57 protein-coding genes and 1 tRNA gene (1 of these 58 running past the window's edge) are annotated in these 55421 nt (G+C 64.4%); 30 read left to right on the top strand and 28 right to left on the bottom strand.

Annotation, left to right across the window (positions count from 1 at the left end; translation table 11 throughout):
* The 3 genes from AC1DW2_RS34360 to pcsA form a co-directional block, all read right to left on the bottom strand.
* Positions 1-244, bottom strand: the start of a protein-coding gene (locus tag AC1DW2_RS34360) for a quinone oxidoreductase family protein (protein ID WP_477008204.1). It extends 731 nt beyond the left edge of the window; 244 of the gene's 975 nt are visible here — the first part of the coding sequence; the start codon lies at positions 242-244; its stop codon lies beyond the left edge, outside the window.
* A gap of 81 nt (positions 245-325) precedes the next feature.
* The gene (locus AC1DW2_RS34355) at positions 326-1060 is read right to left on the bottom strand and encodes a TerC family protein (protein ID WP_063983222.1); all 735 of its coding nucleotides are present in this window, start codon (positions 1058-1060) and stop codon (positions 326-328) included.
* Positions 1057-1824 carry a phosphatidylcholine synthase gene (pcsA, locus tag AC1DW2_RS34350; RefSeq protein WP_071917447.1) on the bottom strand — a complete coding sequence of 256 codons (768 nt, stop codon included), beginning with the start codon at positions 1822-1824 and terminating at the stop codon, positions 1057-1059. The genes AC1DW2_RS34355 and pcsA overlap by 4 nt, the downstream gene beginning before the upstream one ends.
* Before the next feature lie 87 nt (positions 1825-1911).
* On the opposite strand from pcsA, the gene AC1DW2_RS34345 reads away from it, so the two are divergent.
* Positions 1912-3096: a UbiH/UbiF family hydroxylase gene (locus tag AC1DW2_RS34345; protein ID WP_477008203.1), complete on the top strand. Its 1185-nt coding sequence runs from the start codon at positions 1912-1914 to the stop codon at positions 3094-3096.
* 6 nt (positions 3097-3102) lie between these two features.
* Here AC1DW2_RS34345 and AC1DW2_RS34340 read toward each other — a convergent pair whose 3' ends face one another.
* Positions 3103-4056 (bottom strand): AEC family transporter, encoded by a 954-nt coding sequence (locus tag AC1DW2_RS34340; protein WP_028147872.1) that lies wholly within the window; start codon positions 4054-4056, stop codon positions 3103-3105.
* Positions 4057-4162: 106 nt separating this feature from the next.
* On the opposite strand from AC1DW2_RS34340, the gene hspQ reads away from it, so the two are divergent.
* On the top strand, positions 4163-4495 hold the full coding sequence (gene hspQ / locus AC1DW2_RS34335; RefSeq protein WP_014495177.1) for a heat shock protein HspQ: 333 nt from the start codon (positions 4163-4165) through the stop codon (positions 4493-4495).
* 97 nt (positions 4496-4592) lie between these two features.
* On the opposite strand, the gene AC1DW2_RS34330 is transcribed toward hspQ, so the two are convergent.
* Complete coding sequence (locus AC1DW2_RS34330; RefSeq protein ID WP_477008202.1) at positions 4593-5417, bottom strand: invasion associated locus B family protein; 825 nt, start codon at positions 5415-5417, stop codon at positions 4593-4595.
* Positions 5418-5687: 270 nt separating this feature from the next.
* Between AC1DW2_RS34330 and AC1DW2_RS34325 the strand changes: the two genes are divergently transcribed.
* The 3 genes from AC1DW2_RS34325 (at position 5688) to AC1DW2_RS34315 (ending at position 10350) form a co-directional block, all read left to right on the top strand.
* Positions 5688-7535, top strand: a complete 1848-nt coding sequence (locus tag AC1DW2_RS34325; protein WP_477008201.1) for an extracellular solute-binding protein — start codon at positions 5688-5690, stop codon at positions 7533-7535.
* A 4-nt stretch (positions 7536-7539) separates the two neighbouring features.
* On the top strand, positions 7540-9042 hold the full coding sequence (locus AC1DW2_RS34320) for an AMP-binding protein (protein WP_477008200.1): 1503 nt from the start codon (positions 7540-7542) through the stop codon (positions 9040-9042).
* 84 nt (positions 9043-9126) lie between these two features.
* Positions 9127-10350, top strand: coding sequence for a GGDEF domain-containing protein (locus AC1DW2_RS34315; RefSeq protein WP_477008199.1), 1224 nt, complete (start codon positions 9127-9129; stop codon positions 10348-10350).
* Between the two features lie 55 nt (positions 10351-10405).
* Here AC1DW2_RS34315 and AC1DW2_RS34310 read toward each other — a convergent pair whose 3' ends face one another.
* From AC1DW2_RS34310 to AC1DW2_RS34300, 3 genes are all read right to left on the bottom strand, one after another.
* On the bottom strand, positions 10406-11536 hold the full coding sequence (locus tag AC1DW2_RS34310) for an acyl-CoA desaturase (RefSeq protein WP_247310079.1): 1131 nt from the start codon (positions 11534-11536) through the stop codon (positions 10406-10408).
* Positions 11537-11844: 308 nt separating this feature from the next.
* Positions 11845-15363, bottom strand: a complete 3519-nt coding sequence (gene mfd, locus AC1DW2_RS34305; protein ID WP_477008198.1) for a transcription-repair coupling factor — start codon at positions 15361-15363, stop codon at positions 11845-11847.
* Positions 15360-15650, bottom strand: coding sequence for an FAD assembly factor SdhE (locus AC1DW2_RS34300; RefSeq protein ID WP_028147879.1), 291 nt, complete (start codon positions 15648-15650; stop codon positions 15360-15362). Before AC1DW2_RS34300 ends, mfd begins: the two co-directional genes overlap by 4 nt.
* Positions 15651-15836: 186 nt before the next feature.
* Between AC1DW2_RS34300 and recG the strand changes: the two genes are divergently transcribed.
* A complete protein-coding gene (gene recG, locus AC1DW2_RS34295) occupies positions 15837-17945 on the top strand; it encodes an ATP-dependent DNA helicase RecG (protein WP_477008197.1) in 2109 nt (702 codons plus the stop codon).
* On the opposite strand, the gene panE is transcribed toward recG, so the two are convergent.
* On the bottom strand, positions 17942-18871 hold the full coding sequence (gene panE / locus AC1DW2_RS34290; RefSeq protein ID WP_477008196.1) for a 2-dehydropantoate 2-reductase: 930 nt from the start codon (positions 18869-18871) through the stop codon (positions 17942-17944). The two genes, recG and panE, sit on opposite strands and share 4 nt — an antisense overlap.
* 216 nt (positions 18872-19087) lie before the next feature.
* On the opposite strand from panE, the gene AC1DW2_RS34285 reads away from it, so the two are divergent.
* Complete coding sequence (locus tag AC1DW2_RS34285) at positions 19088-19609, top strand: P-loop NTPase family protein (protein ID WP_085404732.1); 522 nt, start codon at positions 19088-19090, stop codon at positions 19607-19609.
* A 28-nt stretch (positions 19610-19637) separates the two neighbouring features.
* Here the strand turns inward: AC1DW2_RS34285 and AC1DW2_RS34280 are convergent, their stop codons facing one another.
* The 3 genes from AC1DW2_RS34280 to glmS all read right to left on the bottom strand — a co-directional run bounded on the left by AC1DW2_RS34280 (position 19638) and on the right by glmS (position 23287).
* Entirely contained in the window at positions 19638-20495 is an 858-nt protein-coding gene (locus AC1DW2_RS34280) for an NAD(P)-dependent oxidoreductase (RefSeq protein ID WP_477008195.1), read from the bottom strand.
* Positions 20496-20600: 105 nt separating this feature from the next.
* Complete coding sequence (locus AC1DW2_RS34275) at positions 20601-21371, bottom strand: DUF502 domain-containing protein (RefSeq protein WP_014495163.1); 771 nt, start codon at positions 21369-21371, stop codon at positions 20601-20603.
* A gap of 89 nt (positions 21372-21460) precedes the next feature.
* Positions 21461-23287, bottom strand: coding sequence for a glutamine--fructose-6-phosphate transaminase (isomerizing) (gene glmS / locus AC1DW2_RS34270; RefSeq protein WP_477008194.1), 1827 nt, complete (start codon positions 23285-23287; stop codon positions 21461-21463).
* A 220-nt stretch (positions 23288-23507) separates the two neighbouring features.
* Between glmS and AC1DW2_RS34265 the strand changes: the two genes are divergently transcribed.
* Positions 23508-23726, top strand: coding sequence for a hypothetical protein (locus tag AC1DW2_RS34265; RefSeq protein ID WP_071913760.1), 219 nt, complete (start codon positions 23508-23510; stop codon positions 23724-23726).
* Between the two features lie 8 nt (positions 23727-23734).
* Here the strand turns inward: AC1DW2_RS34265 and AC1DW2_RS34260 are convergent, their stop codons facing one another.
* Entirely contained in the window at positions 23735-23905 is a 171-nt protein-coding gene (locus tag AC1DW2_RS34260; RefSeq protein WP_259257485.1) for a hypothetical protein, read from the bottom strand.
* 27 nt (positions 23906-23932) lie between these two features.
* Positions 23933-25300 carry a bifunctional UDP-N-acetylglucosamine diphosphorylase/glucosamine-1-phosphate N-acetyltransferase GlmU gene (gene glmU / locus AC1DW2_RS34255; RefSeq protein WP_477008216.1) on the bottom strand — a complete coding sequence of 456 codons (1368 nt, stop codon included), beginning with the start codon at positions 25298-25300 and terminating at the stop codon, positions 23933-23935.
* Positions 25301-25471: 171 nt separating this feature from the next.
* Here glmU and AC1DW2_RS34250 point away from each other — a divergent pair, with 171 nt between their 5' ends.
* Together AC1DW2_RS34250 and AC1DW2_RS34245 are read left to right on the top strand one after the other, a co-directional pair.
* Positions 25472-26842 carry a hypothetical protein gene (locus AC1DW2_RS34250; RefSeq protein WP_477008193.1) on the top strand — a complete coding sequence of 457 codons (1371 nt, stop codon included), beginning with the start codon at positions 25472-25474 and terminating at the stop codon, positions 26840-26842.
* 146 nt (positions 26843-26988) lie between these two features.
* On the top strand, positions 26989-27369 hold the full coding sequence (locus AC1DW2_RS34245; RefSeq protein ID WP_028147889.1) for a hypothetical protein: 381 nt from the start codon (positions 26989-26991) through the stop codon (positions 27367-27369).
* Here the strand turns inward: AC1DW2_RS34245 and AC1DW2_RS34240 are convergent.
* Positions 27329-28993 (bottom strand): glycoside hydrolase family 17 protein, encoded by a 1665-nt coding sequence (locus AC1DW2_RS34240; protein WP_477008192.1) that lies wholly within the window; start codon positions 28991-28993, stop codon positions 27329-27331. The two genes, AC1DW2_RS34245 and AC1DW2_RS34240, sit on opposite strands and share 41 nt — an antisense overlap.
* Before the next feature lie 222 nt (positions 28994-29215).
* On the opposite strand from AC1DW2_RS34240, the gene AC1DW2_RS34235 reads away from it, so the two are divergent.
* The 4 genes from AC1DW2_RS34235 to AC1DW2_RS34220 all read left to right on the top strand — a co-directional run bounded on the left by AC1DW2_RS34235 (position 29216) and on the right by AC1DW2_RS34220 (position 33399).
* The gene (locus tag AC1DW2_RS34235) at positions 29216-29812 is read left to right on the top strand and encodes a hypothetical protein (RefSeq protein WP_063983204.1); all 597 of its coding nucleotides are present in this window, start codon (positions 29216-29218) and stop codon (positions 29810-29812) included.
* A 214-nt stretch (positions 29813-30026) separates the two neighbouring features.
* A complete protein-coding gene (locus AC1DW2_RS34230) occupies positions 30027-32696 on the top strand; it encodes a glycosyltransferase (protein ID WP_477008191.1) in 2670 nt (889 codons plus the stop codon).
* A gap of 327 nt (positions 32697-33023) precedes the next feature.
* Positions 33024-33099 (top strand) — tRNA-Lys (locus tag AC1DW2_RS34225).
* Between the two features lie 84 nt (positions 33100-33183).
* The gene (locus AC1DW2_RS34220) at positions 33184-33399 is read left to right on the top strand and encodes a hypothetical protein (protein ID WP_477008190.1); all 216 of its coding nucleotides are present in this window, start codon (positions 33184-33186) and stop codon (positions 33397-33399) included.
* 882 nt (positions 33400-34281) lie between these two features.
* Here the strand turns inward: AC1DW2_RS34220 and AC1DW2_RS34215 are convergent.
* The gene (locus AC1DW2_RS34215) at positions 34282-34491 is read right to left on the bottom strand and encodes a hypothetical protein (RefSeq protein WP_477008189.1); all 210 of its coding nucleotides are present in this window, start codon (positions 34489-34491) and stop codon (positions 34282-34284) included.
* 489 nt (positions 34492-34980) lie between these two features.
* On the opposite strand from AC1DW2_RS34215, the gene AC1DW2_RS34210 reads away from it, so the two are divergent.
* Positions 34981-35253: a hypothetical protein gene (locus AC1DW2_RS34210; RefSeq protein ID WP_063982644.1), complete on the top strand. Its 273-nt coding sequence runs from the start codon at positions 34981-34983 to the stop codon at positions 35251-35253.
* A 283-nt stretch (positions 35254-35536) separates the two neighbouring features.
* Positions 35537-35797 (top strand): DUF3551 domain-containing protein, encoded by a 261-nt coding sequence (locus AC1DW2_RS34205; RefSeq protein WP_477008188.1) that lies wholly within the window; start codon positions 35537-35539, stop codon positions 35795-35797.
* A gap of 263 nt (positions 35798-36060) precedes the next feature.
* Here the strand turns inward: AC1DW2_RS34205 and AC1DW2_RS34200 are convergent, their stop codons facing one another.
* Positions 36061-36738, bottom strand: a complete 678-nt coding sequence (locus AC1DW2_RS34200) for an Arm DNA-binding domain-containing protein (protein WP_477008187.1) — start codon at positions 36736-36738, stop codon at positions 36061-36063.
* A gap of 571 nt (positions 36739-37309) precedes the next feature.
* Positions 37310-37546 carry a hypothetical protein gene (locus AC1DW2_RS34195; RefSeq protein WP_477008215.1) on the bottom strand — a complete coding sequence of 79 codons (237 nt, stop codon included), beginning with the start codon at positions 37544-37546 and terminating at the stop codon, positions 37310-37312.
* A 435-nt stretch (positions 37547-37981) separates the two neighbouring features.
* On the opposite strand from AC1DW2_RS34195, the gene AC1DW2_RS34190 reads away from it, so the two are divergent.
* Both AC1DW2_RS34190 and AC1DW2_RS34185 read left to right on the top strand, forming a co-directional pair.
* The gene (locus AC1DW2_RS34190) at positions 37982-38254 is read left to right on the top strand and encodes a hypothetical protein (protein ID WP_063983199.1); all 273 of its coding nucleotides are present in this window, start codon (positions 37982-37984) and stop codon (positions 38252-38254) included.
* A gap of 188 nt (positions 38255-38442) precedes the next feature.
* Entirely contained in the window at positions 38443-38730 is a 288-nt protein-coding gene (locus tag AC1DW2_RS34185; protein WP_135213686.1) for a hypothetical protein, read from the top strand.
* Positions 38731-38768: 38 nt separating this feature from the next.
* On the opposite strand, the gene AC1DW2_RS34180 is transcribed toward AC1DW2_RS34185, so the two are convergent.
* Complete coding sequence (locus tag AC1DW2_RS34180; RefSeq protein WP_477008186.1) at positions 38769-39110, bottom strand: hypothetical protein; 342 nt, start codon at positions 39108-39110, stop codon at positions 38769-38771.
* Between the two features lie 1152 nt (positions 39111-40262).
* Positions 40263-40931 carry a hypothetical protein gene (locus AC1DW2_RS34175; protein WP_477008185.1) on the bottom strand — a complete coding sequence of 223 codons (669 nt, stop codon included), beginning with the start codon at positions 40929-40931 and terminating at the stop codon, positions 40263-40265.
* Between the two features lie 271 nt (positions 40932-41202).
* Here AC1DW2_RS34175 and AC1DW2_RS34170 point away from each other — a divergent pair, with 271 nt between their 5' ends.
* Positions 41203-41373, top strand: coding sequence for a hypothetical protein (locus AC1DW2_RS34170; RefSeq protein ID WP_166096634.1), 171 nt, complete (start codon positions 41203-41205; stop codon positions 41371-41373).
* A gap of 102 nt (positions 41374-41475) precedes the next feature.
* Here the strand turns inward: AC1DW2_RS34170 and AC1DW2_RS34165 are convergent, their stop codons facing one another.
* Complete coding sequence (locus AC1DW2_RS34165; protein WP_477008184.1) at positions 41476-41844, bottom strand: hypothetical protein; 369 nt, start codon at positions 41842-41844, stop codon at positions 41476-41478.
* Between the two features lie 213 nt (positions 41845-42057).
* Here AC1DW2_RS34165 and AC1DW2_RS34160 point away from each other — a divergent pair, with 213 nt between their 5' ends.
* From AC1DW2_RS34160 to AC1DW2_RS34150, 3 genes are all read left to right on the top strand, one after another.
* A complete protein-coding gene (locus AC1DW2_RS34160; RefSeq protein WP_477008183.1) occupies positions 42058-42228 on the top strand; it encodes a hypothetical protein in 171 nt (56 codons plus the stop codon).
* A 678-nt stretch (positions 42229-42906) separates the two neighbouring features.
* Complete coding sequence (locus AC1DW2_RS34155) at positions 42907-43149, top strand: hypothetical protein (RefSeq protein WP_477008182.1); 243 nt, start codon at positions 42907-42909, stop codon at positions 43147-43149.
* A 194-nt stretch (positions 43150-43343) separates the two neighbouring features.
* Positions 43344-43586 (top strand): hypothetical protein, encoded by a 243-nt coding sequence (locus AC1DW2_RS34150; RefSeq protein ID WP_063983193.1) that lies wholly within the window; start codon positions 43344-43346, stop codon positions 43584-43586.
* Positions 43587-43722: 136 nt separating this feature from the next.
* Here the strand turns inward: AC1DW2_RS34150 and AC1DW2_RS34145 are convergent, their stop codons facing one another.
* The 3 genes from AC1DW2_RS34145 to AC1DW2_RS34135 all read right to left on the bottom strand — a co-directional run bounded on the left by AC1DW2_RS34145 (position 43723) and on the right by AC1DW2_RS34135 (position 46208).
* Entirely contained in the window at positions 43723-44115 is a 393-nt protein-coding gene (locus AC1DW2_RS34145; RefSeq protein ID WP_028152127.1) for an NUDIX hydrolase, read from the bottom strand.
* A gap of 97 nt (positions 44116-44212) precedes the next feature.
* Positions 44213-45298 carry an AI-2E family transporter gene (locus AC1DW2_RS34140; protein WP_085404720.1) on the bottom strand — a complete coding sequence of 362 codons (1086 nt, stop codon included), beginning with the start codon at positions 45296-45298 and terminating at the stop codon, positions 44213-44215.
* Between the two features lie 190 nt (positions 45299-45488).
* Entirely contained in the window at positions 45489-46208 is a 720-nt protein-coding gene (locus AC1DW2_RS34135) for an outer membrane protein (RefSeq protein ID WP_477008181.1), read from the bottom strand.
* Positions 46209-46464: 256 nt separating this feature from the next.
* Here AC1DW2_RS34135 and AC1DW2_RS34130 point away from each other — a divergent pair, with 256 nt between their 5' ends.
* Positions 46465-46689: a hypothetical protein gene (locus tag AC1DW2_RS34130; RefSeq protein ID WP_166096636.1), complete on the top strand. Its 225-nt coding sequence runs from the start codon at positions 46465-46467 to the stop codon at positions 46687-46689.
* Between the two features lie 292 nt (positions 46690-46981).
* Positions 46982-49027, top strand: a complete 2046-nt coding sequence (locus AC1DW2_RS34125) for an acetoacetate--CoA ligase (RefSeq protein ID WP_477008180.1) — start codon at positions 46982-46984, stop codon at positions 49025-49027.
* A gap of 6 nt (positions 49028-49033) precedes the next feature.
* Here AC1DW2_RS34125 and AC1DW2_RS34120 read toward each other — a convergent pair whose 3' ends face one another.
* On the bottom strand, positions 49034-49249 hold the full coding sequence (locus tag AC1DW2_RS34120) for a hypothetical protein (RefSeq protein WP_223153539.1): 216 nt from the start codon (positions 49247-49249) through the stop codon (positions 49034-49036).
* A gap of 202 nt (positions 49250-49451) precedes the next feature.
* On the opposite strand from AC1DW2_RS34120, the gene AC1DW2_RS34115 reads away from it, so the two are divergent.
* Positions 49452-49754, top strand: coding sequence for a hypothetical protein (locus AC1DW2_RS34115; protein WP_477008179.1), 303 nt, complete (start codon positions 49452-49454; stop codon positions 49752-49754).
* Between the two features lie 5 nt (positions 49755-49759).
* Here AC1DW2_RS34115 and AC1DW2_RS34110 read toward each other — a convergent pair whose 3' ends face one another.
* A complete protein-coding gene (locus tag AC1DW2_RS34110; RefSeq protein ID WP_071917441.1) occupies positions 49760-49993 on the bottom strand; it encodes a hypothetical protein in 234 nt (77 codons plus the stop codon).
* A 337-nt stretch (positions 49994-50330) separates the two neighbouring features.
* A complete protein-coding gene (locus tag AC1DW2_RS34105) occupies positions 50331-50615 on the bottom strand; it encodes a hypothetical protein (protein ID WP_477008178.1) in 285 nt (94 codons plus the stop codon).
* A gap of 190 nt (positions 50616-50805) precedes the next feature.
* On the opposite strand from AC1DW2_RS34105, the gene AC1DW2_RS34100 reads away from it, so the two are divergent.
* The 3 genes from AC1DW2_RS34100 to AC1DW2_RS34090 all read left to right on the top strand — a co-directional run bounded on the left by AC1DW2_RS34100 (position 50806) and on the right by AC1DW2_RS34090 (position 52436).
* Positions 50806-51393 carry a formyltransferase family protein gene (locus AC1DW2_RS34100; RefSeq protein WP_085404716.1) on the top strand — a complete coding sequence of 196 codons (588 nt, stop codon included), beginning with the start codon at positions 50806-50808 and terminating at the stop codon, positions 51391-51393.
* Positions 51394-51601: 208 nt separating this feature from the next.
* The gene (locus AC1DW2_RS34095) at positions 51602-51946 is read left to right on the top strand and encodes a hypothetical protein (RefSeq protein ID WP_014495138.1); all 345 of its coding nucleotides are present in this window, start codon (positions 51602-51604) and stop codon (positions 51944-51946) included.
* Positions 51891-52436 (top strand): hypothetical protein, encoded by a 546-nt coding sequence (locus AC1DW2_RS34090; protein WP_477008177.1) that lies wholly within the window; start codon positions 51891-51893, stop codon positions 52434-52436. Before AC1DW2_RS34095 ends, AC1DW2_RS34090 begins: the two co-directional genes overlap by 56 nt.
* A 58-nt stretch (positions 52437-52494) precedes the next feature.
* Here the strand turns inward: AC1DW2_RS34090 and AC1DW2_RS34085 are convergent, their stop codons facing one another.
* Complete coding sequence (locus AC1DW2_RS34085; protein ID WP_038955466.1) at positions 52495-52893, bottom strand: RidA family protein; 399 nt, start codon at positions 52891-52893, stop codon at positions 52495-52497.
* A gap of 147 nt (positions 52894-53040) precedes the next feature.
* Between AC1DW2_RS34085 and AC1DW2_RS34080 the strand changes: the two genes are divergently transcribed.
* The gene (locus AC1DW2_RS34080) at positions 53041-53916 is read left to right on the top strand and encodes a DMT family transporter (protein ID WP_477008176.1); all 876 of its coding nucleotides are present in this window, start codon (positions 53041-53043) and stop codon (positions 53914-53916) included.
* 204 nt (positions 53917-54120) lie between these two features.
* A partial coding sequence (locus tag AC1DW2_RS34075; RefSeq protein ID WP_477008175.1) for a caspase family protein occupies positions 54121-55421 on the top strand: 1301 nt, incomplete at its 3' end.

Below are 55421 nucleotides of genomic sequence, written 5' to 3'. Positions count from 1 at the left end.
CGGGATGGAAATGCGTCACGCCGGGCCCGACGGCGATGACCTCGCCCGACGCCTCGTTGCCGGCGATGAAGGGCAGCCCCGGCGCCTTGTAGAGGCCGGTGCGATAATAGACGTCGATGAAGTTCAACCCGACCGCATGCTGGCGGATGCGCACCTCGCCGGAAGCCGGCGCCGGGACCTCGACGCTCTCATAGACCAGGGCTTCGGGGCCTCCGACCTTGTGCACACGGACGGCTTTGGTCATCACCTGACCTCCTCTCGGTCTTCTCGCCGCTGAGCGAAAGACATCGCGCCCGCCTTGTCAACTCGACCCAGATTGGAACGGCTAAACGGACGACTTGCGGACTTTCCTGCGGTTGCGCTTCGCCAGCACGTTGAAGAATTCCACTGCCGCCGAGAACGCAATTGCGAAGTAGATGTAGCCGCGCGGAATGTGGAATTGGAATCCGTCCGCGACCAGCGCGACGCCGATCAGCACCAGGAACGCCAACGCCAGCATCTTGGTGGTCGGATGCTCCGCGACGAACCGCGACACCGGCCCCGATGAAATGTACATGATCAGGCAGGCGATCACGACCGCCGCGATCATGATCTCGATGTCCTGCGCCATGCCGATCGCGGTGATGATCGAGTCCAGCGAGAACACGATGTCGATGACGATGATCTGGACGATCACCCAGAAGAACGCGCTGCCGCCGGACTCCCGGTCGCCCTCGCCGTCATCGGCTTCGACCTCGGCGTGGATCTCGTGCGTCGCCTTGGCGATCAGGAACAGGCCGCCGCCGATCAGGATGAGATCGCGCCAGGAGAAGCCGTAACCTGAAAACGAAAACACCGGCGCGGTCAGGCCGATCAGCCAGACCAGCAGGCTGAGCAGGATGATGCGAAAGATCAGTGCCAGCGCGAGCCCGATCTGGCGGGCGCGGTGGGCCTGCTTCTCGGGGATGCGCGAGACGATCACCGACAGGAAGATGACGTTGTCGATGCCGAGCACGATCTCGAGCGCGGTCAAGGTGAGCAGCGCGGCCCAGGCTTCAGGACTAGTGAGGAGGTGCATCATGCGAAGGATCTTGCCAGGCGGATCAAGGCGTCGCTGAAGCTGATCCAGAGCGCGATGGCGCAGAGCACGATGGTCACGCCGGTGCCGACGCGAAAATCCATCTCCAGCACATAGAGGCCGAGCACGGCCCAGATCGCGATCAGCGACATCGTCAGCCAGCGCAGCCGAACCACCCGGACCGGATGCAGCACGTGGAACGGCACGAAGGTCAGCACGACAAGCGCCGCGACCAGCAGCGTCGATACCAGCGGCGGCCAGTGCAGCAGGAACAGGTAGAACGCCGCCGCATTCCACAGCGCCGGAAAGCCGCGGAAATGATTGTCGTCCGCCTTCATACGCAGATCGGCGAAATATAGTGCGCTGGTGACGATGATGGCGATGCCGAGCAGCGGCGCGGCCACCGGCAGCAACAGCCCGCTCGCCACGATCGCATAGGCCGGCACGAACACATAGGTGACGAAGTCGACCACGAGATCGAGCACGTCTCCCGACCAGTTCGGCTGCACATCCTTGACCTTCAGCAGGCGGGCGATCGGCCCGTCGATCGCATCGATGATCAGGGCAACGCCCAGCCACTGAAACATCGCCGCCCAATGCTCGCGCACGGCCTCCAGCATCGCCAGCAGCGCGATGGCCGCGCCGAATGCGGTGAAGATGTGCACCGAGAAGGCCGCGGCGCGGATCGCCGGTCTCGGCTTCAGGGAATCCTCTTGGGTATCCATGGCTTCTGCTATCAGAATGAGACCGGTTTGCACATCCGCCATTGCGGCGCTCGGTCGCACAATTCGCCATAAAATCAAGGAAATATAGCCGGGCTTGAATTTGCCGCGCAGCATGTCAATTGTCGTTCCATGACAGATGCATCGACACTCCATGACGCGGCCGTGATCGGCGGCGGACCGGCGGGACTGGCGGCCGCCATCGCACTGGCGCAGGCCGGCGCGCGGACCGCGCTGGTGGCGCGGCGCGTGCCCTATGCCGACAACCGCACCACCGCCCTGCTCGGCGCCTCCGTCGATCTCCTGGAGAGCCTCGATGTCTGGCCGCGCTGCAAGGGCAAGGCGGCCGCGCTCGAAATCATGCGCCTCGTCGACGACACCGGCCGGCTGTTCCGGGCGCCGGAGGTCCGGTTCTCCTGCCACGAAATCGCGCTCGACGCCTTCGGCTACAATATCGACAACCGCTCGCTGATGCTGGCGATGGAAGAACGCGCGGCCGAGTTGCCCAACCTCGTCCGTTGCGATGACGAGGCCGAAAGCGTCGTCATCGAAGCCGACGACGTCGCGATCCGCACGGCGTCCGCTGAATTCCTCACGGCCCGGCTCGTGGTCGGCGCCGACGGCCGGCACTCGCTGTGCCGGGAAGCCGCCGGCATCGCGGTGACGCGACGCGACCTGACGCAGACCGCGCTGACCTTCAACGTCGGCCACGCGCGCCCGCATCGCAACGTCTCGACCGAGTTCCACACGCCGCATGGCCCTTGCGTGTTCGTGCCCCTGCCCGGCGACCGCTCCAGCATCGTCTGGGTCTCGGCCCTCGCCGAGGCCGAGCGGCTTCGCGGCTTGAGCGACGCGGAGCTGTCCGCCGCGATCGAGAAGCAGTCGCATTCCATTTTGGGACGCATGACGGTCGAGCCGGGCCGCAACCTTTTCCCGCTGGCGATCGAACGTCCAAAATCCTTCGGGCGCGACCGCATCGCGCTGGTCGGCGAAGCCGCCCATGTGGTCCCGCCGATCGGCGCCCAGGGCCTCAACCTTGGTCTGCGCGATGCCGCTGACATCGCCAGGCTCGCGGGCGAAGCGATCGCTGCGGGCCAGGATCCCGGCGCGCCCGACGTGCTCAAGCGCTACGACCGGGCGCGGCGTCCGGACATTTTGAGCCGCACGTTTGCGATCGACATCGCCAACCGCTCCCTGCTCAACGATTTCCTGCCGCTCCAGCCGGTCCGCGCGGTCGGCATGCACCTGCTCGGCGCCATCGGCCCGCTCAGGCGCTTCGCCATGCGCGAGGGCCTGACCCCGACGTGGCGGCGGTAGGCTCGCTTACGGAAACGCCAGCCGGCCAGTCTGGATCGCCCACATCACGCTGGTCAGCGTGACCACGGACGCGAAGGTCCCGAGCAGCACCGCGACGGAGGCGGATTCGATCCAGGCGTCGTTCTGCCGCGCGATCACGAACACGTTGAGCGCCGGCGGCAGCGAGGCCATCAGCACGGCGGTCGCGGCCCAGGGCTGCGCGAACGGTCCGAACGCCAGCATCAGGCCGAACGCGGCGAGCGGGTGGATCAAGAGCTTCACGGCGATCACGCCCGGCACCTCCCACGGCACCCGGTTGAACGGGCGGAGCGCCACGGTCACGCCGAGCACGAACAGCGCGGTCGGTGCGGCTGCGTTCTGAAGGAACGTGATGGTGCGATCGAGTGCGACCGGCAGCTCGATATGAAGCGCCGCCACGGCCGCGCCAAAGCAGGCCGACATGATCAGCGGGTTGAGCACGATCTGCTTCAGCACGACGCCGAAGGCATGGACCAGCGAGGGATGGTCGCGGTCGGAGAGCTCGATCAGCAGCGGCACGATCGTGAACAGGAAGATGCTGTCGCAGCAGAAGATCAGCGCGGTCGGCGCCGACGCCTTCGGCCCAAGCACGGCGAGCGCCAGCCCCGGCCCCATATAGCCGATATTGCCATAGCCGCCGGAGAGGCCCGCAAGCGTCGCCTCGCGCAGCGTCAGCCGTCCCAAAACTTTGCCGACCACCAGCGCCAGGGTGAACGCCGCAACCGTGGACAGCGTGGTCGCGACCAGGAACGGCGGGTTGTTCAATTCCGCAAACGGCGTCTTCGACATGATCGCGAACAGCAGCGCCGGCAGCGACACGTAGAGCAGGAAGAAGTTCATCCAGGCGAGGCCTGATTCTGGCAGCGACTTGGCCTTGCCGCAAGCGAATCCAACAAAGATCAAGCCGAAATAAGGTAGCGCCAGATTGAGGATATCGATCATTGATGAAGTGTTTTCTGAAGATTTGGGGGCTATCCACCCCTTAGTCGAAGGTCAATTCCAGGTCAGGGCACTAGCATCGGCCACAATCCTGGTCTATCGACGGGGAATGATTAAAGCGAGGACCGCCAAATTCCAGATCGGACAGGTCGTTCGCCACCGGATCTTCTCGTTCCGGGGGGTGATCTTCGACATCGATCCGGAATTCAACAACACCGAGGAGTGGTGGCTGTCGATTCCCGAAGAGGTGCGGCCTCACAAGGACCAGCCGTTCTACCATCTGCTCGCGGAGAACGCGGAGTCGGAATACGTCGCCTATGTCTCCGAGCAGAACCTGGTGCCGGACGATTCCGGCGAGCCGATCCGCCATTCCCAGGTCGCCGAGATCTTCATCAAGGACAAGACCGGCGGCTATCGCCCGCGCAATCCGTCGCTGAACTGAGCCGACCGCGCTTGAACTGAGTTTTGCCGCCATCAAGCGGCCAGCAAAAAAGGCGCTCGAACCGAGCGCCTTTTTCATGTCCGGGATTTTAGCCCGCTTACTTCTGACCGGTCGGAGCCGCGCCGGGCGCGCCACCGTTCTGCTCGAGCTTCTTGCGCTGCTCGTCGGCCTTCTTCTGAAGCTCTTCCTGAAGCTTCTTCTGGGTTTCCTCGAACACCTTCGGATCGGTCGGCGGACCGTCATAGGCCTTCTGGAATTCGCCGGCGAGCGGCAGCGGCAGCGTCAAGGGCGCACCGTTCGCATTGATCGCCTGGACAACGAGGTTCTGGCCCTTCTTCATGTTGCCGATGAGCTCGGGCGTGGCCTCGTAGTCGGACATGCAGCCATTCTGGAAGCAGATCACGTAGGGGCTCTGCAACGGCGCATTGTTGTCCACGATGATGCGGGTGCCGTGCACGAGCTGCATGCCGAGCGGCAGCGTCACGCGCAGGATCTTCTTGGGCTCACCTTCCGGCTCAATGATCACGGCCGCGATGACCGGCTGGCCCGACTCGATGCGGCCGTCCTTGCCGGTGAAGCAGACCTGCTTGGCGTTGGCGTCCTGGCCCTTGAGGCAGAACTTGGTCCAGGGGGCGTAGATCAGCTGGATCTGCTGATCGGCCGGCTGGGCCGCGGCGCCCTGCTGCGCCGGAGCGCCCTGCGCGGGAGCCGGCTGGGCGGGAGCCTGGGCAGCCGGTGCCGGAGCCTTGGGGGCAGCCTTCGGAGCGGCTTTCGGGGCCGCCTTGGGCGCGGCAGGCGCGCCGGGGGCCGGCGCGGGAGCCTGGGCCTCAGCAGCAAACGGGACGACCAACGCCGTCGCCGTCAACAGGGCGAAAAGTCGCCCGCGCGGCCGGACGGACGCGGCCAAGTAACGGAAATTCATTGCGGAAAACCCTTTCTGAACGGGAAGTGCCCGAACCGCTCCGAAGCGCCGAACCGAGCCGCCTGGCGCGGCTCTCTCCCCGTCAATTGAGGCGGATAAGTGACGGGCTCGACGCTCTTGCGCGATTGCCTGCCTTCTTAACGTGGCCGACGAAAAGATCAATGCCGACAAGCGTCTTTGACCACGCCTTGAACCGCTCCCTGGCCTGCGATCCGTGAAATTCCTTGTGATAGGATTCAGGCCCGCAGGTCCTCGAATCAACGTGTGCCGATGTCCATGTTCCAGCGCCTTCTCGAGGGCCTTCGTGAGGGCCTTGGCACCCGCCTCTGTCTTCTTGCCTTCGTCGTCGCCTCCGCGCTCTCCGCAAGCGGCGCACGGGCTGGGGAAGCCCATGCCATCGCGATGCACGGCAAGCCGGCGATGCCGGCCGATTTCACCCACATGCCCTACGCCAACCCTGATGCCCCCAAGGGCGGCCGGCTCACCTGGGGCATTCTCGGCACCTTCGACAGCCTCAATCCCTTCATCGTCAGGGGATTGGCCGTGCAGCCGGTGCGGAACTATGTGGTCGAGAGCCTGCTCGCACGCGGCAATGACGAGGCGTTCACGCTCTACGGCCTGCTCGCCAGATCGGTCGAGACCGATGACACGCGGAGCTTTGTCACGTTCCGCCTCGATCCCCGCGCCCGCTTCTCCGACGGCAAGCCGGTCCTGGCGGAGGATGTGCTGTTCTCCTGGCAGCTGCTGCGCGATCACGGCCGCCCCAACCATCGGCAATATTACGCCAAGGTCGCCAAGGCCGAGGCGCCCGACCCTCTCACCGTCCGCTTCGACCTGGCTGGCGCCAACGACCGGGAATTGCCGCTGATCCTCGGCCTGATGCCGATCCTGCCGAAGCATGCAGTGGATGTCGCAACCTTCGAGGAGACGACGCTGACCGGCCCGATCGGCTCGGGCCCGTATCGGATCATGGCGGTGAAGCCCGGCGCCAGCGTGACCTTGACCCGCAATCCCGACTATTGGGGTCGCGACCTGCCCATCAATCGCGGGCTCTACAATTTCGACGAGATCAGGCTCGACTATTTTCGCGAGGCCAATGGCCAGTTCGAAGCCTTCAAGCGCGGCCTCTATGATTTCCGCGTCGAGCACGAGCCGCTGCGCTGGCACGACGGTTACGACTTTCCAGCCGCCAAAAGCGGCGAAGTGATCCGCGACACCATCAAGCCCGGCGTGCCGCAGCCTTCCGAATTCCTGGTGTTCAACACGCGCCGTCCGATCTTCGCCGACATCCGCGTGCGCCGGGCACTGACGCTGCTGTTCGATTTCGAGCTGGTCAACCGCAACTACTTCTTCGGACTCTATTCGCGCGTTGCGGGCTATTTCGCCGGCTCCGACCTGTCGGCCTATGGCCGGCCTGCGGATGCGCGCGAACGCGAGCTGCTGAAGCCCTTCGCCGCGCAGATCCCCCCCGACGTCATGGACGGCAGCTACCGCCTGCCCGTCACCGACGGCTCGGGGCGCGACCGGACGACGCTGCGCGCGGCACTCAAGCTCCTGTCGGACGCCGGTTACGATCTCGACGGCACAGTCCTGCGCAACCGCGCGACAAAAGCCCCCTTCACCTTCGAGATGCTGGTGACGACCCGCGACCAGGAGCGCATCGCGCTCGCGTTCCAGCGCGACCTCAAGCGCGCCGGCATCGAGCCGAGCGTTCGCGCGGTCGATCCCGTGCAGTTCGACCAGCGCCGGCTCGCTTACGAGTTCGACATGATCCAGAACCGCTGGGACCAGTCGCTGTCGCCCGGCAACGAGCAGTATTTCTATTGGGGGAGCGCTGCCGCCGACAATCCGGGCACCCGCAACTACATGGGCGCCAAAGATCCCGCCGTCGATGCCATGATCGACGCTCTCCTCGAGGCCCGTGATCACACGGCCTTCGTCTCGGCGGTGCGGGCGCTCGACCGCACCTTGATCTCCGGTTTCTATACAATCCCCCTGTTTAACGTATCCGAGCAATGGATCGCGCGCTGGAATCGGATAGAACGGCCAAAGGCCACCGCGCTGTCCGGCTACCTGCCGGAGACCTGGTGGTCGAAGGGGCAGCCGCAAGCGAAGTGACGCCGTGAATCAGCCAGCCGTATCGCCGACGCTCGACACGCTGTTTCAGCGCACGCTGATGCGGCAACCGCACGCGCCCGCCCTGCTCGATCCCCTCAACAAGGCTCGCGTGACCGGCCACCAGCCGCGGCGGATGACCTACGCCGAGGCCGACACCGCCATCGAGGCCCTGTCGGCGCATTTCGTCGAATCGGGCCTGCCGGCCAATTCCGTCATCGCGATCCAGCTGCCTGCTACGGTCGAGTTCGTGCTGACTGTGCTCGCCGCGCATCGCGCCGGGCTCGTCGTCGCGGTGCTGCCGCTGCTCTGGCGCCATGCGGAACTGACCGCCGCGCTGAACCGCACCGCGGCGCGCGCCATCGTCACCATGAGCAAGGTCGACGGCGTCAGCTATTCCGACCTCGCCATGCACGCCGCCGCGGAGGCCTTCTCGATCCGTTACGTCTGCGGTTTCGGCGCCGACCTGCCCGAGGGCATGGCCTCGCTCGACGACGTGCTGGCCCGCCCGCCGGGCACCACGCGCGCTGTGATCCAGGACGGCCGCAAGGCGGCGATGATCTCCTTCGACGTCACCGCGGAAGGCTTTCGCCCGGTGCCGCGGCCGCATTTCAGCCTGATCGCCGGCGGGCTCGCGATGTCGCTGGAAGCCGACATCAAGCAGGGCGCGACCGTGATGGCGGCGTTCACGCCGATGTCGTTCGCAGGCCTCGCCTCCTCGCTCGCGGTGTGGCTGCTCTGCGGCGGCACGCTGGCGCTGCATCATCCCTTCGAGAACGACGTGCTGGAGCAGCAAATCAACGAGCACGAATGCGAGGTGCTGATCGCCCCCGCGCAGCTCGCGCTGCGGCTCGGCGAGGCCGACCTCGCGGCGCGGATGCCGAGCTTGCGCAACGTCATCGGCCTCTGGCGCGCGCCCGAGCAGGTGGCGGCGAGCGATGCCTGGATCGCGCCGCATGCACCGCTGACCGACGTCTATCTGTTCGGCGAGGCCGGGCTGTTCGGCGCCCGCCGCGGCGAGGACGGCATGCCTGTTGCGGTGATGCCCGGACCGCACGGCGCCCCGCGCGAGCAGTCCGGTTCCTCCATCGCCGGCGAGATCCTGCTGACGCCCAGGGGCACGCTCGGCCTGCGCGGAGCGATGGTGCCGATCGCGGCCTACGCGCCGCCGCAGCCGGTCGGCGACACGCTGACGGCGCAGCCGCCGCGCGATTATGTCGACACCGGCTATGCCGCGCGGCTCGACCGTCCGAGCGGCGCGATCTGCATCACCGCACCGCCCTCCGGCATCATGGCCGTCGGCGGCTACCGCTTCCTGTCCAACGATCTCCAGGAATGGGCGCGCCGGCTCGGCCAGGGCGCCCTGCTCACCGCGCTGCCCGACCGGCTCTCGGGTCACCGGCTCGCAGGACGGGCGCAAGACAATGGCCGCGCCCGCGAAGCGCTCAATGAACTCGGGCTTAACCCCCTGATGGTCGAGGCTTTTCGCGACCGCTCCGGGCCGGTTTAAGCGCAGTTTCGACCCATCCATTGACGCTGCATTAAGGCAACCGGACTAGATTGCGCAGCATCTGTTGCGTGATCAGAGTTTGCGATGTCCCAGGCGGGCCCGATCCTGTTTGTGTCCAACGCCCAGCGGCCGCCTTTCATTGCGGCCCTGGACGAGGCCCGTCTGTTTCCCGTCGTCGACGCCGACTGGGCCAGCGCGGCGCGCGCGGTCGAGCAGGTGCAGCCGGCCGCGGTTCTCGCCGCGATGCATGCCGGGCACGAGCCCCACCTGGCGACGCTCGCCAGGAAGATCACGGACCAATCGCCCTACCTGCCGTTCGTGGCGCTCGATGCTGCGGGCACGCTGCCGCAGAACGCCCTGCCCTTCTCCTCGCGCGGCGGCAATTCCGACCGCCTCGTCGCGCGGCTCCGCGCCGCGCTACGCGTACGCACTCTCCATGCGACGGTTCTGCGCCGGCTGCCGGACGCGAAAGTCGGGTTGCCGGAGGGGGATCCGGCACGCGAGGCAACGGTGCTCCTGATCGGCCGCGGAGCAGCCTATCCTGCGCTCTCCGTCGCACTCGGCGAACGCGTCGGGGTCGTCGGCGCGCTCTCGATCGAGGCCGCGGCCAAGCATCTCAACACCCGCGACATCGATGGCGTCGTACTCGCCGAAGGCTTTACCGCGCGCGTCACCGACGCCTTCCTCACGGTGCTCGCCGAAGACACCCGATTCCGCAGCCTGCCCGTGGTTGTCACCGCGCACCAGCTCGCGCAGACTTACGACCTGCCCAATCTCGAGCTGATCCCGGGCGAGCCGGCGAAGGTCGCCGCCAACGCGCTGCCGCTGATCCGCCAGCACGCGATGGAAGCGCAACTGAGCCGCACGCTGCGTTCGATCGATGCCGGCGGCTGGCTCGACCCGCGCAGCGGCCTGCTCACGGTGGAAGCTTTTGCCCGCGATTTCGCCAAGGCGGTCGAGCAGGCTCTTGCCCGCGGCGGCGGCCTCTCCGTGGCGCGCTTCGCCTTCGAGCCCGGCAATTCCCGTGCCCAGCTCGACGCCGCGCGGATCCTGAGCCGACTGATGCGGCAGATGGATTTTGGCGTGGCGCAGAAAGACGGTTCCGTCATCGTCGTGTTCGCGGAGACCGACTTCCGCACCGCCCACATGATCGCCCGCCGCCTGTCGGCGGTGATGCGGCACACCTCCAATGGTAAGCACGAGATGCGCAGCGATCCCGTCGTCAGCGTGGACTCRCTGTCGCCGTCGGATACGGCGCGGTCACTGCTCGGGCGTCTCTCAGCCGACGCGTCGCGCGCGGCGTCGTAGTCGCGCGTCAGCAATCCCTGATCTCGTCCGCGCCCCTTGTCCGGGCAACGTGGCGCTAAGCGCCGCCATTCGCGCTAGATTTCGGGGCGGCCGCCAGAGCGGGAGTGGCCAGGAGAAAGCCGACAGTTTCGTTCAGGAGCTCGTGGGCCCGGTCGACGATGTCGTCCAGCGACATCGTCTTTGCGAACATGCGCTGCGCTTCAGCCAGCAACTGGTCGCGAGTCGGCATGCTGGACAGACGCAGGTCGGCACGCTGCTGCAACAGAATGATCGCGTCCCGGACCGACAATTCGGTCTCATGGATCGACGTCTTGATCGCCTGTGCGATGTGTTCAGGATTGAAGCGAGCGGCGAGCTGCTCGGCCGCTTGCTTGATCGCGCGTGATCCCAACCGATGCTCATTGCGCAGGACCTGCTTGGGCGGCATCTTCAGATCCCGGACAATCCCGAGCCAGGACAAAGCCACCAGGATATAATAGGTGAGATCAATCTCGTACCAGTGGAAGCCCTGTCGAGCACTGGCCTGATAGGCGTGGTGATTGTTGTGCCACCCCTCACCCATCGTGACGAGAGCGAGCAGCCAGTTGTTGCGGGAATCGTCGCCGGTCACGTACCGCCTGCGGCCGTGAACATGTGCGAGGGAGTTGATGCAGAACGTGCCGTGATACACGAGCACCGTGCTCCAGAGAAAGCCGACCACGAGTCCTGACCACCCGGCAATGAGGAAGCAGAGGCCCGCGAGCACGAATGCCGGCAGAAGCTCCAATTTGTGCAGCCACATCAACTCGGGATACGACGCCAGATCCGATACTTTCACCAGATCGGTTGCATCGTGCTGCCGGTAGAAGATCCAGCCGAGATGACTGTAGAGGAAGCCCTTGTGCCGGGGCGAATGCACATCCTGCGCCGTATCCGAGTGAAGATGGTGATGGCGATGTTTGGCAGCCCACCAGAGGACGCTTTTCTGAGCGCTGCTCTGGGCCAGGAAGGCCAGGATGAACTGAAACACCCGGCTGGTCGCGTAAGCCCGGTGCGAGAAATACCGGTGATAGCCGGCGGTGATCGCAAACATGCGCAACCAGTACAGAACCGCGCAAATGACTACGGCTTGCCACGAGACGCCCGACCAGATCGCCGCGAAGCATCCCGCGTGGACCAATATGAACGGCAGGACCTGCGGATACATGACGTCGTCGTGTTCGTCACCGTGTTCCTGGCCTGAATCGATATTGATAGACACGCTCGCGACCTCAGAAGTTTCAATGGGCGGGGCAGCCCCGCTTTGCGGTACAAAAAACCCGCGGCCGGTAAACCAGTCGCGGGTCACACGAATCAGGTCATTAGTCAGGCACGCTATCAGCGGCGAGGCCAAGTCGGAGGCCAAGTCGTCGGCCTAACTCGACGTATCGAACATGGCTGTCGTTCGATCATTCCGCAAGTGGCCATATGCCGCTGTCTTGTATCCAAGTACCGCTCCGGTGGCGCTCGGAACAATTACGCCGCCTTCTTGCTCTGCGCCAGCTGTGCCAGCTGCCGCATGATCTCCGTGGTGCCGGCGAGACGCTCTTCCGGTGTCTCCCAGTCCTGCAGGAACACCACCTTCATGTCCGGCCGCACCTTGGCGGCCTGGCCATAGCTGCGGATGAACGACACCAGGCGGTCGGGATGGGCGAACGAATTATCGCGGAAGGCGATGACGGCACCCTTCGGGCCGGCGTCGATCTTCCCGACATTGGCCGTGCGGCAGAACGCCTTGATCGCGGCGACCTTGAACAGATAGCGCACCTCGTCGGGCAGCACGCCGAAACGGTCGCGCATCTCGGCGCCAAAGTTCTCGATCTCCTCCTCGGTGTCGAGATCGGCCAGCCGCCGGTACAGCGACAGCCGCACCGAGAGGTCGCCGACATAGTCTTCCGGAATGAGCACGGGCATGCCGATGGTGATCGAGGGCGACCAGCGGTCGGCGGCAGGCTCGGACACGCCGGCCTTGAGGTTGACGATCGCCTCCTCCAGCATCGACTGGTAGAGCTCGAAGCCGACCTCCTTGATGTGGCCGGACTGCTCCTCGCCGAGCAGGTTGCCGGCGCCGCGGATGTCGAGATCGTGCGAGGCGAGCTGGAAGCCGGCGCCCAGCGTCTCCAGCGATTGCAACACGGTGAGCCGGCGCTCGGCCTGCGCGGTGATCTTCTGCTGCGCCGGCAGCGTGAACAGCGCGTACGCCCTCAGCTTGGAGCGGCCGACGCGGCCGCGGAGCTGATACAGCTGCGCCAGACCGAACATGTCGGCACGGTGCACGATCAGAGTGTTGGCGTTGGGAATGTCGAGGCCGGATTCCACGATGGTGGTCGACAGCAGGATGTCGAACTTGCCGTCGTAGAAGGCGGTCATGATGTCTTCGATCACCGCCGGCGGCATCTGGCCGTGCGCGACCGCGACCTTCATCTCCGGCACGTTCTTGTCGAGGAAGTCCTTGACCTCGGCGAGGTCGTCGATGCGCGGCACGACGTAGAACGCCTGGCCGCCGCGATAGCGCTCGCGCAGCAGCGCCTCGCGGATCATCAGCGGATCGTGCGGGGCAACGAAGGTGCGGACCGCGAGGCGATCGACCGGGGGCGAGGCGATGATCGAGAGCTCGCGGACGCCGGTCAACGCCAGTTGCAGCGTGCGCGGGATCGGCGTCGCCGACAGCGTCAGCACGTGCACCTCGGAGCGAAGCGCCTTCAGCCGTTCCTTGTGGGTGACGCCAAAATGCTGCTCCTCGTCGACGATGACGAGGCCGAGATCGCGGAACTTGATCGCCTTGCCGAGCAGCGCGTGGGTGCCGACGACGATGTCGACCGAGCCGTCGGCAATGCCCTTCTTGACCAGGTTCAGCTCTTTGGTCGGAACCAGGCGCGAGGCCTGCGCCACATTCACTGGAAAGCCCTTGAAGCGGTCGGTGAAGGTCTTGTGGTGCTGGCGGGCGAGCAGCGTGGTCGGCACCACGACCGCGACCTGCTTGCCTTCGAGCGCGACGGCAAAGGCCGCGCGCAAGGCCACCTCGGTCTTACCGAAGCCGACGTCGCCGCAGATCAGCCGGTCCATCGGACGGCCGAGCTCGAGGTCCTTCAGCGTGGATTCGATGGCCCCTAACTGGTCCTCGGTCTCGTCGTAGGGGAAGCGCGCGCAGAACTCGTCATAGAGGCCCGGCTGCACCGGCAGCTTTGGCGCCTCGTGCAAATGGCGCGCGGCGGCGATCTTGATCAGCTCGCCCGCGATCTCGCGGATGCGGTTCTTGAGCTTCGCCTTGCGGGTCTGCCAGCCGCTGCCGCCGAGACGGTCCAGCTCGACCGTGGTCTGGTCGGAGCCGTAGCGCGACAGCAACTCGATGTTCTCGACCGGCAGGAACAGCTTTGTCTCGGCGGCGTAATGCAGCTCGAGGCAGTCATGCGGCGCGCCGGCGACGTCGAGAGTCTGGAGGCCGATGAAGCGACCGATGCCGTGATCGACGTGGACGACGATGTCGCCCGCGGCAAGGCTCGTCACCTCCGAGATGAAATTGTCGAGCTTGCGGCTCGCCTTGCGGGGCCGCACCAGGCGGTCGCCAAGGATGTCCTGCTCGCTGATCAGCGCGATCTCGTCGGTCTCGAACCCGGCCTCCAGGCCGAGCACGGCGAGCATGGTCTCGTTGCGCGGGGTCGCCTGCACCGTTCGCCAGGCGTTGACGCTGGTGGTGTGGGTCAGCTTGTGGTCGCGCAGCATCGAGGTCATGCGGTCGCGCGATCCCTCGCTCCAGAGAGCGATCACGACCTTCTTGCGCTGGGCATGCAGCGCCATCACGTGGCTGACGACGGACTCGAACACGTTGACGGTGGCGTCATTGCGTTCGGGTGCGAAGTCGCGGCCCTTGCGCGCGCCGGCATCGACGATCGTCGCACCATCGGCCGGAACCGAAAACTGCGTCAGCCGCACCAGCGACATCTCGCTCTCGCGCCTGGTCCATTCCTCGTCGGTGAGATAGAGCCTGTCGGGCGGCAGCGGCTTGTAGATGGCACCGCCGCCGGGATGCTCCATCGCATCGCGGCGGGCTTCGTAGTAATCTTGGATCTGCTTGAAGCGCTCGCGAACCGCGTCCTCGGCCTGCGGCTCGATCGCGATGGCCGCGCCTTGCAGATAGTCGAACAGCGTGTCCATCCGGTCCTGGAACAGCGGCAGCCAGTGCTCCATGCCGGGATGGCGGCGGCCCTCGCTGACGGCCTCGTACAGCGCATCGTCGCGCTCGGGCGCGCCGAACTCGGCGACATAGCCCATGCGGAAACGGCGGATGGTGTCGGTGACGAGCTGGAATTCCGAGATCGGCACGAGGTCGAGCGAGCGCATGTCGAGCATCGTGCGCTGGGTCTCGGCGTCGAAGGAGCGGATCGATTCCAGGCTGTCGCCGAAGAAGTCGAAGCGGACCGGCTGGTCGAGGCCGGCCGGAAACAGGTCCAGGATACCGCCGCGCACGGCATATTCGCCGGGCTCGCGCACGGTCGAGGAGCGGTTGTAGCCGTTGTGCTCGAGCCAGGCGACGATGGTCTCCATCGGCACGACATTGCCGGGCGCGACCGACAGCGCCTGCGCCGCGACCAGATCGCGCGTGGGCACGCGCTGCACGATGGCATTCACCGTGGTCAGCACGATCAGAGGCTTGTCGCTGCCGGTCAGCGGCGCAAGCCGCGCCAGTGTGGTCAGGCGCTGCGCCAGGATGCCGCCATGCGGCGAGACGCGGTCATAGGGCTGGCAGTCCCAGGCCGGAAACGTCAGCACCGGCAAATCGGGCGCGAAGAATTGCAGCGCGCGCTCGAGCTGCTGCATTCGCCCACCGTCGCGGCAGACCACGGCAAGGCTGACGGCCGGTTTCTTCGGCCGCGCGGCGATGGCGCGGGCCAGATCGGAGATGACGAGGCCCTCGGCGCCCTCGGCAACATTGGCAAGCGTGAGCGCGCGGCCGGGCGTAAGCAGCTCGGCCGGCGACTTCATCCCCTGTTTCATAAATCGCCGTCCGTAATCGGGAACGCCTTGATGCGCGCAAACAGCGCGCCGGTGACATCAGCTGGCAGCACCTTGTCACCGGTGATGGCGGCATAGAGATCGGGATCGGACTCCTCGAGCAGGGTCTCGAGCTCGGTCAGCTCGTCGTCGGACAGATTGCCGATCTCGGCATCCGCGAAGCGGCCCAGGATCAGGTCCATCTCGCGCGTGCCGCGGTGCCAGCAGCGGAACAGAAGCCGCTTGCGGCGATCGTCCAGCCCGTTGCTCGATCGTGTCGTTCCCGTCATGTCTCAGATCCAGTCAAACGCAGAAAGCCCGGACGTGCCGGGCCGGGGTGATATAGCCACTCGGACCGCCCCTGTCAGCCCTCGATTTGGCATGGCCCGCTGCCCGCGTGGGCGCCGCGAAAAAAGCCGTGGATGCCCGCCATAAAGCCGGGCATGACGGGCCGAAACGATCCTAGATTCGCTCTCATGCGCCCCAGCCTGCTCAATCCGCTGTTTGCTCCCGTGACCAGCCTGCCCGGCGTCGGTCCGAAGCAGGACAAGCTGCTGCAGTACCTGCTCAGCCGCAATGAGACGCCGCGCCTGGTTGACCTGCTGCTGCATTTGCCGAGCCAGGTCATCGACCGCCGTGCGCGGCCAAAGATCCGCGACGCCGTCCAGGGAACCATGTTGACGCTGGAGGTCACCGTCGATCGCCATCGTCCGCCTCCGCCGCGCAACGCCCGCGCGCCCTATCTCGTCTACGCCAGCGACGACACCGGCGACGTCGTGCTGACCTTCTTCCGCGCCAAGCCCGGCTATGTCGAAAAACTGCTGCCTATGGGCGAGAAGCGCTACGTCTCGGGCACGCTGCAGATGTATGACGGCATCCCGCAGATTGTGCATCCCGACCGCGTGCTCGACGAGGAGGCGATCGCAAAACTCTCCGGCATCGATCCGGTCTATCCGCTGACCACCGGTCTGGCACTCGGCTCGCTCCGCCGCGCGGTCGCGCAAGCGCTGCAGAAGCTGCCGGCCCTGCCGGAATGGATCAGCCCGGAGGTGATGCGCCGCTGCAGTTTTCCGACGGTCACCGAGGCACTCAGCCGCGTGCACCAGCCGGTCGAGCTGACAGACATCCTGCCCGAAAAACCCTACTGGTCGCGCCTCGCCTTCGACGAGCTCTTGGCCGGCCAGCTCGCGCTGGCCCTGATCCGCGCGCAATTGCGCCGCCCGGCCGGCGTCCGCAACGCCGGCGACGGTCACTTGCGCAACAAGATCATCGACGCCCTGCCCTATGCATTGACGTCGTCGCAGCGAGAAGCGACCGCCGCGATCGCGAACGATCTGCAACAACCCGTGCGCATGCTGCGCCTGCTTCAGGGCGATGTCGGCTCGGGCAAGACCGTGGTGGCGCTGCTGGCGGCCGCCGCCGTCGCCGAAGTCGGCAAGCAGGCCGCGCTGATGGCGCCGACGGAAATCCTGGCGCGGCAGCACATCAAGACCATCGCCCCGCTCGCGGAGCGCGCAGGGCTGCGCGTGGCCATCCTCACCGGCCGCGAGAAAGGCAAGGAGCGGCGCGAGCTGTTGGCTCAACTCGAAGCCGGCGAGATCAATCTCCTCGTCGGCACCCATGCGCTGATCCAGGACGACGTGATCTTCAACGATCTCGCCCTGGCCGTCGTTGACGAGCAGCATCGTTTCGGTGTGCGCGAGCGCCTCGCGCTGACCTCGAAGGGCGCCGCCGTCGACGTGCTGGTGCTGAGTGCGACGCCGATCCCGCGCACGCTGGTGCTGACCTATTTCGGCGACATGGACATCTCCGAGCTGCGCGAGAAGCCGGCCGGCCGCCAGCCGATCGAGACCCGCACCATATCGATGAGCCGCCTCGATGAGGTCACGGACAGCATCGGCCGGGCCTTGGAGGCAGGCAAGCTGGTCTACTGGATCTGCCCGCTGGTCGAGGAATCCGAGGCCGAAGGCACCGAACACCTGACCAATGCGACCAAACGCTTCGAGAGCTTGCAAAAGCGTTTCGGCGACCGCGTCGGCCTCGTCCACGGCCAGATGAAGGGCACCGAGAAGGACCGCGTGATGGGCCAGTTCGCCGCCCATGAGATCGGCCTTCTGGTTGCGACCACCGTGGTCGAGGTCGGCGTCGACGTGCCGGCCGCGACCATCATGGTGATCGAGAACGCCGAACGGTTTGGCCTGGCCCAGCTGCACCAGCTCCGCGGCCGCATCGGGCGCGGCTCGGAAGCCTCGACCTGCCTCTTGCTGTACAGCGAGCCGCTCGGCGAGATGTCGAAGGCACGTCTGAAGGTGATCCGCGAGACCACCGACGGTTTTCGCATCGCCGAGGAAGATTTGAAGCTGCGCGGCGAAGGCGATGTGCTCGGCGTGCGCCAGAGCGGCCTGCCCGGCTACCGCATCGCGCGCTCGGAGGTGCACGGCCAGCTCATCACCCAGGCTAGAGACGAGGCGCTGCGGATCCTGAAGGACGATCCGAAGCTGAAGGGCGAGCGCGGCGAGGCGCTGCGGTGCCTGCTGTATCTCTACGAGCGGGACGAGGCGATCCCGCTGATCGGAGCGGGTTAGCCTGCTGCTCTTCGGCGCCCGACCTCATAAGCCGCCACATGCGCGCGGGCTAGATCCAGCAGCGGCGTATCGATACCGAGCGTGCGGGCGCGATTGGCCATATCGCCCAGGATATGCTCCGCTTCGGTGACCGAACCACGCTCGATATCGCGCAGCATCGAAGCCTTGAGCGGCGAGTCCAGGGTGGTGAACAGTTTCCGGTCGAACTCGATGAACGGGGCGCGTGGCTCAAAACCCGACGCCGTTGCAACGGCACAGCATTCCGCGAACAGCCGGAAAATGGACTGCTCGCCGTTCGGCACCGCCAAGATGTCGCCGATACTTGCGCGCATCAGGCAAGTGATGCCGGCGAGCGTGCTGAGCTGGACGAACTTCTCCCACATGTCCTGCATGATCGCTTCGCTGGCGCGCACGTCGATGCCGGGGACATGGAGCAGTGTTTCCAGCGCGAGCGCACGCTCGCTCAGCGCCCCGTTGGTCTCGCCGAAGACGATGGTCTGATTGGCCATGAACTGAACGACACGACCATCCGCGTCGAGCCCGGCGCTGACGTTCGCCAGGCCGCCGAGGACGCGCGCAGCACCGAACTTCGCGGTCAGAGCGTCAATATGTTTCAATCCGTTGAGTATCGGCAGAATCATCGTGTTGGCGCCAACGGCCGGGGCAAACTGGGCCATCGCATCGTCGAGCGAGTAGGATTTCACCCCGACCAGCACGACGTCGAACGTCTCCTTGAGATCGTTAGCCAGGACGATCTTCGGCTGCACGGCAAAGTCGCCATGCGGGCTCACGGCCTGCAGTCCATTCCGCCGCAATTGCTCCGCCCGTCCGGGCCGCACCAGAAAGGTCACGTCGCCGCCGGCTCGGGCCAGGCGAGCTCCGTAATAGCCTCCAAGCGCGCCTGCGCCGATCACCAGCACTCTCATTCGAACTCCGATTGCATCCATCTGTCTCCGCAGAAACAATAGCAGACGGGGCGTGCGGCGTCTCCTCCCCGTCATTGCGAGCGCAGCAAAGCAATCCAGAATCTTCCCACGGAGACAGGCTGGATTGCTTCGCTGCTCTCGCAATGACGAAGTGGATAGAGCCGCTTCAGAAGACTCACCCTTTCGCCGCGGTCGACTTTATGAAACCTTGCGCTCATGCGCAGGGTCATCGTCGTCGGTTCTCAGGGAAGCGGAAAGACGAGCCTCTCCCGAAGTCTCGGGCGGAAGCTTGGACTGCCCGTGGTGCATCTCGACGTGCTCTACTGGCGGCCGGGATGGAAGCCATCCGACAAGGCCAGCTTCCGTCTACGCGTCGCGGAGGAGATCGCGGGCGACGCATGGGTCATCGACGGCAGCTTCTCGGGGCTCGCCTTCGATCTCACGCTTGCGCGTGCCGACACCCTGGTCGTCATCGACCGCCCACGCTGGCTCTGCCAGTGGCGCATTCTCTGGCGCTCCGCGTTCGATCGCGACACGACGCGACCCGATCTGCCCGAGGGATGTCCGGAACAGTTCGACTGGAAACTGATGAAGGAGGCGTGGCGCTACGACACCGAGCGCGTGCCCGTCATCGAGGCCGAGCGCCTTCAATATGGCCCCGATGTCCCGGTCGTGCGCCTGAGACGCGACCGGGACATCCAGGGTTTTCTGGAGTCGGTTTCAGTGCACGGCGAGTGATCCATCGCCGTGACTTCAGACTGGACGGTCAGGCCTTCTTCTGCGCGACACGCGCTGCGAAGGCCTTCAGCAGTGCCGCATCCACCGCTTCGCCATTCGCGTCCGCGGCGAGGTGCTCGAACCAGCGTGCAAAGCCTTCGTAGATCTGGCTCGCCGGATGGTCGGGCCCGAGGAAACCCGAGATCTCCCGCATCTCCGCGACCCAGCGATAGGCCTTCGGGATCATGTCCGGCAGCGCGACTTCGAGCCGGGCCAGGACCGCGGGCTGGCTCAGCGCGAGCTCGTCGCGCAGCGCATCGGCCGCGCCCGCTTTCGTGGCCGCGACCACCATGGCCGAGCCGATGCCGGCCAGGCCCTTGACGATACCTGCATAGGACATCTTCAGCGCGGAGGCCGCACCGACGGGGCCCTCGACAATCCGCACGTCGAGCCCGAGATCCTTCAGCACCGCGAGATCCCCAGCGTACTCGCCGGACAGGTAGAAAGCCGGGCTCTTGCCGCCGGGCTGCGGCAGGAAGCCGATGATGCCGCCATCGACGAACGGCGCCTGTGCCGAGCCGATGATCTCCTCGATTCTTTGAACGGTATCGACATTGACCGCGTTGCAGTCGACGACGATCGGCTTCTTCTCGCGCCGGACGATCAGCGCGGCCAGCCGCTCAGCCAGCGCTACCGCTTCGCCCGGCGGCACAATCGAAAGGATGATGTCGGCCTCCGCGATCGCGTCGTCCTCGGCGCCGATCATGCCCGCATCGGCGGCGCGCTTTTGCGTCGCCTCGCTGCGCCCCTTCAACGACGTCAGCACGCGCGCACCGTTTTCGCCGAGGCGGCGGGCCACGGCGCTGCCCATGGCGCCGGGCGCGAGAATCGCAATGGTCTTCGTCATCATGCACTCCAGGTCGAATTCCGAGCGAGGCGCTCAATTCAACCGGAAGACTAGCAGAGGACGAAAGTGCTTGCGTGAATGCGGCCATCCGAAACGGGAATGGCCCTACTCCACCTTCGCGGGCTGGGGCTGGAGCGCGGACGCGTTGGCAATGCGCGCGGCGTTCGCCATGCCCGCGAGCGCGGCGGCCTTTTTCGGGTCGGGCGCCGAGCCCGGCTGCACCACGCCGGCCGACATGATCAGGGTCGCGGCATCTTCGGTGCTCATGTCGACTTCGACGATCTTGCTCTTGGGCACGTAGAAGAAGAAGCCCGTGGTCGGGTTCGGCGAGCACGGCAGGAACACGGAGACGTGCTCCTCCTGCCCCGGCAGGCTGCGCGCGACCTCTTCATTCGGCGACTGCGAGATCAGCACGATCGACCACATTCCCGGCGACGGAAACTCGACCAGGCCGACCTTCCGGAAGCTCGAACCCTTCCCCGAGAACAGCGTCTCGAACACCTGCTTCAGGCCGCGGTAGATGGCGCGCACCGCCGGGATGCGGCCGAGGAAGGTCTCGCCGATATCGACCAGCGTCCGGCCGATCAGATTGGCCGCGAGGAAGCCGACCAGCGTCAGCGTGAAGAATGCGACAATCAGTCCCCAACCTGGAATGACATACGGCAGATAGGTTTCGGGCCGATAGGCCAACGGCACGAACGGCCGCACCACGCCGTCAACCCAGGTGACGAACCACCAGACCAGATACAGCGTGATGGCAATTGGCCCCGTCACGACGAGGCCGGTGAGGAAATAATTGCGGAAGCGGCCCATAAGGCCGGTATGCGGTTCCGGGATGGGATCAAGCGGCGCAGGCGCGTCGTCGCGGGGGGTCATTCGGGTTCCAGGTCGGTCGCTGCACTCAAGCTAGGGTCTTCTAGCAGGTTTTGGAAGACTACCTAGCGTTCCGGCCTGATCCCTTCTGCCTATTCCACGGTCACCGATTTCGCGAGGTTGCGCGGCTGGTCGACGTCGGTGCCCATGATGACCGCCGTATGATAGGCGAGCAGCTGCACGGGGACGGCATAGACCATCGGCGTGAACGCGGCCGCCATATCGGGCATGACGATGGTGACGAGGGACTCGACGGTCGCCTCCTCCGCGCCCTKGGCGTCCGTCATCAGGATGATCCTGCCGCCGCGGGCGGCAACCTCCTGCATGTTGGAGACGGTCTTTTCGAACACGCGGTCATAGGGGGCGATGACGACGACCGGCATGGTCTCGTCGATCAGCGCGATCGGCCCATGCTTCAGCTCGCCGGCGGCATAGCCCTCGGCATGGATATAGGAGATCTCCTTCAGCTTCAGCGCGCCTTCGAGCGCGAGCGGGAAGCTGGTGCCGCGGCCGAGATAGAGCACGTCGCGCGATTTGGCGATCTCACGCGCGAGCTTCTCGATCTGGAGCTCGGTGGTGAGCGCGTCCGACATCAGGCGCGGGATCTCGACGAGGCCATGAACGAGCTTGGTCTCGTCCTCGTCGGACAATTCGCCGCGGGCCTTGCCGGCCGCGATCGCAAGATTTGCCAGCACCATGAGCTGGCAGGTGAAGGCCTTGGTCGAGGCGACGCCGATCTCGGGGCCGGCGAGCGTCTGCAGCACGGTCTCGCTCTCGCGCGCGATCGTCGAGGTCGGCACGTTGACGACGGCCACCGTGTGCACGCCCTCAGCCTTGGCGTAGCGCAGCGCGGCCAGCGTGTCGGCGGTCTCGCCCGACTGCGAGATGAAGATGGCGAGATCGCCCTTGCGCAACGGCGCCTCGCGGTAGCGGAATTCGGAGGCGACATCGACCTCGACCGGCACGCGCGCAAAGCGCTCGAACCAGTATTTCGCGACGAAGCCGGCATAGCTCGCGGTGCCGCAGGCGGTGATGTTGATGCGCTGGATGCTCTTGAAGTCGAACGGCAGCTTGACCGGCAGCGAGACGCGCTCGGTCGCCATGTCGACATAGCGCGCTAGTGTGTGGCCGACCACTTCCGGCTGCTCGTGGATTTCCTTCGCCATGAAGTGGCGGTAATTGGCCTTATCGACCAGCGAGGTCGAGGCGGCGTGCTTGATCTTCTCGCGCTGGACGGCATGGCCGTCCTTGTCGAAGACCGTGGCGCCCTTGCGCGTCAGCACGACCCAGTCGCCGTCTTCGAGATAGCTGATCGTGTCGGTGAAGGGGCCGAGCGCGATGGCGTCGGAGCCGAGATACATCTCGCCGTCGCCATATCCGATCGCGAGCGGCGGGCCATTGCGGGCGCCGATCATGAGATCGTCGTCACCGGCGAAGATGAAGCCGAGCGMGAAGGCGCCGCGCAGCCGCGCCAGCGTCAGCTTCACCGCTTCCACGGGCTTGTTGCCGCGCGTGAGCAGATCGTCCACGAGATGCAGCACGATCTCGGTGTCGGTCTCGGTGTGGAACACCGTGCCCTTTTTCTCGAGCTCCTCGCGCAGCTCGCGGAAATTCTCGATGATGCCGTTGTGGACCACGGCAACGCGTTCGGTCGCGTGCGGATGGGCATTGTTGACGGTCGGCTTGCCGTGGGTGGCCCAGCGGGTGTGGCCGATGCCGGTCGTGCCTTTGAGCGGCTCGGCCTCGAGACGCTTCTCCAGGTTCTTCAGCTTGCCCTCGGCGCGGCGGCGCGCGAGATGCTTGCCTTCGAGCGTGGCGACGCCCGCGGAGTCGTAGCCGCGATATTCAAGACGTTTGAGCGAATCCACCAATTGCTCTGCAACCGGCGTGCGCCCGAGAATGCCGACAATCCCGCACATGCGGATCAATATCCCCCAAATCGTCGAAAAATCGCCTAAACGATCCGCTCGGTCTTTAGCGAAGTTCCTAAGGAACCAGATACTCAATAATTATTGCTGATTGAGACAGCACCGTTTCGCATCCGGCTTCGACTGCGTCGAATTGGCCGGCCTTAAACCGCGCGCATTAACTCCTTGTCAACAAGTTTGGCCAACGATTCCGGGACAGGAGAATAAGGCCATGAAAGGCTCATCCGACCGCAAAGGTCTGTCATCGACGTTCCTGCGCGCCAGTGAAACCACGGGCACGCATCTAGCGCATTGGCCCCCGCCCCAGCGCGGCAAGGAAAGCAAACCCGTCTTCGTCAAGCACGCTGCCGGTGAGCCGGCCAAGCGCGCCAAGCCGCGCGGCTGGCGCCTGACGCGCGCGATCTTCTCGGAATTCTCCGACGACGAGTAGCGGAAGCCTCACCACCCCAGCACCGCAGCATACACGAGGAAAACGACTAGCGCCCAGAACGCCAGCCCGATGACGAGGGCCAAAATCTCGGGCGGATCGTACTCGTTCATCTCCCGTAGCAGCAGTCGCCCCATGCCCGTGACGAATGTGTCGATCAAAAAACTGAAGAGATCGCGCACAAAGCGAGACGACACCGCAGTTGGCGCTCAGTTCTCCGGCTTCTTTTCCGGCTTCTTGCCGCCGGTCTTCATCTCGCGATAGCGCGCAGCGCCGCCTTCCCGGATCGTCTGCTGATTGCGCTCCAGCGCCATGGCGTCGTCGGGCACGTCGCGGGTGATCACCGAGCCGCAGCCGATATAGGCGCCGTTGCCGATCTTCACGGGCGCGACGAGAGAGGAGTTGGTGCCCACGAAGGCACCCTGCCCGATGATCGTCTTGTGCTTCTTGAAGCCGTCGTAGTTGCAGGTGATGGTGCCGGCGCCGATGTTGGAATTGGCGCCGATGGTGGCGTCGCCGATGTAGGAGAGATGGTTGACCTTGACGCCGGCCTCCAGCGTCGCGGCCTTGGTCTCGACGAAATTGCCGATGCGCGCGCCGTCGCCGAGCGAGGTGCCGGGTCGCAGCCGCGCATAGGGGCCGATCGAGACGTTCTTGCCGAGCGTGGTCTGCACGATGTGCGAGAAGGAATGGATCACCGTGCCGTCGGCGATCGACACGCCCGGACCGATCACAACGAACGGCTCGATGGTGACGTCATTGCCGAACACGGTGTCGGCGGACAGATAAACGGTCTCGGGCGCGATCAGCGTGACGCCTGCTTCCATCGCCGCTTTGCGCAAGCGCGCCTGCATCACGCCTTCGGCCTCCGCGAGCTGCGCCTTGGTGTTGATGCCGCGCACCTCGTCCTCGCTGGTCTCGATCACGACGGCCTCCCATCCCTGTTCACGAACGACGCCGACCGCGTCGGTCAGATAATACTCGCCCTTCGAATTCGCATTGCCGATCTTGTCGAGGATCGCGAGCGCACGGCGCCCGTCGATCGCCATCAGGCCGGCATTGCACAGATCGATCTTGCGCTCGTCCGCGCTGGCATCGGCATGCTCGCGGATCGCGACCAGACGGTCGCCCTCGACGATGAAGCGGCCATAGCCGGTGGGATCGGCGGCGCGAAAGCCGAGCGCGGCGATTGCTGCGCCCTTCGCAAGCGGCGCGCGCAGCCGCGCAAAGGTCTCGGCCGAGATCAGCGGCGTGTCGCCGAAGGCAATCAGCAGATCGTCCGCGCCCCGCGCAATCGCCTCGCGCGCCGCCAGCACMGCATGCGCGGTGCCGAGCCGTTCTGCCTGCACGAAGGTGAGCGCATCGGGACGGATGCGCTTCGCCTCGTCCGCGACCGCCTGATGGTCGGGGCCGATCACGACGGCGAGCGAGGTGCCGGTTCCCTTCGGTGTGGCGGCGAGCACGTGCGCGAGCAGGCTCTGGTGGGCGACCGGATGCAGCACTTTCGGCAGGTTCGATCGCATGCGCGTGCCTTCGCCGGCGGCGAGTACGATCGTGAGGCTGGAACGGGCGGTCATCGAAATCCTGTCAAACATGGCCGAATCAACGGGCGGCGGCAGGCCGATGCCGTCATGAGCTGTCGCCTTGCTACCCCCGCAAACGCCCGGAATTCAAGTGCGACGGGGTTTTCCTGTTAATGTTCCCTGATTGATTCGGGGAAGCTGTTCGGGGCTGGGCACTTAACGTTCATGGCAAAGGATTCCGACCCACTGGCGGACGCCTTCGGGACCAAGGAGACCGGCGGGCTGTTCTCCGGACTTCTGGCCGAGGAAAGCGCGGTCGACCGCAGCATGATGTGGCGGCTGGGCGCGTGGGGCGTGGTTGCCGTCGGCGCCGTCGTGATGGCCGTGATGGCCAATCAGGCCCAGCTCGGCTGGCGCCGTGACCAGGTTGCGTCGGCCGATCTGTCGCGCCAGGCCGACCGGCTCCAGATGCTGACCAAGGAGAGCCAGAACGAGGCCCGCCGCCTCGCCTCCGCCATCGAGACGCTGAACACCGATCGTGACCGGCTCTATTCGCGCGTCACCGTGCTCGAGCAAGGGATGGATTCCGTCACCGGCGCCATCGTCAAGCAGAGCGCGAAGCCGCAGGACGCGCCGGCGCCTGACACCCAGCCCGCGGCGCCGACCGTCGCGCCGGTCGCCTCGACGCCGGCTCCCCCAAGTGACAAGCCGCGCGCGGCAGCCGGGAAGGACCAGGCGAAGGAGCCGACAAAAGACGCTGTGAAGGAGGCCGCAAAGGATCAGTTGATCCCGCCGCCGCAGAACGCCGCCATGGCCTCGCTGGTGTCGCAGTCGCCGCTGACAACGTCGGCACCGCCCATGCTTCCACTGGTGCCATCCAAGTCGATCATGGCGCCACCCGATCCCGCCGCATCGAAGCTGACGCAGCCCGAGACGACGGAGAAGGCCGCCGAGAAGAAGCCCGAACAGACGCCCGCCCCGACCGAGGTCGCCGCAGCGCCAGCCAAGCCGCCGGAGACGGCCGAGAGCGAGGCCCCTGCAATCGCGGTCCAGCAGACGCGCTTCGCCATCGACCTTGGCGGCGCCAACTCGCTCGACGGCCTGCGCGCGCTCTGGCGCGGCCTGACCAAGTCCAATCCGGAGATCGCGGCGCTGCGGCCGATCATCATGATCAAGGAAGGCAATGCCGGCCTCGGCATGCAGCTCCGCCTCGGCGCCGGCCCGCTGATCAATGCCGCCGCGGCCGCAAAGCTCTGCGCGGGCCTCGCCGAGAACGACCGCCATTGCGAGACCACCGTGTTCGACGGCCAGCGGCTCTCGATGCGCGGCGGAGCGGAGAAGGGACAAGAGAAGACTCAGGACCGGGTTCAGGAGAAGAACTCCGAGAAGAACCTGGACGCCGTCCCGCAAGCCGAGACCGCGCCGGCCCCCGCGCCTGCCGCCAAACCGGAGAAGCGCCGCCGCAGCTACTCCTCAAAGCGCTCGTCGAAGCGCGAGGAGCCCGCGCCTGCACCCGCGCCTCAGCCGCCGGCCGCACCGGCGAAGCCGGAGACGGCCTCGGCGGGATCGACGCTGTCGTCGTTCTTCAGGCGGTAGGAACGCGCACGAGTTAGATCACTGCGGCCTCTCATCAAATTGGGGCGTCAATGGCCGTCGAGCAATGACTCGTCGAACAGCGCAAGCGATCAGAAATATCCACCTCGCCTGTTGCCCCCTCCCGTCATCCCGACCATATTGCGCCCATGACAAAAAAGCCCTTCCGCCTCACGCCCTACCAGGTGCAGTTCCTGATCGTCGTCGGTTTCGTGTCCGTCGGCTATGCGATCTATCTGCGCTATCTCGGCATCGAGAACTCGACCGTCGGCCTCGCCTGTGACGCCGGCCTGCAGACGCTGATCTGCAAGGCGCGCACAGTCTCGACGGTGCTGTTCAAGAATTCGGTGTTCGGCATCGTCGCGCTGGTGGTTGCGACGCTGAACCTGATGCGGCCGTCGATCGTGCTGCTGACCGTCGGCATCGTCGCCGCCGGCCTCGGCATCGTGCTCTACAATGTCGTGCTGTCGGGCCTTGCGATCGGCCTGTTCATTCTTGGATTTGCTCGGCCCGCGCCCGCCACAGCGTGAACGCGAACAGCAAGTAGATCGCGCAGGTCCACAGCGACTGCCAGTTCTCGCGGCCCTCGTTGAACAGCACATAGGCGGCCGCCAGCGTGAGCAGGCCCGCGAATACCGATTCCGCCATCGGACGCTGGCCGATCTGCGGCCGGTTCAGCATCAGCACCGCGAACGGCACCACCGCCATCGTCAGCGAGGCGTAGGGGAAGTCGTGGTAGCGCGAGTCGAACACGAAGGCGAGCGCGGTCTGCGCCGCGATCACCGCGGTCACCGCCAGCGTCAGGCCGAGCACGGCGGTGAGCTTCGACCATTTGCGGCCCTCGCGCGGGCCGAGCAGATCGAGGAAGGTCGGAAGGCTGCGGCCGATCACCATCGCCTGCGCGCAGAAGATCGGCGACAGGATGCCGGCCAGAAGCAGCGCGCCCCAGTGCAGCCAGCCGCCGATGCCGTAACTCTCATAGTACATCTTGTCGGCGCCGATCCCGAGCAGGGTGCCCGCTGACGTCGCCGAGATCGCGACGCCGAGCCAGGCCGAGAAGCGCGGCGTCCACGGCCGCCTGCGCAGCGTGAGGCCGGCGACGGCGAACACCAGCACGCAGAGGCCCATGCCGGCGCCCATGTACCATTTCCAGTACGGGAAATTGCTGATCGGCTGGCCCGGCGGATATTTCAGGTTCCGGCGCACCGAGTCATACAGGCCCCAATAGCCGCCGACGGTGCCTTCCAGCTTGCGCTTCCAGGGCTGGTCATAGGACTCGATCAGATTGACGCGAAACTTGTTCGCTTTCGCCAGGCCCAGGATTTCCGAGACGACGCGCGCCTGGTTGGTGCGCGACGGCAGCGCGCCCTCGCGCATGCGCCCTTCGCTGGGCCAGCCGGTCTCGCCGATCAGGATCTCCTTGCCGGGGAACGCGACCGCCATGCGCTCGCGGATCGCCTCGACATGGCTCGCTGCGAACTTCGCCTTCACCKGAACATCCTCCCAATAAGGCAGGATGTGGATCGTGACGAAGTCGACGGCGTCATAGACCTCGCGATTCCTGAGCCAGAACTCCCAGACGTCGGCATAGGTGACGGGCACGCTGACCTGCGCCTTCACCGAGCGGATGATGGAGACGAGGTCCGCGGTCGTCATCTCGCCGCGCAGCAGCACCTCGTTGCCGACGATGACGCTGGTGATGATGCCGGGGAATTCCTTGGAAAGGCGGACGGCGAGCGCGGCCTGCTCAAAATTCTTGGCGCGGTTGCTGGAGAGCCAGATGCCCTGGAGCACCTTCAGCCCGCCGACCTTGGCGGCGATCGCCGGCACCTGGTCGAGCCCGTTCTCCATCGAATAGGTGCGGACGCAGTCGGTGATCTCCTTGAGCTGGCGCAAATCCTGCTCGATCTGGTCGGCCTCGATATGGGTCCACGCGTTCAGCGGCGACTGTTCCCCGCGGAACGGCGCATACGAGACGCATTGGACCTTGTCGGCCGGGTCGATCGGGGCGCGCGCGAGCGTGATTGGCGTGGCCAGCCACCACCACACGGCAGCAATCGCACCCAGTGAAACGAGCAGAAGCGCCAGTGGCGTACGAAGAGAAATCGGTTCCGTCCTCCGCGAGGTGCCGTCGATTACCTGCTCACGCGCCATCTGCCAAGGGGTGTGTCCGGGATGGATCCTTCCCTCCCCCGAGGAATTTACCTGCGGCCGTTCGACAGAGGCCTAGGATCGTGACTTTGCTGGACAAAATTTCAAATTCAGGTCATGGACTCGGCAGGACTTTGCCGCCGCATTGGGGACCCATTTGGACGCCATCACCGGCGAGTCCGCGAGGTCCTGGCGCGGGCGGTCAGCTGATATATTGGGGAATTCATGCGGCAACGGGTGTTCGAGTTACGAAATGCGGTCCTGCGGCAGTTCGCCGCCACCTTGGCCGTCTCCTCCCTGGTCGTGATGGTCGGTCTCGGTGGCGCCTCCGCCCAGAGCGGCACGCCCGCCCCGGACCAGGGCAAGGCAACCACCCAGCCCGCCGATGCCGCCGCCAAGGACGCCGCCCAGAACCAGCGCCGCACCGACGAGTTCGCCGAAGCAGCCCAGGTCATCAACGGCCCGGCCGGCAACCCCGAATGCGTCTGGCTCGGCCGGCGCGTGGTGCGGCTGATGTGGCGCGACGACCTCGATACCGCGTTCCGCCATCTCGACCTCTACGACCGCTTCGGCTGCCCCGGCGGCCACATCCAGGCCGCCTTCCGCTGCCTGACCCGCTTTGGCGGCCAGATCGATCCCAAGGTCGCCGAGACCCTGGACAGCCGCGTGCACGCCTGCTGGATCAACCCGGCATCCCAGCCGCAGCAGGCGTCAGCCAGCGCCTCCCAGCCGGCGGCGCCAGCCACGGGCAATTCGCAGGCCCCGCAGCCGGCCGCGAGCCCCGCGCCTGCGGCAAGCCCGACACCGGCGCCCTCGAAATAGCCGCGATCGTTTCAGCCGCCGTTCAGGAACGATCGGCGATAGAAGCGGTTGGCACTGCCGCACATTCCAAAACTGTCATGCCCTCATACGGTCATGAGGCCATGACAGTTGTGAAACCGCGCGGCAGAGGTATGCTCCATTTGCCGCGGACTCGGTCGGATCTCGGGGTCGGATCCGCTTCCCTGCCACCTCAGCCCCTTTTGGTTTAGCCGCGATGCGCGTTGTCGCCGCCGTTCTGTTGCTTGTGTCCGTGCTTCACGCCGGCATCTGGGGAGTCCTGCGCGACAAGGAACCCGCGCCCGACTTCAAGGGCCTGCTGCCCAGCGTCTCCTACGCCCCGTTCGAAGGCGCGGCGCACCCCGACATCGACAACATCCCCACCGTCGAGAAAATCCGCGCCGACCTGAAGACGCTGTCGACGATGACGCGCGCGATCCGTCTCTATTCGTCCACCGGCGGCGTCGAGCTGGTGCCGCCGATCGCGGCCGAGTTCGGCCTCAAGGTCACCGTCGGCGCCTGGATCGACAAGGACAAGGATCGCAACGAGCGCGAGATCAAGGCCGCCATCGAACTCGCCCGCAAGAACAGCAACGTCGTCGGCGTCGTGGTCGGCAACGAGGTGATCTACCGCGGCGAGCAGAAGGTCGAAGACCTCATCGACATGATCAAGAAGGTGAAGGGCTCGGTCCGCGTGCCCGTCACGACCGGCGAGATCTGGAACATCTGGCGCGACAATCCCGACCTTGCCTCCAACGTCGACTTCATCGCCGCCCACGTGCTGCCCTATTGGGAAAACTTCCGCTCGGACCAGGCCGTCGACCAGGCCGTCGATCGCTACAACCTGTTGCGCAATCTGTTCCCGGGCAAGCGCATCGTGATCGCCGAATTCGGCTGGCCGAGCCAGGGCTACAACCTTCGCAACGCCGACCCTGGTCCGTTCCAACAGGCGCTGACCCTGCGCAACTTCGTCAGCCGCGCCGAAGCCATCGGCATGGAATACAACATCGTCGAAGCCATCGATCAGCCCTGGAAATACTTCGAGGGCGGCGTCGGCCCGTACTGGGGCATCCTCAACGCCAGCCGCGAGCCGAAATTCGCCTGGACCGGCCCGGTCGAGAATCCCGACTACTGGAAGCTGATGGGAATTGCGCTGCTGGTCGGCATCCTCCTGTCGCTGCCGATCCTGCGGCTGGAACAGCCGACCGCCAGGCAGGCGTTCCTGCTATCGGCGACCGCCAACGGCGTCGGCGCCTGGGCCGCGACCGTGTTCGCGTTCTGGAATGACCACTATTTCATCTTCGGCTCGGCCTTCGCGCTCACGCTCGGCATGATCCTGCTTGTTCCCCTTGTCCTCATCGCGATGGCGCGCGTCGACGAGATCGCGGCGGTGGCCTTGGGCCGGCCGCCGGAGCGGCTGCTCTCCAAGAGCAAGCCGGTCGAGAACGTGCCTGAGAATTACTACCCGAAGGTCTCGATCCACATCCCCGCCTATTTCGAGCCGGTCGAGATGCTGAAGCAGACGCTCGATGCGCTGTCGCGGCTGAACTATCCGAACTACGAATGCGTCGTCATCATCAACAACACGCCCGATCCCGCGTTCTGGCAGCCGATCCAGGACCATTGCCGCACGCTCGGTGAACGCTTCAAGTTCATCAACGCGGAGAAGGTGCAGGGCTTCAAGGCCGGTGCGCTGCGCATTGCAATGGACCGCACCGCTGTCGATGCCGAGATCATCGGCATCCTCGATGCCGACTATGTCGTCGATCCCGACTGGCTGAAGGACCTCGTGCCTGCTTTCGCCGACCCGCGCGTCGGCCTCGTGCAGGCGCCGCAGGAGCATCGCGACGGCGACCTGTCGATTATGCACTACATCATGAACGGCGAATATGCCGGCTTCTTCGACATCGGCATGGTCCAGCGCAACGAGGCCAACGCCATCATCGTGCACGGCACGATGTGCCTGATCCGCCGCGCCGCGATGGACATGGCCGGCGGCTGGTCATCCGACACGATCTGCGAGGATAGCGATCTCGGCCTTGCGATCCAGGAGCTCGGCTGGACCACCCATTACACCAATCACCGCTACGGCCAGGGCCTGCTCCCGGACACCTACGAGGCCTTCAAGAAGCAGCGTCACCGCTGGGCCTATGGCGGCCTCCAGATCGTGAAGAAGCACTGGCGGCACTTCCTGCCCGGCCGCAGCCGGCTGACGCCCGACCAGAAGCGCGAATATGGCTTGGGCTGGCTGAACTGGCTCGGCGCCGAAAGCCTCGGCGTGGTGGTGGCGCTGCTCAACCTCATCTGGGTGCCGATCGTCGCCTTCGCCGACATCGCCATCCCCGACAAGATCCTGACCCTGCCGATCATCGGCGCCTTCATCGTCTCGCTCGCGCACTTCCTGTCGATGTACCGCGCGCGCGTCGCGATCAAACCCGGCCAGATGATGGGCGCGATGATCGCCGCGATGAGCGTGCAATGGACGGTGTCGCGCGCGGTGGCACAAGGTCTCATCACCGAGCACATCGCGTTCGCGCGCACCTCCAAGGGCGGCCTGTCCAGGATGTCGATCGAGTTCCAGGCGTTCTGGGAGGCCGTGATCGGCACCCTGCTGGTGATCGGCGCCGGCGTGCTGATCGCCTCCAACAGCTATCGCCAGATCACCGAGATCTACATCTTCGCGGGCGTACTGGTGCTGCAAAGCCTGCCGTTCCTGGCCGCGGTCGCGATCGCGATCCTCGAGCTCAGCCGCATCAACTCGTTCCAGTTCTGGCGCGACAGCGCGATCCGCACCGCCGAGCTGATCGGCCTGCGCCCCGTGGCCCTGCCGACCCCCGCCGGCACGCCGCAGCCGGTGCCGAGCGAGGTCCGGCGGGAAGCGAACTGACGAACGAACGGCCTCTCGGCGCGGGTGAAACCTCCGCGCCGGCAAGCCACCGGCGCTGTTCGGCGTGGATAGCGGGCCGCCAATCGAGTTGAAAATTCTGGCCTAAGCGGCGGAAAGCGCGAGCGAATCCCCGCCTCCGCCAAGAGTTTGGGCCGCCACTCGCACTATTGACCTCAGCGCCCCGTCCCCCTACACAGCGCGGGCCGAAAGCATGATCCGGAAACAGCCGGTTTTTCCCCGCGACGCCAGTTGAGGCAGCGGCAAGACATGCTTCTCGAATGTCCGAAGACGATGGCGATCGATCTTGAAAGCCATCAGCGGCCATGGGAGCGCGTAGCTCAGCCGGTAGAGCACGTGACTTTTAATCACGGGGTCCTGGGTTCGAGCCCCAGCGCGCTCACCAAGCCAAATCAAAGACTTAGCTGAAAAACTCGACTATTATTCCGGGAGCGAAGGCGATCCGGGTAGCAGTCGGGGTAACCAAAACGTGATTGAGAGAAAGCTCATTGCCTGGACGCTGACCGCCGTCAGCGCGATCTATTTCGTCCGCAATCTCGTCGAGGCAGACGGACCAACAAGCACACCCCTCGGCACATTCACGCTGGCCGGCTTTATCGGTGGGTGCGTTTGGCTCTGGGAGATTCGGAAGGAAGAGCAGCGCGAGTTGCGCAGAGTACGCGCCGAGCAAGAGCCGCCAGCGTGAAATCGATCGGGCGTTGCTTAGCCGATGCGCAGGAGCCCGCGCGCATTCGGAGTCCCTACGATTGGGTCACGTACTAGCGACCGCACGCGCCAGCGATGACACGCAGAATTTGAACTTTTCTCGGGGCCGAAACACTACATCTACGATCTGGAGGGCCCAGAGCCATGACTACGATCGATATCGCCGGCTGGGTTTTATTGGCAGCGGTGCTGGTGGCTACGCTGAGCACAAAGAAAAGGCCGTTGGGTTGAGCGCCTGCATTTGCCTAAGGCGTTACCAGGGCAGCTTTGCGATCGCGTAGGCAACAAACGCGAGAAGCGCAATCCAAGCGAACGACACGCACCAAGACCTAACCGCACGATACGGGCTAACGCCCCGCGTAGCACGGGTCACAGCGATAGAATCATCCATATACCAACCCCAAAGCACTGAAAATCGACAGCACGACAAAGCTGAACCGATAAATTCGTTCCGTCCAATCCATAAGCGTCCCCTGCTTATGCAACTTGTGTGACGTCCATATCGTGCTTGGTTGTTCGGGAAAAGGAAGCAACTTTGACCTTAAGCGCATTTTATGGCGGACCGTGGCCCGCTCGCACTCACGGCCCCTTGAGGCGGCTCAAAGCGACAGGATCAACCAAACGACTAGGCCAGCGTTCACGGTGCCTACGGTGACAATGCCTGCCTGAATAAGTCGCTCGGTCATTATGTCCCCCTCGCGATTGAGAGGGAACCTTGCGCTCAACCGGGACGAGCGTCTATGCAGATAGTGCCAAAACCGGGAAATCTCGGCAATATATGATGGCGTGTTTCGCACGCCCGCTAGCGCGAACCGGCGGGCCATTCAACTGCGGTGTGAGCGCGGGACGGAAGCCTCGCGCCTCAGCCGCCCTCGCGCAGTCCCCGCTCAATCACTTTCAAACGTTTTCGGAGAGCGCGATCTAGGGCGCTGGCTTCTCTTGGCGCAATTCTACCGGTGGTAATATCGGACAGCATCCTGCCCTGAAACGTCGCGATCTGGTCTAACGTCATCTGCTCGATTTGAGCAATCCGCGCCTCAACATCGGAATTTGCTTCCGCCCTGTTGCGCATGTGCTTGCTCCCCTGATGAGTCGCGATTTTGATTTTGGATCCCGGCGGCGCCGAAGCAAATGCCCGCAGCGCCGGAATTGTGGATAAGCTACCGCTTCAACCGGTGGACGCGCGCCGCCGGCCGCGGCCGTGTCTTTTCCTGTGCGGTTCGCCTTTCCACACCCACGATAGGCAGTAGCTCGCGCGCGTTCCGAAATACTAGGAATCGATAATTTGACTCCGCCTTGCGCCGCATTTCGATGGCGAGATGCGGCCTCAAAAGATCACCGTTGGCGAGATGCGCGAGATGGGTGTGCGCGGCGTCCTCATCTATTGCGCCGACTATCGTTGCAGCCACCACGTTGCTCTAAGCGCGGATCGATGGTCTGACGAGGTCCGGCTCTCGGATATTGAGTCGAAATTCGTCTGCCAGACGTGCGGCAGAAGAGGCGCCGATGTCCGACCACACTTCGATTGGAATAGGCAGACCGTGCCAGCTATGGGGTACCGATGAAACTTGCCACCGAACGATCCTTCGCCAACCCAGAAGTCGCGGCCCGCAAGCTGATAGAACTCGCGACGACTATTGAAGCTGTCCAGGACGGCCGCATCCACATCGAGAAGGTCAACGCGCCCTTCCTTTACACGCTAAAAGCCAGTGGCTCGGAGTTTGGGGCCGGCATCAAGTATGCGGTTGAATGCGGCTGGCTCGAGCTGCACGAGAGCGGGACCTATGTCCGGCTGATCGGCACCAGCGCAAAAGCGGCCCCAGCAAAAGACTAAGTTGCCGGGGCCGTTTGGAGGCTACCTTGGCGGTAATGGGGTCGCCAGGTGGTCATGAGCATAGGAAAAACCGGCAATCAGTTCTGTCCACTTGTGCCCAAAGCGGTATAGTTCCTCATCGGGAACGGAACCGATCGCAATGAAGTTTAGAAGGGACGGCCCGCCAGCGTGACCAGCGGGCTGGTAGCGATCGTCAGGCGCAGTCGCGACCTCCGCGGGGTACGATCGAAGTACTGGCTCGTGGAGCTTCGCGCGCGTTCTCAATGTCCGAAAGGAGATTCCAATGCGTACTCCGGCCTTGGCGATTTTGGCAATCGGGATGGAATCAACAGAGCCGGCGGCAGCTCAGACGTATAATCCGGCCTATCCGGTTTGCCTGCACGTTTACCGCGCGGGGGCCAACTATTACGATTGCAGCTACACATCGCTGCCTCAGTGCAATGCTTCGGCATCGGGCCGCGCCGCAGAGTGCGCCATAAATCCATACTTCGCGGGCGTGGAAAACCCCGCAGCTTATCGGCGGCACGGCCGCCGCGCCTACTAGGGCAGTTGCGAGAGACGCCCAGCCCGCCAGCGTGAACCGGCGGGCCTTAAAGCTTCACGGCCGCATTGTCCGCTCAATTTCGCCCGCCGCCCAGGTCGCAAGGATCATCGCGAACCGGAAGCGAGCACGAGCGACGTAGTACCGAACTACAGACAACATTTTTCCACCTGTTTGATCAGGCCGTCCGGGTCACTGATGCCGGAGTCATTTTCGTCCTCCTGTTCATCACGGCACGACCAGTTGCCACCACACGAGCCAAGGGTTCAGCTCGATGTCACCCTGCTCCTCCAGCTCTTCGCTGCCCGGTCCCGCGTCTTGGTGCGGGCCATTCCTTTCACGATCGGCGAATTGAACTCATCATCGCGCGAGGCGTACCAGTTGAGAGCTTTTCGCAGGTAGGCCAGCGTCCGGTCAGCCATCACCGGCCCGCTCTCGTCCTCGATATCGTCCAGCATGTCGACGATATGGGAGCGCTTGAGCTCGTAAACGCTGTAATCGCCGATGTCCGGCTTAACCAGCCGCGCGAAGGTATTTTCGTATTGATCGGCACTCCGCAGATTGGGCTTGGCGTACCGCTCTATGAATTGATCCAGGATATGGCCGACCGTCTTCTTGGTCTTGGCCTCCTTGCGTTTCCGTTCTGTGGCGGGATCAATACCCCGCTGCATCTTGACGGCGGCAGCACTCGCCCTCTGGCGGGCCTCTGTGACATTGAGGGCTGGCAAGTCGCCCTCCGCCTCCGTCTCCGGCTTGGCACCCTGCTCGAGCAATGTGCCGAGCGTCAGCTTCCGGCTCTTGCCGTCCGCCCGGTAGCGGTAGGCCCAGCTCTTGGCCCCTGTGGGCTGGATGACGAGGTACAGGCCGTTGCCGTCGTGGATCTCTATCCGCTTGTCGGGATCAGCCTTTTTCTTGTGGGCCGCCGCGTCCGTCAGCTTGGGCATCACATCCTCCGGGGTAGCCTTTGGGGTAGCTAGACCGGGGCGTTACGCTTTGTTACCCCGCGGAAGTAACAATGCATTCCAATCGCTGATTTTCCAAGGAAAATAAGGGTATCCGGCCCCTATCCCGTGATGATTTGGAATGCTGCGAGATACCCATTTCCTGACTTTTAATCTCGGGGTCCTGGGTTCGAGCCCCAGCGCGCTCACCAAGCCGAAACACTAATTTAAGCGAAATCACCAGCCGACCGAAAAAGCCGTGTGTGGGCACTGTGTTGGCAAATTGATTGCCGATCTGAGCGTCGGATGGCAGCGCGGCAATTGCTCGCGATCGCCATGAGGCCGGCGCGCTCAAGCGGCAGCACGCCCTCTCCGTCCGCCAGATCCAGGCAGATGCGCTCCATGCGCGCGAAAGAGCCCCACTAGGGCCGGCGCAACACCCCAAGCAGGTCGGCGACATCAATCACATCAAGGTCTTCGCGACGGTGGACGCCGCGGAACGATGGCTTGCGGAGAACGACCCGGAGGGCGTCGCCTTCGAATACGATGTGATCGAGTGATGTGGAGCGGATAATCAGCGCCACATCGTTGGTGGGTTCAAGGCGTCGCGACCCGCCGCTTTCAACGCGTCGGTTGAGAGGTGCCCATGTGCCGCGGCATCGAGGAGCTTCGAGGCAACGTACGCTCTGGCGCCCGTCTCGCTTACAGGAATATTTTCGCAAACTTCATCGAGCACCGCCCTGAGCAGCGCAGTCATTTCAGCATCAAACACGCCGAACTCCCGAAATTGAGAGGATACTGAACGCTGCACAAGCGGAATATATTCGCTTGGCAGCGTTCGCCGCGTATTCCGGTCTGGGCTCTGAAATCCCAGCGCCTTCCAAATTGGCACCTGTCTGTCAAAGTAATGTGACAGCTTCCTCGGCCACATCAACAGGAGTTTGCAGGGCCTGCCAAGGCCCGCCAGCGTGAACCGGCAGCCTGAAACCTTCCCAGGTTTCGTACGTAAAATCTCTATCCGAGGTTTTTGTTAGTTCCCATCTCGGGGCTGGAAATGAACACCGCCGCCGGGACAATGTATTAGAGCCCGGCGGCGTATTTGTTGGTGCCTGAACCGGCGCGCGCCTCGAGCGGCGGCTTCCACCTGAATTTGTAGGGCAGATTTTTTTCTAACCTGAGTTAGTTTTTTCTATGCCCAGCGTCGACTACCCCAATTTTTCTGCGCGTAGAGCAAGGGGTCGACCGGGTGGTTCAACAACTGGGACTGGAGGATTGGGCCTGGCAAATCGCCGCCGACGTGTATCGCTTGAATCTGTATAGCCGACTCACCGGACGAGCGGCCCCGGGAGACGCCGTTTCAGACGAACAGCTTGCCAGAGCAATCCGCGAAAGCTTCACTCAAACGAACGACGGCGCCTATCGAGAAATGGTTGAGTTAGCGACCGATGCCGCTTTATCGGCCTACGATCGTGTCGTCTCACGCAATGTCAAACAGGCGCGCGCTCAACTAGCGAATTAACGGCTCGTCGGCGGATGATGACTAGCCTGCCCCGCAAGAGAACCCCGCCGACCTTGTGAGCCGGCGGGCTTATCTCTACCGCTTCAACCGGCGGCGATGCGTCATCAGCCGTTACCGGACGCCACTCCGATGCATTGATGCCGCAATCGGCGCGATGTTATGCTAGTCGCAGAACCGGGAGTTTCTCGATGCGCAAAATCGCCGCCGCTGTCATGTTTGCCCTGATCGCACAGACCGCATTGGCTCAGGACCATGTTCCAATGTACGGCGAGTCCAAGGACAAGACGGAGGCCGAGAAGGCGGACGACATTCGGGCCGAGCGCGCCTATCAACGCTCCCTCGGCAATGTTCCCGACCAGAAGGCAGTCGATCCGTGGGGAACTGCCCGCGGCGACGAAGCGAAGAAGCCGGCCACGCCAGCCAAACCGGTAGTGAAACATTCGTCCAAGGCCAAGAGCGGCAGCCCCCCCAACTAACGAATTCTAAAGGGGGGCCGCCAGCGTGAACCGGCGGGTCAGCGCTTCGCTGCGTTGCCAGCTAATTCCATCGCGAGATCTAGGGCTGCGATTCCAATTTGGTCGGTCGGACGAGATCTGCAGCGCTGGTCCATCCAAGCAATGATCGCTGTGAAGTCACCGCCTCCGACAATTTCTCTATCGCCGCTAACATTCAGACCACTGATGAAGCCTACAACCCAGGATTCGAAAGCGCCCTTTACTACCGCATTCTTGGTTCTGTTCGTCCAAGTCGAGCACGACTGCGAACCTGCGCCGACGATGGTCGCCCCGGCATAGAGCGCGCTTATTGGCAATAGCAGAATGGCAACGACCGCCAACGCCTTCATCATCTGAACCATAGGCGAACCTACCGATCCGAGGCGCCCCTGTCAGCCCCCCGCTCGGGCGCCCCCGGCGGGCCTCGTGTTGCAGCCAGTCAAACTGAAACGATCGCAAGCTCTGCACGTACCTAATTTTTGCCATTCCATCTCGGGGCTGGAAATGAACACCGCCGCCGGGACAATGTATTAGAGCCCGGCGGCGTATTGTTGGTGCCTAGCGTGGTGTGAACCGGCGAGCCCTGGTGGTCGCGACCGCCTCAGCCGCCGTGGCGCGTCATCAGCCGCCGGCGCTTCCAGGCGCCACTGCCCGGCCTCGACACGCCTCTATCATAGAGCGACGGCCGGCGAGGCTGCCATCGAGCATCCAGCCAAAGCTTATGCCGTGGCGACGGCAATAGCCGGCCAATTCTTGTGAAGCGCAGAAGCCTGGTGCGTGCGGAGCCGGCTCCTGAGCGCGGTGGCCAAGGGCTACGAGTGTTGGTCCAAGGGTCTGCAACCTTGGGGAAAACGCACCCTAGGTCAGTCGGACTGCATTTTCCGAATCAACCAGATGTGCGCGCGTTGGCGCGTGATCTTGCCGGGGGTGTGCGTGAGCCAGTTTCTGTCCGTGCTGCTATTGCTGACGACACTAACGCTGACGGTGTGTTTCGGCGTGGCTGCCTGGCGCCAGTCGGCCGGCAGAGATGTCGATATCACCGCCACCATTTCACATCGGGAAACCGGCTGGAGGTCGGAACGGAGCAACTGAGACCTTGCGCTCGCTCTTGCGAGAGAGTTTTGAAGTCACCGTTGGCGCGCGCCAGTTCGATTGCGATGCCCCCCGGGCTTGATCTCGAAAATGCATCGGGGCGCAGCAGCCCCTGTTGCGGCCTCTAAGTCGAGCGGCCCCCTCACGGATAACGCCTCGGTGAATGAAACCATTCGCCGCATCACGCGAAGCACTCAGGAAACAATCCGGGTCCAGTGTCCTGTCACCCACGAGGGGATCTCGCGATGATTATTCTCAAGGTCTTTGCTGTTGTTCTTGGCGCTGGCATCCTTTTCACGATGTACTCGGGGGACCTGGGCGCCGACGTCGTGCTTGCCATCGTGTCCTGCCTGGCGTGACAAGAAGACCGGCCAGCGTGAGCTCGAGGGCCAGTAGCGTCAGGTGATTTGCCTGACCTGTCTTCAGCTTTCCGGCGCCGACGTAGCAGCCGGCACGCTCAGCGGCGCTCCTCCAACCGAAACCGGCCCTACGGATTTCGACTGCCGAACCATCCGCTTCCGCATCGCTGCCGACAGTCCATAGCGCGCGTTCGCTTTTCGGATCGAGGACGTGACGTCCGACATCATTGCATTCTGCAGCGAGTCGACCTTCGCGATGAGGGTGGACAGTTGCGAAGATATCTTCCTCACATCGACCCGTTCGTCCGTGATGCTCTGCCGCAGAGACAACAGCACCATTGAATCCTGCTGCAGCAGAGCTGCATTTTGCTGCAAGGCGTGGTTGCTCTCCTGTAGCGAAGCCGTGTGTTGCTGCTGGGCCGACTGAATGTCCTTCAAGGCAGCGACAACCGGATCCGCCCTTGGCGTGGAAGCTTCCCGGCGCGAAAGCAGTTCAGCCAGACTGCTGAGATTCGGCGACGGAAATTCAGCCGGCAATGTATAGATCGCCGCCGCGCCATTGATGGCCAAGGCACACACCGACAGCGCCAGGACCGATTTCCGGCTCGACCGCTTGCTCGATGCCGGAGCTTCCGGGGCTGCGGGTTCGAGTGCTGCGACTGCGAGCGCGAGCGCCGCGGGGTCGAGTTGTTCGACGAGGCCTTGCGCCTCGGATGTCGTGGTCATGTCCATTGACCTCAAATGAGCGAGCAAAAGGAAGCCGACGCCGGAACGTCCTCGCGACGGCTCCTCTACGCAGCACCCACCTACAACTGCCTAAAATTGTGGGCATTTTGGATTAATTCCACGTTAGCGACGTGGCCGCCTGGCAGGCCCAGCCGCCCCGGCCGATTACGGGGGGCGATGCGACCGAATGAGTCACGCGGCAGCCTGCTTCGAAGCACCAAAGCCGAGAGACAAGGCCCCCGAAAGGTGTAAGATTCAGGAGAACCGGAGGAACGGCATGTTTGAAATCAGCGGTTTCGACACGGCAGGCGTCGTCAGCCTCAAGCGGCTGTCACTCGCGGCCGCCCTCAAGAAGGCCAGAGAGCTTGTCGAAGACGGGTGCTGGGACGTTCAGATCGTCGATCCAACGGGACGCGTACACACCTCGTTTGAGGAGCAGGCCGCTTAGTCGTGGCGCTGGGCCGGCTCCGCGGCTAGCTCATCAAGAGCACGCTGATCAGGAGCACACTGATCCGGAGCACACCCGGCCTCGCGCCTGACGGCCCGCCTCTCAGTACCGCCGATAGTAATTCTCTGGCCGGTCCTGGAATTGTAGTGGAACCGTGCCGTTGGGGTAGCAGACACCGTCGCGGATATCGACGTCAGCGCCGTGGCCGCATGGCACCGGACGCCGGCGCATTCCATAGTAAGGCCGCGGGCCCTGATAGTACCCCTGCAGTGCCGCCTGGTCTTCGGGACGGAGATAGCCGTTGGGATAGCACATCCCATCGCGGGCGCTCTGATCCCAATGATCGCCGCACGGCGGTGGATGCCTCGGCACGCCGCGATACTGCACCTCGAGCGGGCGTTCGACAGCTGCGGCAGGCGCCGTTGCACCGTCATGAAGAGCAAGGATTGTCGCAATAGTGGTGATCAACATCGAAGCGGTCCTCCAGGGCCGCAAGATAGACAAGCCCTCTGAATGACGCCTGAACGCGACGGGAGCGCCACGACCATCAGGGTCGGCCGATGGCACGATGGCGGCCACCGCGCTGCACTGGACACTGCAGCTGCGGTTCCATGGGCCTTGCCACAAAAGCCGGGAGACAACGCCTTCGAAAGGTGTAAGATTCAGGAAAACCGGAGGAACGGCATGTTTGAAATCAACGGTTTCGACACGGCAGGCGTCGTCAGCCTCAAGCGGCTGTCACTCGCGGCCGCCCTCAAGAAGGCCAGAGAGCTCGTCGAAGACGGATGCTGGGACGTTCAGATCGTCGATCCGGCTGGGCAGGTCTACACCTCGTTTGAGGAGCAAGCCGCTTAGTCGCGCCCGCCCCTCGGCACTTTTCAGAAATCATCCGCCCGATCCGATCACGCTTCGCGAGCCGTGGCCGTGACCGCGATCGAAATGAAAACCCCAGCGCCTGGTAGGGAGCGCTGGGGCGTTTTCAAAATATCAATCGGTAAAAGCAATGAGGCCTTCATAGCACCGGTCTCGAAGCGCGAGTGTGAACTGGTTCACACGGCTCCGCCGATCTTCGCGTACCGCGTCCGGGTGTGGCTATCCGCCTCGGCCGACGTTGGACGAGGCATCATTGAGCCAGCGCGCCGTTGCTTCATCGCTCCAGCCGGGGACCGCGAAGCGCACGCGAGGATTCACTTCCGTGCCGAAACGATCAACCGGAGGATGGCGTGTCGCAGGATTGTGCGCACGAGCGTGGTGCGCGGCGTCCGCAGACGTACACAAGACGATCAGGAGGCCCAGGGCCAAAACAACACGCATCGTATCGGCTCCAATCGAGTCCGTTCCCGCTCATGTAATACGCCGACCGACCCACCGCGATCTGACGCAGCTTCACAGCTAGGAGAGCGAAGCGCGAACGCGACGCTCTTGCGATCGAGCGGACCGCCGCTCAACTCCCGCGCGCCGCACCGTTGCCAACCAATTCGTTTGGGAGCACGCTCTCTCCAGGCGCTTAAGACGCCGCACAGGGAGAACCACATGAAGGAACCGGGCCTGGACGGCCGCCATCGGGACAAGGATGGCGCGATCAGCAAGAAGCATGGCAACACGCTGGTCGGTACGTTGCGGAAGATCTACGGAAAGGCATTTGCGGCCGGTTATCCCGATGCGACGCCGCTCAGCGAGGTCTTGCATCAATTGAACGAGACCTCGCTGAGCCAGTTGCGTCGCGATCACGACACCGGGCATCTCGGGCACAAGATCGACCAAGCGTCGAAGTGAATGGACTTCACTTGGCCGATTTCGCTTGGCCGACTTCACTTACCCCACTTCACTTGGCCGACTTCGGGTCGTTGAAAAACCGACTCCGCCAACAGCCTCTCGGACGCGGGCTGCGCTATCGGTCGTCCCACCGTACTTGCCGTTTGAGCCCTCGCTACCCCCGCGCTAGCATGAGCCCTTTTACGGAGGCTCATTTGAAGCAGTTCATTATCATCATCGCCGCCATCGCGCTCGCCGTGACTGCTCCCGCCCGCGCGCAGGCGCTGGTCGATCCCAACAAGGTTGCCCCCGAATATCGCGAGGCGGCCGAGAAGCGCCGGGCCGAGCAGATGCGGCAACGCGAATGCGCACTGAAGGCGGATCTCGACAAGGTGCTGCCCAGGGATCGCACCGTCTATCTCAACCACTGCCTGGACACGCTGGCGGTCAAGCAATAGCGGCTGGCTGGGGCCGTCTCGATCAGACCACGACCGTAGGCCGACCTGACCGCACGATGATCTGTCGATTTCGGGCTCGTGTTGTGGACCAGCGGGCGATTTGTCGCACCGGCGCCGCGAAGACGCGGCCCCCTCCTCACTGGCGCCGCGGCTTGCTCGGAAACAGCCGATCGCGGATGTAGCGCGAGGTCGGCGTCAGGCGGATGCCGCGCGGCTTCTGCCAGGCGGCCCGGTCGATCTCCTTCTTGTCGCCGATCTCGAGCCTGCCCTTGGCACCCTTGGCGATGAAGATCGCGTCGCTCATCTTGCGACCGGAGCGCTTATTCCTGGCCGTCACTTCCTTCCACAGGCTGATCCGGCCGAGCTTCAGCTTGGGCAGCTCCTCCTTGATCTCCCGCCGCAGGCAGTCCTTGTCGGACTCGCGCGAACGCTTGCGGCCGCCCGGGAACATCCACAGGCCGTCCGACCGCCGTCTGACCAACAATACCTTGCCGCGTTTTGCGGCAACCAGCTTGGAAGACTTCGCCATTACTGCCGTAGATCGAAAACAGAATCGCCCCATCGTAACTTGTCTAGTTGAATAGACAAGTTCGCGGGGCGCTTTGACCACAGCCCGTGCGAGCAGCTCAGCTTTCGCTCGCCGCCGCCCGGTCCTCGGTCCTGATCCAGGCCATCATCAACTCCCAGGCCACCGACAGGATGATCGGCCCGATGAACAGGCCGACGATCCCGTGGGCGAGCGTGCCGCCGATCACGCCGACGAAGATCACGATGGTCGGCGTGGTGAGGCCGCGCCCCATCACCAGCGGCTTCAACATGGTGTCGATGAAGCCGACGAGGACGAGAAACACGGTGAGCAGCAGCGCCGTGGTGACGTCCTTGGCGGTCCAGATCCAGATGATCACCGGCAGGATCACCAGGAACGCGCCGATCTGCACGATCGACAGCAATAGCACGATGAAGGCGAGCAGGCCGGCGCTCGGCACGGCTGCCATCTTGAAGCCGATGCCGGCGAGCAGCGCCTGCACGATGGCGACGCCGATCACGCCTTGCGCCACGGCGCGGATGGTGGCGCCCCCAAGCTCGAGAAAATGCTCGCTCTGCTCGGGCACGATGCGAAACAGGAAGCCGCGCCCGGCCGCAACCAGCCGCGGCCCGTGCGGAAACAGGAAACCGGCGACGAACACCGAGACCAGAAACTGGAGCGTGCCGAGGCTCGCATCGCCCGCAAGCGACAACAAGGGTCCCGCCAGCGGCTGGAGATAGGGCGCGACCTCGCGCAGCACCGCACGGATGTTGTTGTAGGCCTGATCCCAGAGATCAAAGAGCCAAGGGCCGACCACCGGCCACGACTTGAGCTGCTCCGGCGCCGACTGCAGCGCGAGGTCGCCGGTGCCGAGTTGCTTCGCCAGTTCGCGCGCACCGTCCACCGCGCTGAGGCCGAGCCAGGTCGCCGGGCCAATGACGATGCCGAGCGTGATCAGGGTGAGGATCGCGGCCGCAGTCTTCGGGCGGCCGCCGAGGATCTTGGCGACCCAGCTGAAGGCCGGATAGAACGCGACCGCGAGCACGGCGCTCCAGGCCAGGATCGGCACGAACGGGCGGATGATCAGGAAGGTCCAGATGATCAGCAGGCCAAGCAGGCCGACCCGGATCAGGAGCTGGATGATGTCCTCTCCCGTCAGGAGCTGACGGAGACTTTTCACGGGCACGCCTTTCCTTGCGGCATTGACGCGGGTTCCGGCACTTGCGCGGCAAAGCGTTATTGCCAGCCGCGCATCCGGCGTCAAGACGAGCGGGCCCGCGACGGCGCAAGGGATCGGACCGCTGCGCCGCCCGGCGCGGCACTAGCTGTCGCCGAACGGGTTGGTCCAGTCGGCCGAGCGGTGGCGCTCCCTCCGCTCAGAAGTGGTAGTTCACGCCCACCGTGCCGGTCTGGATGTTCAGCTTCACATTGGCTGGAGTCGCCACCAGATTGCCTGTCGTCACCGGCTGCTCGGTGATCGTGCCGAAGCCCATATAGTTGTACTCGGCCCGCACCGACCAGTTCGGCACGAACATCCACTCGATGCCGCCGCCGGCAAGCCAGCCGGTGCGATTGAAGCTGCCCGAGGCGGAACCGGCGAGCGGGCCGGCAAGGCCGTTGTTGACGCTATACTTGTCGCGGGTGAAGGCCGCGCCACCCTTGGCGTAGAGCAGCACGCGGTCGAAGGCGACGCCGAAACGGCCGGCGACCGTGGCGATGTAGTCGTTCTTCAGCGACAGGTTGAAGCCGGCACCGCCACCGAACGGGCCGCCGGCATTGAGTGTGACGCTGGACCAGGCGCCGGTGCCTTCGAGGCCGATCACGAAATTGCTGATCTGGTAGTTGCCGCCGATCTGGCCCCCGACGATGCCGCCGCTGGCCGTGACCGAGCTCCAGGTCGCGGTCGGATCGGTCGGGTCGATGCCGGTCCATTTGCTCCAGGCGCCGCCGCCATGCGCGCCGATGTAGAAGCCGGTCCAGCTGAAGATCTGGGCCGCCACCGGCGCTTTGACCGGCGCGGCCGCAATGATGTCAGCTGCAAATGCCGGCGTTGCCAATGACAGCAGCGCAGACGCCAAAACCAGTTTCTTCCGCATGATCTCACCCCCAAATTGTCCGCCCTCCGACCGAGGCGACGATGAAATCTAGCTGCGGGATCACGCGCGCGCTTGGACCAATCGGCRACGCGATTTGGACTGACGGGCGCTCGTCAGACCCGGGAAGCTCCTGCAACGCCGCGACCGGAGCCCGGTTTGGCTAACGGCGATTAACCGGATTTCCCGAGGTCAGTTTACGCCGATGCAAATCCCCGCACCTACGCTTCTCGCCAACATTCAAAAACACTGATGTGCAATGGCCAACAGCATCTGGACGACCGAAGAATTCACCTGCGCGGGTTGCAGCATGAACTACACCGCGACACGGGAAGAGCACAGCGAAGCCCACACCGGCAGCTTCAAATGCAGCATCTGCAGCGGCGTGGTGCACACCTGGTCCGGCAAGCATCACTTCTTCGGCTGGCAAGCGGTGAAGACAAAACCGCCGGTGTTCGGAAGGCGGTGGGCGGGCGTGCAGTGACAGGCGCCAGCGATGGTCTCGGTACCGTAGCCCAATTGTGGCGACGGCGCGCCTCCACGCCGTCATTGCGAGCGTAGCGAAACAATCCAGAGGCTTTCCGCGGCAACGGTCTGGATTGCTTCGCGACGCTCGCGATGACGAATCCATTGAAGTAAACGTGTTGCGCCACTCCAACGTGCTGCTGGTGCTCGCAGACCCACTACTGCCGTCATCGCAGTCTGCGCGAACTATGGCTTCTGCTACTCTGCGGCGCAGGATAGACTTTCCGCCCCGCAATAGAAGCTGACACGCAATGACCGCACCTTTCGTTCCCCAGATCGCCCTCTACCGCAACTGGCTCGCCGAGCAGCGTGGCCTCTCCTTCGCGAATTACGAGGAGATGCGGCAGTGGTCGGTGCGCGATCTCGACGGCTTCTGGCGCAGCATCTGGGACTATTACGATCTGCAATCGCCGACGCCGTTTGCGGCCGTGATCACCGAGCGCAAGATGCCGGGCGCGGTGTGGTTTCCCGGCGCGCAGGTCAACTATGCGCGGCAGGTGTTCCGGCATGTCGAGGCCGCCGACGCCGCCGGCCTGCCCGCGATCGTCAGTAGCGGCGAGGACGGCAAGCTCAACGAAACGAGCTGGCCGGAGCTGCGGCGCAAGGCGGCGGCGCTCGCGCTGCATCTGAAGGAGAAGGGCATCAAGCCCGGTGACCGGATCGCGGCCTACCTGCCCAACATCCCCGAAACCATCATCGCGTTTCTGGCGAGCGCCAGCACCGGCGCGGTCTGGAGCGTCTGTGCGCCCGATATGGCTGCGCCCGCCGTGATCGACCGCTTCAAGCAGATCGAGCCGAAGGTGCTGATCGCCTGCGATGCCGTGACCTATGCCGGCCGCCGGCATGATCGCAAAGACGTCGTCGCGGAGCTGCGGCGATCGCTGCCGACCGTCGAGCACGTCATCCTGCACAGCGAGGCCGCGCCCGCAGCACCGGACGCCCAGCTCGCGGACATCGTCGCAAGGACAGGCGCCGCGATCGACGCGTTCGAGCCGGCCTGGCTGCCGTTCGATCATCCGCTCTGGATCGTCTATTCCAGCGGCACCACCGGCCTGCCGAAACCGATCGTGCACGGCCATGGCGGGATCGTCATCGTGGTGCTGGCGCTGCTGGGCCTGCACAACGACCTCGGTTGCTCCTACCACGAGAACTCGTTCGGCGAGCGCTATCACTGGTACTCTTCGACCGGCTGGATCATGTGGAATTCGCAGGTCGGCGGCCTGCTCAGCGGCACCACCTGCTGCATCTTCGACGGCAGCCCGGGCGGCACCAAGGACAAGCCGGACTGGACCACGCTGTGGCGGTTCGTGGCACAGTCGAAAGCGACCTTCTTCGGCGCCGGCGCGGCGTTCTTCGCCAACTGCGCCAAGGCCGAGATCGATCTCACTGCGGCCGGCGATCTGTCGCGGCTGCGCTGCCTCGGCTCGACCGGCTCGCCGCTCAGCGCCGATACGCAAGCCTGGTTCAACGATCGCTTCGCGGCGTTGTCGAAAATCAACGGCAGCAAGGCGCAGGCCGACATCTGGTGGGCGAACATCTCCGGCGGCACCGATTTTGCCGGCGCCTTCATCGGCGGCAACCGCGAACTGCCGCAGACGCCGGGCGCGATGCAGTGCCGCCTGCTCGGCGCGGCGGTCGAAGCCTTCAGCGAGCAGGGCCGCGCCGTCATCGACGAGGTCGGCGAGCTCGTCTGTACCGAGCCGATGCCCTCGATGCCGCTCCGTTTCTGGAACGACAGGGGCGATGCGCGCTATCGCGCCAGCTATTTCGAGACCTATCCGGACAATTTCGACGGCAGCGGCCGCGGGCCGGTGTGGCGGCACGGCGACTGGCTCAAGGTCAATCCGGACGGCTCCTGCATTATCTATGGCCGCAGCGATGCGACCATCAACCGGCACGGCCTGCGCATGGGCACGAGTGAGCTCTATTCCGCGATCGAAGCGCTGCCGGAGGTGCTGGATAGCCTCGTCGTCGACCTCGAATATCTCGGCCGCGACAGCTACATGCCGCTGTTCGTGGTGCTGCGCGAGGGCACAGCCTTTGACGCTGCGATGCAGGCCAGGATCAACAAGGCGATCGAGGCCGGCCTGTCCCGGCGATTCCTGCCGAACGAGATCTTTGCCGTCGCCGAGATCCCGCGCACGCTCTCGGGCAAGAAGCAGGAGCTGCCGATCAAGAAGCTGCTGCTGGGCCACCCCGTCGAAAAGGTCATCAACAAGGAGGCGATGGCCAATCCCGCCTGCCTCGACTGGTATCTCTCCTTCGCCCGCGATTATCTCGCCCGAACCGCATCGTAGCTTCGATCAACCGCCGCCGAAATTGGAGGGATCGAGATTCCTGTTCTCCGACGGCGGGATCGGCGGCCACCCGGGAAATTTGTACCAGCCGGGCGGGACCGGCGCGTCCTCGGGCAGTTGGACGGCGACGTGATGGCGCGGGCGGGCATGATGCGCCGGCGCGGCAGCCGCCGACGCGCATGTTGCAATCAGGAGGACCAAAGCCAGGACAGACCGCATCATACGTGCTCCAGACGTCCACCCAGGCACTATGTGGTGCGGGAACCACGCTGGGACGACGCATCGCACCGTCACGATGTCTCACATCGGCGGCATCGCTGCTGCCGCGAGACGCCGGAGATCAACCAATTGCGCCAATGGCGTTTGGATTCCGTTCACCGATCGCCGCTAGATCAGGATGGATCCTCCGCGACGAACAGCAGCTATGGCCGATCTCAACGCAGTCCTCTCCAGGCTCAACGACCGCCTGCTCCGCCTCGAAGGCGAGCTGTTCGTGCTGCGCTCGCTGGCGCGCGCGACGCTGACGGCGGGCGACGACCATGCGGCGCGCATGCGCAAGCTGGTCGAGGCCGCAAAGGTCGCGCTCGACGACGAGGCCAAACGTGAACTCGACAAACCGACGCGCAAATATGTCGATGCGGCAGCCGCGCTGGTGGAGGAACTTCTGGTCGAGCCCACCCAGGCACGGCCGCTGTTCACCGTCATCGACGGCGGCCGGCGCGACTGAGCGCGTCAGATCGGACGTATCCCACGGGGATCCGGAGACTGAGCCTTCAGCCGGCTGAGCCCCTCCTCGATGATCGCGATCTCCTCGTCGATCTTGCCGATCGGCAGGCTGAAATCATAGCCGGACCTGCTCTTCAGATCGACCGCGAGCCGCTGCCTGTGCATCATCAGCTCGTCGAGCCCACGGCGGTTCTTCAGCCGCACATAGGCGTCCACGATCTGCTCAATTGCGCTCGGCATGAAATCGGTCCCGGCAAAAAAGCCCACGCGGCGCGCCCGCGCCGGCGGGACATTTTTGGTGTCGCGGTACGCAATACAAATCCGCGACGGATTCGTCGATACGACAGGCAGGTTGAGAACGCGTTACCGTTTGATGATTTCGTGATGGCGCCGGCATGAAAAGCCGCTGGCGATCACTCGCCAGCGGCCAAAGCCGGGTTCGAAAACGGATTCGGAATCAAATTTGGCCAGCCCCGGTTGGTGCATTCTAGCGGCACACGGGGGCTGCTTATGTTAGAAATGAAACAGAGGAACCGGCGGATACATCATTTGCTGTCGATGTGGCCGTCCGGCAACGCTAATCCGTGACGCAAAAATACTTGCGCGGCAGCCTGCGGTAGGCGCTGTAGCGGTAGTACGGCCTGTAGGCGTAGCCGCGATAGAGTGCGGGCGGCTCCTCGCCGTAATAGGCGCCGTGGTAGAAATTATAGACCGGCCCTTCGGCGCAACGATAGGCATCCCACGTCGGACCGATGAACGGCGCCACCCCGACCTCGGGCGGGACCGCCGGATACGGCCCGCCGGCGCGCGCTGGCGTGGCTACGCTCAGTCCCGCGAGAAGGAAAAACCACGCGCTTCGCATGCGCTCGCTCCTGATACGGTGCCATACGCGCATGGAAGCACCGGAACGGCCGGCTGCGCAATCGCGGAGCCCGTCGCGCCCCCGCGCCCGGTGCATTGTTGATAACCGGCACAAACCGCCCGCGGCTGGTGACAGGACGCACCGACGTGTTATCGGGGGATGACGCAGTTGCGAGACGGATCGGACACCCATGCGCATTACCCTCGTCGGCTCCCGCCATTTCGGCGTGACCACCCTGAACATGCTCCGGGAGCACGGCGTCCCGATCGTGCGGGTCGTCGTGGCCGACGCCGAGGATCGCCTCGCGGCGAGCGCCAAGGCGGCTGGCATCGAGGTGACGGTCCAGGCCAATCCGAAGCTGGTGGTCGCCTCCGAAATCGGCCCCGACACCGACCTGATCATCACCGCCCACAGCCACGCCCGGATCGGCAAGGACGCCCTGGCCGCCGCGAAGTACGGCGGGATCGGCTATCATCCCTCGCTGCTGCCGCGTCATCGGGGCAAAGCCGCTGTGGAATGGACCATCAAGGAAGGCGATCCGATCGCCGGCGGCACGATCTATCATCTTGCCGACCGCATGGACGCCGGCGCCATCGCCGCCCAGGACTGGTGCTTCGTCAAGAAGGGCGAGACGGCTCGCGAACTCTGGGAGCGCGCGCTCGCTCCGCTCGGCCTCAAGCTGCTGGCCGACGTGATCGACTACGTCAAGGTCCACAAGGCGCTGCCCTCCAAGGTTCAGGACGAGCAGTTCGCGACCTTGGCGCCAAGTCTTTCCTGAGTCCCTTCGTGAGTCGTTCCCTGAGTCCTCTCCTGACGTTTACCCTTAACGTGAAGGCGCGTTGATTCTGCTTCGAAAATTGGAGCCGGAAACACAAATAAACCATTGTTTCCACAGGAACAATTTTCGCTTTGGCAATGCAACAAATTTCCGTCACATTTAGGCCGAATAAGCGTCAGCATATCAGACAGATTCAAGGACGGAATTCATGCGTTTTGGTCGCATTACGGCATTCTGTGCCGCTTCAGTTATCACCCTCGCCGCTCCCGCTTTCGCCCAGACCCCCTATGACGGCAACTGGCATGTCACCATCGTGACCAAGAGCGGCACCTGCGAGCCGACCGCGAGCTCCATGCTGACGGTTGCCGACGGCAAGATCACCGCGCCCGGCGCTAACGTTTCCGGCACCATCGGCAGCGGGGGACTTGTGAAAGTTTCGATCAATGGTGCATATGCCAACGGTCAACTCAGCGGCAACGCCGGATCGGGGAAGTGGAATGGAGCATCTGCAGGCATACCGTGCAGCGGGCGGTGGGAAGCATCGCGCCAGTAAGAAATTCGGGATCAGCGTCGTAAGCCGGCGGCTGCTGATCGCGGCCGCCGTTTTGTTTGCGGCGGGGATCGCCAACTCTGAGAGCAAGGCCCAGTCCGGCCCGTTCGCCCCGCTGGCGGGGAGCTGGAGCGGTGCCGGCACCGTCACGCTGGATGACGGCTCGACCGAGCGGATCCGCTGCCGGGCCAGATACGCCCCGATCGGACCGACGATGGAGATGTCGCTGACCTGCGCCAGCGACGCCTACAAGTTCAATCTCGGCGCCAACGTCAGGGCTGAAGGCGGCGCCATCGCCGGCAGCTGGTCCGAAGCCAGCCGCAACATCAGCGGCTCCCTCCAGGGCCGCGGCGCTGGCGGCAACTACGAGCTGGTCGCCTCGACCGCCGGCTTCAACGCCAACATCACGCTGAAGACGTCCGGCAACAAGCAGAGCGTCACGATGCGCGCGGACAGCCAGTTCCGCGGCGCCAACATCTCGCTGTCGCGCTAAGGCGGACCGCGTTCAAGCCAAAAGCCCCGGCGATTCCGCCGGGGCTTTTTTATGCGTTTTATGCGTTCGGCACGAACGCCGTGACCTCGATTTCGACCTTGGCCCGCTCGTCCACGAGACCGCCGATGTAGAGCAGCGTCGAGGGCGGAAAATTGCGCCCCAGCGTTTCCTTCCAGGCCGCGCCGATGCCGGCGCCCGCGGCCTCATATTCGCTGCGGCTGGTCAGGTACCAGGTCAGGCGGACGATGTGCTCCGGACCGGCTCCGGCCTCGCCCAGCAGCTTGATGATCCGCTTCAGCGCGGTTGCGACCTGCGCCGCCATGTCAGGCGCGTAATTGCCGGTCTCGTCGCCGCCGGTCTGCCCGGCCAGCACCACCCAGCGGCCCGGCCCTTCGGCCACCACGCCGTGAGAAAAGCCCCGCGGTTTCTTCCATTCAGCCGGCTGCAAGATTTGCATGAGCGAAGATCTCCCTTTTCTTGTTGTTCAATGATGCCTTAGCACGCCGCCCTGCATCGCTGCATCCGCAGTTTTGGCCGTTGCAAACGCCGGCGATGTCGCCGATACCGGCCCTCCCCTCAGGCTCGATCGCCCGCACCAGCAACGATGACCGCGACACCGTCCAAAACGATGGCTGCACTGTGGATGGCCGGCTGGCTGGCGCTGATGCTGGTCATGGCGGTTGCCGGCCGCGAGACTACGCGCGAGCTGAACGTCTTCCAGATCATGGAAGTGCGCTCGCTGATCGGGTTCACGCTGCTGCTGCCGATCATCTACCGGGCCGGCGGCTTCAAGGCGGTCGCGACCAAGCGCCTGCCCCAGCACCTCGCGCGCAACGGGGTCCATTATTTCGCGCAGCTCGGCTGGTTCTACGCACTGACGCTGATCGGAATCGGCCAGGTCGTCGCGATCGAATTCACCATGCCGATCTGGACCGCGCTGCTGGCCGCAACGTTTCTGTCCGAGCGCATGACCGTCTGGAAGATCGCCGCCATCGCGCTCGGCATCGTCGGCGTCGTCATGATCGTGCGGCCCGCCACCGGCGAGATCAATCCGGGACAGCTGATCGCGCTCGGGGCCGCGATCGGCTTCAGCATTTCCATGATCTTGGCGAAATCGCTGACCCGAACCGAGAGCGCATTGTCCATCCTGTTCTGGATKATCGTCGTGCAGATGGTCGTGGGCCTGCTGCCGACGCTCTACGTCTGGACCTGGCCGTCAACCACTCTCTGGGGGTGGCTCTTCGTCATCGGGGTCTGCGGCACATTCTCGCACTATTGCCTCGCCAGCGCGCTCCGCTACGCGGATGCAACCATCGTGGTGCCGATGGACTTCTTGCGGGTGCCGCTCACCGCGACTGTCGGCTGGCTGCTGTATTCGGAGCGGCTCGACGCCTGGACCGTGCTCGGCGCGACGCTGATCCTGTGCGGCAATCTCCTGAACCTGAAGCCGACCGCCCCAGTTCCCGCCCGCGCGCAGTGAACCTCGCGCTGTCTCGCGCGACAAAAACGAAGTGGCCGTGTGATCTGGATCACGTTGGAGGGTCATTCCATCGTGCACATTCGGCCACACAGCAGCGGGTTGAATACGACGTACTGCCGTTTTGGTGGCGCGAAGTCGGGCACTTCGTGTAGGTTCGTTGCCAATTTGTTGCTGCCTGCAATTCGATTCTGTTGGGGATTTCAGATGCGCACTCTCACCCTGCTCGTTTCGCTGATGTGCATGGCACTGTCGGTCAGTGCCGCGAAGGCCGACCGCCGTGTCGCTTTCGTCGTCGGCAACGGCTCCTACAAGAACGTCGCACAATTGCCGAACCCGCCGATCGACGCCAAGGCGATGGCGGCGACCCTGCGCAATGTCGGCTTCGAGGTGATCGAAGGATCCAACCTCACCCGCGACCAGATGACGGAGAAGCTCCTGGACTTCGGCCGCAAGGCGCAAGGCTCCGATGTCGCAGTGTTCTATTACGCCGGCCACGGCATCGCGGTCAGCGGCAGCAACTACCTTCTGCCTGTCGACGCCGACATCAAGTCGGAGATGGACGTCAAGCTCGGCGCAGCCATCAACATCGACCTGACGCTCGAGCAGACCATGGGCGACGCCAAGGTCAAGCTCGTCTTCCTCGACGCCTGCCGCGACAATCCGTTCGCCGCCAAGATCAAGTCGAACTCGGCAACGCGCAGCGTCAACGTGCAGAGTGGTCTTGCCGAGATGAAGTCGGGCGAAGGCACGCTGATCGCGTTCGCCACCGGCCCGGGCCAGACCGCGCTCGACGGCCAGGAGGGCAACAACAGCCCGTTCACACGCGCACTGATCGACAACATCACCAAGCCCGGCGTCGAGATCCAGCAGGCGATGACGTCGGTGCGCGCCCAGGTCAACGAAGAGACCCGTAAGGGCCAGCTCCCTTGGGGCCACACCAACCTGATCGGCGCGGTCTATCTCAACCCGTCGCAGCAGACGCAGGTTGCCAACGCAGCCCCGACCGCTTCCGGAATCGTGCCGGGGGCAGCGAGCAGCTCCGACGGAGTCGAGCTCGAGTACTGGCGCTCGGTCAAGGAATCCAACAAGCCGGAAGAGCTCAACGCCTATCTCTCGGCCTATCCGAACGGCCAGTTCAAGGCGCTGGCGCTGGCGCGGCTTGCGGCGATCAAGAGCGGCCCGTCCACGGCGACCCGCAATCTGAACTCCGGGATCGATCCCGCCACCTTCACCGACGACTCCACCCAGCTCACCGAGGACCAGATCGGCCTCGACAAGGGCCAGCGCCGCGACGTGCAGCGCCGCCTGACCGGGCTCGGCTTCGACACCAAGGTCACCGGTGCCTTCACCGACGAGACCCGCGCGGTGCTGAAGCGCTGGCAGGCCGCCCGCGGTTATCCGTCGACCGGCTACCTCAACAAGCTCCAGCACAAGGCCCTGCTGTCCGAGATCGTGGCGGCCGCACCGGCCACCGCGAGCGACGACAGCGCGAAGCCGGCCCGGCG

Source organism: Bradyrhizobium sp. P3_C3, from assembly GCF_056402655.1.
Note: the sequence above shows the minus strand (reverse complement) of the source record. Positions and strands in the feature narration are given on the sequence as shown.

Bases quoted from the DNA above. Each gene is read 5' to 3' on its own strand.
- AC1DW2_RS34205 (WP_477008188.1), top strand. From the start codon at position 35,537: ATGCGTACTCCGGCCTTGGCGATTTTGGCAATCGGGATGGAATCAACA.
- AC1DW2_RS34115 (WP_477008179.1), top strand. From the start codon at position 49,452: ATGGCCGATCTCAACGCAGTCCTCTCCAGGCTCAACGACCGCCTGCTC.
- mfd (WP_477008198.1), bottom strand. From the start codon at position 15,363: ATGAAACAGGGGATGAAGTCGCCGGCCGAGCTGCTTACGCCCGGCCGC.
- AC1DW2_RS34215 (WP_477008189.1), bottom strand. From the start codon at position 34,491: ATGCGCAACAGGGCGGAAGCAAATTCCGATGTTGAGGCGCGGATTGCT.
- AC1DW2_RS34125 (WP_477008180.1), top strand. From the start codon at position 46,982: ATGACCGCACCTTTCGTTCCCCAGATCGCCCTCTACCGCAACTGGCTC.
- AC1DW2_RS34185 (WP_135213686.1), top strand. From the start codon at position 38,443: ATGCGCAAAATCGCCGCCGCTGTCATGTTTGCCCTGATCGCACAGACC.
- AC1DW2_RS34100 (WP_085404716.1), top strand. From the start codon at position 50,806: ATGCGCATTACCCTCGTCGGCTCCCGCCATTTCGGCGTGACCACCCTG.
- pcsA (WP_071917447.1), bottom strand. From the start codon at position 1,824: ATGGCGGATGTGCAAACCGGTCTCATTCTGATAGCAGAAGCCATGGAT.
- AC1DW2_RS34120 (WP_223153539.1), bottom strand. From the start codon at position 49,249: ATGATGCGGTCTGTCCTGGCTTTGGTCCTCCTGATTGCAACATGCGCG.
- AC1DW2_RS34130 (WP_166096636.1), top strand. From the start codon at position 46,465: ATGGCCAACAGCATCTGGACGACCGAAGAATTCACCTGCGCGGGTTGC.
- AC1DW2_RS34245 (WP_028147889.1), top strand. From the start codon at position 26,989: ATGACAAAAAAGCCCTTCCGCCTCACGCCCTACCAGGTGCAGTTCCTG.
- AC1DW2_RS34175 (WP_477008185.1), bottom strand. From the start codon at position 40,931: ATGGACATGACCACGACATCCGAGGCGCAAGGCCTCGTCGAACAACTC.
- AC1DW2_RS34200 (WP_477008187.1), bottom strand. From the start codon at position 36,738: ATGCCCAAGCTGACGGACGCGGCGGCCCACAAGAAAAAGGCTGATCCC.
- AC1DW2_RS34145 (WP_028152127.1), bottom strand. From the start codon at position 44,115: ATGGCGAAGTCTTCCAAGCTGGTTGCCGCAAAACGCGGCAAGGTATTG.
- AC1DW2_RS34105 (WP_477008178.1), bottom strand. From the start codon at position 50,615: ATGCGAAGCGCGTGGTTTTTCCTTCTCGCGGGACTGAGCGTAGCCACG.
- AC1DW2_RS34325 (WP_477008201.1), top strand. From the start codon at position 5,688: ATGTCCATGTTCCAGCGCCTTCTCGAGGGCCTTCGTGAGGGCCTTGGC.
- AC1DW2_RS34250 (WP_477008193.1), top strand. From the start codon at position 25,472: ATGGCAAAGGATTCCGACCCACTGGCGGACGCCTTCGGGACCAAGGAG.
- AC1DW2_RS34090 (WP_477008177.1), top strand. From the start codon at position 51,891: ATGGAGCATCTGCAGGCATACCGTGCAGCGGGCGGTGGGAAGCATCGC.
- AC1DW2_RS34085 (WP_038955466.1), bottom strand. From the start codon at position 52,893: ATGCAAATCTTGCAGCCGGCTGAATGGAAGAAACCGCGGGGCTTTTCT.
- AC1DW2_RS34235 (WP_063983204.1), top strand. From the start codon at position 29,216: ATGCGGCAACGGGTGTTCGAGTTACGAAATGCGGTCCTGCGGCAGTTC.
- AC1DW2_RS34155 (WP_477008182.1), top strand. From the start codon at position 42,907: ATGAAGGAACCGGGCCTGGACGGCCGCCATCGGGACAAGGATGGCGCG.
- hspQ (WP_014495177.1), top strand. From the start codon at position 4,163: ATGATTAAAGCGAGGACCGCCAAATTCCAGATCGGACAGGTCGTTCGC.
- AC1DW2_RS34210 (WP_063982644.1), top strand. From the start codon at position 34,981: ATGAAACTTGCCACCGAACGATCCTTCGCCAACCCAGAAGTCGCGGCC.
- recG (WP_477008197.1), top strand. From the start codon at position 15,837: ATGCGCCCCAGCCTGCTCAATCCGCTGTTTGCTCCCGTGACCAGCCTG.
- AC1DW2_RS34355 (WP_063983222.1), bottom strand. From the start codon at position 1,060: ATGATGCACCTCCTCACTAGTCCTGAAGCCTGGGCCGCGCTGCTCACC.
- AC1DW2_RS34160 (WP_477008183.1), top strand. From the start codon at position 42,058: ATGTTTGAAATCAACGGTTTCGACACGGCAGGCGTCGTCAGCCTCAAG.
- AC1DW2_RS34095 (WP_014495138.1), top strand. From the start codon at position 51,602: ATGCGTTTTGGTCGCATTACGGCATTCTGTGCCGCTTCAGTTATCACC.
- AC1DW2_RS34310 (WP_247310079.1), bottom strand. From the start codon at position 11,536: ATGTATCCGCAGGTCCTGCCGTTCATATTGGTCCACGCGGGATGCTTC.
- panE (WP_477008196.1), bottom strand. From the start codon at position 18,871: ATGAGAGTGCTGGTGATCGGCGCAGGCGCGCTTGGAGGCTATTACGGA.
- AC1DW2_RS34230 (WP_477008191.1), top strand. From the start codon at position 30,027: ATGCGCGTTGTCGCCGCCGTTCTGTTGCTTGTGTCCGTGCTTCACGCC.
- AC1DW2_RS34170 (WP_166096634.1), top strand. From the start codon at position 41,203: ATGTTTGAAATCAGCGGTTTCGACACGGCAGGCGTCGTCAGCCTCAAG.
- AC1DW2_RS34135 (WP_477008181.1), bottom strand. From the start codon at position 46,208: ATGCGGAAGAAACTGGTTTTGGCGTCTGCGCTGCTGTCATTGGCAACG.
- AC1DW2_RS34165 (WP_477008184.1), bottom strand. From the start codon at position 41,844: ATGTTGATCACCACTATTGCGACAATCCTTGCTCTTCATGACGGTGCA.
- AC1DW2_RS34180 (WP_477008186.1), bottom strand. From the start codon at position 39,110: ATGGTTCAGATGATGAAGGCGTTGGCGGTCGTTGCCATTCTGCTATTG.
- AC1DW2_RS34340 (WP_028147872.1), bottom strand. From the start codon at position 4,056: ATGATCGATATCCTCAATCTGGCGCTACCTTATTTCGGCTTGATCTTT.
- AC1DW2_RS34300 (WP_028147879.1), bottom strand. From the start codon at position 15,650: ATGACGGGAACGACACGATCGAGCAACGGGCTGGACGATCGCCGCAAG.
- AC1DW2_RS34275 (WP_014495163.1), bottom strand. From the start codon at position 21,371: ATGACCCCCCGCGACGACGCGCCTGCGCCGCTTGATCCCATCCCGGAA.
- AC1DW2_RS34345 (WP_477008203.1), top strand. From the start codon at position 1,912: ATGACAGATGCATCGACACTCCATGACGCGGCCGTGATCGGCGGCGGA.
- AC1DW2_RS34110 (WP_071917441.1), bottom strand. From the start codon at position 49,993: ATGCCGAGCGCAATTGAGCAGATCGTGGACGCCTATGTGCGGCTGAAG.
- AC1DW2_RS34285 (WP_085404732.1), top strand. From the start codon at position 19,088: ATGCGCAGGGTCATCGTCGTCGGTTCTCAGGGAAGCGGAAAGACGAGC.
- AC1DW2_RS34280 (WP_477008195.1), bottom strand. From the start codon at position 20,495: ATGACGAAGACCATTGCGATTCTCGCGCCCGGCGCCATGGGCAGCGCC.
- AC1DW2_RS34330 (WP_477008202.1), bottom strand. From the start codon at position 5,417: ATGAATTTCCGTTACTTGGCCGCGTCCGTCCGGCCGCGCGGGCGACTT.
- AC1DW2_RS34265 (WP_071913760.1), top strand. From the start codon at position 23,508: ATGAAAGGCTCATCCGACCGCAAAGGTCTGTCATCGACGTTCCTGCGC.